Source organism: Lysinibacillus sp. BSL11 (assembly GCF_052928325.1).
This window is the reverse complement of record NZ_JAVGCX010000015.1, coordinates 57,672-115,342: the sequence shown is the minus strand read 5'-3', so window position 1 is coordinate 115,342 and position 57,671 is coordinate 57,672. Positions and strand designations below refer to the sequence as shown.

Genomic DNA, 57,671 nt, shown 5'->3' with positions numbered 1-57,671 from the left:
TTTAATGAACTTGTTTGAAGAGCTTGTCATTGATCGTGGTCGATTGCAGTCTATCTCTACTGAAGTAAATCATGGTGAACTAAATGAAACAGTAGAGCGTATGAGTCGTGTGATGGGTGATTTGCAAACTATTATTTTAACAATGCGAATGGTACCTGTAGAAACAGTGTTCAATCGTTTCCCGAAAATGATTCGTCAGCTATCACGTGATTTAAATAAGAAAATCAACCTTGAAATTATTGGTGCTGAAACTGAACTAGATCGTACAGTAATTGATGAAATTGGAGATCCGCTTGTTCACTTGATTCGTAATTCTGTGGATCATGGCATTGAGAATCCAACTGCTCGTCGTGCAAAAGGCAAGCCTGAAGAAGGAACTGTCGTATTGCGTGCCTATCATAGCGGAAACTACGTCTTTATTGAAATTGAAGACGATGGCGCGGGCATAAATCGAGAAAAAGTGTTAGCTAAAGCTATTTCAAAAGGTATTGTTACACAAGAACAATCCTATTCAATGTCTGATAAACAAATTAATGAGCTTATTCTAGCTTCAGGCTTCTCAACTGCAGATGTTATTTCCGATGTATCTGGTCGTGGAGTAGGTTTAGATGTTGTAAAAACAACGATTGAATCACTAGGTGGCAATATTTCAATTGAATCAACACAAGATGTTGGATCCATCTTCTCAATTCAATTACCACTGACATTATCAATTATTTCAGTTATGCTTGTGGAGATTGAAAAGGAAATTTATGCAATTCCACTATCTTCTATTATTGAAACATCTATTATCCGTTCATCAGAGATTATGAATGCGCATAATCAAAAAGTAATCGACTTCCGAGGCAAAGTTGTACCGTTGGTATTCTTAGAGGAAATCTTTGAGGTACCTCGTCAAGAGCATCAAGATGAAGAATTCCACTCAGTAGTGATCGTCCGTAAGGGTGAAAAACTTGCTGGTTTAGTGGTGGATTCATTCATTGGCCAACAAGAAATTGTCTTGAAGTCTTTAGGTAATTACTTAACAAATATCTTTGCCATTTCGGGAGCAACAATCTTAGGCAATGGTAAAGTAGCCTTAATTGTAGATTGCAACGCACTAATTAAATAAGGTGAATGAATAAGAGAGGTGTAAAGTATGACAAATGCAGTGGAGCAAGAAAGTATTAAAGTAATAGTTTTTCAGTTAGCAGATAAAGAATATGCAATTCCTGTGTCCCATGTTCAAGGAATTGAGAAATTAATGCATATCACACGTGTACCGAAAACAGCGAAATATGTAAAAGGTGTAATCAATCTACGAGGTGTTGTCACACCAATTGTGGATTTACGTGAACGTTTTGAATTACCTATTTCTGAACATGAGGAAACAACACGCATTATTATTATCTCATTAGAAGATATGGAAGTAGGCTTTGTAGTGGATTCCGCTAACGACGTTATTGATATTCCTGCAAGTGCTATTGAACCGCAACCAGAAGTCGTTGGCTCACTTGAAGAAGAATTTATTTCAGGCGTTGCTAAAGTAGAGAAGCGATTATTAATCTTATTACATTTAGAAAAAGTATTAAATCCACTAAAGTAGGGATCGATAATGACATTTAATCAAAAAATTACATCACTACATTTAGATGTATTAAAGGAGATTGGAAATATCGGTGCTGCGCATGCCGCGACAGCACTTTCCAATTTACTTGGGAAAAAAATTGATATGCGTGTTCCAAAGGTAGAGATGGTGTCCTTTAACGATATGATGGAGTTGGCTGGGGGATCAGAAAACGTAGTTGTTGGCATTTACCTTCGTATTGAAGGTGATGCAGAGGGAAGTATGTTCTTTATTTTACCTATCGAACAAGCAAACCGCTTTATACGTCGACTTATTTTCGATGACTCTTTTGACTTTAAAAAACGACCTGTTTCAGAGTTAGGTTTATCAGCTATGCAAGAAATGGGTAATATTTTATCGGGCTCCTATTTATCTGCCTTATCGGATTTTACTAATTTAAAAATTTATCCAACTGTGCCAGGTCTAAGTGTTGATATGTTTGGAGCTATAATAAGCATTGGTTTAATAGAATTATCTCATGTCAGCGATAATGTTATTGTTATAAATACATCCATTTTTGAAGAAGGTGTGGAAGACCATGAAACGGTGAGGGGTCATTTCTTCCTACTACCAGATCCTGACTCGTTTGATGCAATTTTTAAAGCATTAGGGGTTTCGTGATATGTTAACCAATAGTAGTGGACAAGTGATTAAAGTGGGAATTGCACAAATGGATGTAGTAAAGCTACCTAACACGATTCGAACTTCTGGTCTTGGTTCATGTGTTGGTGTTATTTTGTATGATGAGTCAAAAAAAATTGCTGGTTTAATCCATGTGATGTTACCAGATTCAAGTTTAGGAAGAGCTGAGTCAATCAATGTCGCGAAATTTGCAGATTCAGGGATTGCTGCAATGATTGATTTACTAAAGTTAGAAGGCGTTCAAAAATTTAAACTCAAGGCAAAAATTGCAGGGGGTGCGCAGATGTTCCAATTTACTTCTGACAAAGATACAATGCGTATTGGTCCCCGCAATGTAGAAGCTGTCAAAAATGAATTAAAGAGGCAGGGCATCCCTTTAGTGGCCGAGGATACTGGTGGAAATAGTGGTAGAACGATTGAATTTAATCCTGCAACGTCGATATTACACATCCGAACAGTTAACCAGGGAGTGAGTGAAATCTAATGTTTGGTTCTATATTTTACAACCTATGGGGAGCATTAATTGCCTTTTCTATTTATTTTTTTAGTACATTTCAAAAACCATTTACGCCTCTGCGAATCCTGATTGGCTCTTTTATTGTAGCAATCATCGCATTTTTTGTAATGTTTATTGTACGTTTTCTAATTGCTTACATCTTGTTTACACCAGAGGAAGATGAGGAAGCGGTTGAAGGCGATATAGAAGAAAAGGAACTTGAATCAATAGAAGGCGTAATACAAGAAGTGCCAATAGCTAATTCTACGGTTGAATTTCAAGATGAAAATTCCGAGGAAATTGCACAAGTAGTAAGAACGATGATGAATCGAGAAGAAGATCAACAAGTAAATGCGTAAAAGTAAGAGTCGTGAATAACGACTCTTTTTTATTGTGGCTGTGGAGTTTAGTATACGAAAAACTTAAGGAAATTAATTATTTTTATATAGCCATGCCTTTGGGCTAGGAGATATTTCACGCCCTGAGGCAGAAGAAATGGCGGACATCTTACGTGATGCAGGTATTACGATTGTGACGAGTGTCCCCCTCCGTAGAAAGTTTCCACCTGTTGGTTTATTACACAGTAAAGGGGTACGCGTTGCAATTGGCTGTGACAAGATCTTTGATGTTTGGTCCCCATTTGGTAACGGAGATTTATTAGAACGAGCTGGTCGTTTGGCAAAAAGCTCAGGTTGGGAAGATGAACGCTCATTAGCCCAAACCCTTCCATTTATTAGAGGGGGAAAAACCCCACTCAATCAAGCAGGTGAGCAAACATGGCCAAAAGTGGGAGATGATGCAAATATGGTGTTTGTAGAGGCTTCTTGCTCTGCTGAAGCAATTGCTCGAAGATCTCTACGTAAGGCAACTATATTCAATGGGAAATTTGTCTCTAGTACGATTTAAAGCATAATTTATTGAAAGAGTGGTTCTAATATTGGGTATTATTGCTCTTTTGTTCAATTTGTTCTTTGTTAAAAGAATTCAGTAGCTTCCTAAACTAAAAGCTTAATCATATCCAACTGTATCCAAGTATCATTACACAATCAGGATACAGTTTTTCTATGTCTTTCAAAAACAAAGGAATATATTAGAGACTAAGAGAAACAAATGAAATTATAGTCGATTCTTGTTATAATATAGGAAAGATGGCAACTGCTTATCGGGCTTTAACTACTCAGGGCTTACGTCTAGATTAGTTTAAATGTGGATTTTTATAAAAAAACTGAGAAATCCTGTTGAATGATAAATTTTAAGAGCGCAAGTAGTCGTTAGTAAACAGGCGTGAAAAAGCGTTTTTTAGAGAGGTGGATTTCATGACACAACCAATTCTGAACGATGAGCAAAAACTGTGGAATCGCTGGATACATGAGCGTGATCCAGATGCTGGCGATTTACTTATAAAAAAATACATTTCTTTAGTATCTTATCATGTCCAACGTATTGGTGCAGGTCTGCCAAAAAGCGTATCACGAGACGATTTAACCAGCTTAGGGATGGTAGGACTTTTTGATGCATTAAATAAATTTGACATTAACAGAGATTTAAAATTTGATACATATGCTTCGTTTAGAGTAAGAGGAGCTATCATTGATGGTTTACGAAAAGAAGACTGGTTACCACGGTCAGCGCGTGAAAAAGCAAAAAAATTAGATGCACAAATTGAACAACTAGAACAAAAATATATGCGTCATGTAACACCTGAGGAACTTGCTGAGCATATGGAAGTATCTGTTGAAGATGTCTATCAAACTGTACAAGAGCATTTTTTTTCAAATGTTCTTTCTATTAATGAACAACAAGACCAAGAAGAAACGGATGGCAAGTCTTTTGTCATACGAGACGATACAACAAAAACACCTGAGCAAGCTATCATTAAATCAGAGTTGTTAGATGATCTTGCGGAAAATATTCAGAAACTCAATGAAAAAGAACAGCTTGTCCTTAGTCTATTTTACACGGAGGAGTTAACTTTGACAGAAATTGGTGAAATGCTTGAACTATCAACCTCTCGTATTTCACAAATTCATTCAAAAGCGCTATTAAAGCTACGAAAGCTATTATCTAGTGAAATGATTAATGCGTAAATATCCTTGAGGGAGAGATTCCAATGAGTTTAAAAGGTGTCGAGTTACAGATTGCTATTCCAAAAACATTCGAAGCAGGAAAAATGGCGGATCAGGCACAGCAGCAAGTATTGGCTCAGCAAGCACATGCAAATGAAGCATTAAAAAAAGAAGTAGAGCGCAAGCAAAAAATTGTCAACACATCAGAAGGTATGGATGAAATTAGTGAGGATGAAGATGCGGGTGGTGAGTATTTAACAGGGATTCATAAAAAGAAAAAAAAGGATCAACAAGCAAAACAGGCACAACATCCGTTTAAAGGGAATTTCGTGGATTTTAGTGGATAGGAGTTTACAATGACAACCATTCTAATAGCGGTGCTATTCTTTTTACAGCTCATTTCATTTTACTTTCTTATCATTTTAAATACAAAGTTAGCAAAGTTTAAAGATTTGGAAAAGAAGCAAGAACGATTAATGAGGGAAATGGACGACACCATTAGTGTGTATTTAACTGAAATGAAAGATGAAAATGACCGTCTTATTAAAGAGCTACAAAATGTCTCTCAGTCAGAAATAGCTGCTAGTAGCTTGCAGCAAAAGGAACAATATATGACACCTCAGGAGCAGCCATCTTTGCCAGTAGTACACGAGGTGAAAAGTGATAGTTCTCTATCTTTAGAGAAGGATGCTCGTATCTATGTACCTAAAAATATAGTCGCAAATGCTTATTCACGTCAGCAACATACAGGCTCGAAAATGGTGAAAACAGCTCCACCTCTAAAAGTGGAGGAGCAAAAAGAAGCTGACAAATTGCTGACAGTGGAACAACAGGTTCTAGAATTAGCAAAGCAGGGAAAATCACCAGAGGAAATAGCGAAACAACTGCAAAAGGGTAAAACAGAAATCGAGCTTTTACTGAAATTCCATCACTAAATTGTTGCGAATCGTTCAAAGCTATGATATAGTTGCAAATGGTGTTATTACTACACACGCATTTTGATGCAGTAAGTGGTGCTCTAAGCTTAGGGTAGCTTGTTGTAGATGATAAATGCGGAGGATAAAAACCAAAATATTAGGAGGAAATTCACATGTCAGTAATTTCTATGAAACAATTACTTGAAGCTGGTGTACATTTTGGTCACCAAACTCGTCGTTGGAACCCAAAAATGAAGAAATATATCTTCGTTGAACGTAACGGGATCTACATCATCGACTTACAAAAAACTGTTAAAAAATTAGAGGAAGCTTATGACTTCATGCGTCAAGTTGGTCAAGATGGTGGTAAAGTTCTTTTCGTTGGTACGAAAAAACAAGCACAAGAAGCGATCAAAGATGAAGCTGAACGTTCAGGCAACTACTACATCAACCAACGTTGGTTAGGTGGTACTCTTACAAACTTCGGTACAATTCAAAAACGTGTTGCACGTATGAAACAAATCGAAAAAATGGAAGAAGAAGGAACTTTCGAAGTTCTTCCTAAAAAAGAAGTAATCCAACTTAAAAAAGAACACGAACGTCTAATCAAATTCTTAGGCGGTATCCGTGATATGCACGATCTTCCAGACGTAATGTTCGTGGTTGACCCACGTAAAGAACGCATTGCGGTTGCAGAAGCTCGTAAATTAAACATCCCTCTAGTAGGTATTGTTGATACTAACTGTGATCCAGATGAAATCGACTACGTAATCCCTGCTAATGATGATGCTATTCGCGCTGTTAAACTTTTAACTGCTAAAATGGCCGACGCTTTAATCGAGTCAAAACAAGGTGAAGAAGAAGCTCCAGCTGTAGAAGCTGCTGCTGAGTAATTCACGTTTACAAAAAGGTGATAAGTGGCTCAAAACCCTTATCACCTTTTTTAGAACCTATCATTAAATTATGTTCAACCAATTTGAGGAGGAAACACTAAATGGCAAACATTACTGCACAATTAGTAAAAGAATTACGTGAAAAAACTGGCGCTGGTATGATGGATTGTAAAAAAGCGTTAGTACAAACTGATGGCGACTTAGAAGCAGCTATCGACTTCCTACGTGAAAAAGGTCTTTCTTCAGCTGCTAAAAAAGCTGACCGTATCGCTGCAGAAGGTACAACTTACATTTTAGAACAAGGTAACGAAGCAATCATCCTTGAAGTAAATGCTGAAACTGACTTTGTTGCGAAAAACGACAAATTCCAAGTATTAGTTGCATCTTTAGCTGAGCAATTACTTGCTGCTAAACCTGCTTCAGTTGAAGCTGCTTTAGAGCTTGCAAATGCTGAAGGCGTAAAAATTGTAGATCAAATCTCATCTGCTATTGCAACAATTGGAGAAAAAATTACACTTCGTCGTTTCGAAATTAAAACAAAATCTGATGCAGATGCATTCGGTTCATACTTACACATGGGCGGTCGTATCGGTGTGTTAGTAACTTTAGAAGGTTCTACTGATGCAGCAGCTGCTAAAGATGTTGCTATGCACATTGCAGCAATTAACCCAACTTATGTTTCTCGCGATGAAGTTTCTGCTGAGGAAGTTGAACGTGAGCGTAAAGTATTAACTGAACAAGCTCTTAACGAAGGTAAACCAGAAAACATCGTTGCAAAAATGGTTGAAGGCCGTCTTGGTAAATATTTCGAAGATGTTTGCTTACTTGACCAAACTTTCGTTAAAAACTCAGATCAAAAAGTACGTGATTTTGTAGCTTCAACTGGTGGTTCTGTAAACGGCTTTGTACGTTACGCTGTTGGTGAAGGTATCGAAAAACGTGAAGATAACTTTGCAGAAGAAGTAATGAGCCAAGTTAAAGGTAACTAATTTAGCTTGCATTTGATTCTAATCAAATAATATCTAGATTATCTAGACAAAAAAATGGGGAACACAACATAGCGTGTTCCCTATTTTTCCGAAGTGAATGAAAAAATGAAGATAATTTTCTATTCTGCCTTATTCACAACTAGCAATTATTGTTAGATATACTATAATGGAAAAGGGAATAGGGATGTTTTAAATAAAGTCTTACGGAGGTTTACAATGAGTGTACCGCAATATAAACGAGTAGTTATTAAACTAAGTGGTGAAGCGTTAGCTGGAGAAGCGGGCTTCGGTTTATCACCAAAAATAATCAAGTCTGTTGCAGAAGAAGTAAAAGAAGTAGTAGATCTTGATGTAGAAGTTGCTGTTGTTGTAGGTGGCGGTAATATATGGCGTGGAAAAATAGGTAGTGAGATGGGAATGGATCGTGCTGCTGCGGACTATATGGGCATGCTGGCAACCGTAATGAACTCCCTAGCTTTACAAGATGCACTTGAAAAATTAGGCATTGAAACACGTGTTCAATCTTCTATTGTGATGACTCAAGTAGCGGAGCCATACATTCGTCGTAAAGCAGTTAGACATCTTGAGAAAAAGCGTGTCGTTATCTTTGCAGCAGGGACAGGTAATCCGTTCTTCTCTACTGATACGACTGCCGCATTACGAGCAGCAGAAATTGATGCTGATGCAATTTTAATGGCTAAAAACAATGTCGATGGCGTTTATTCAGCGGATCCTAAAGTGGATGAAACAGCCATTAAATATGATACACTCACATACTTAGACGTTATCCAACAAGGCTTACAAGTAATGGATTCAACGGCTTCAACTTTATGTATGGATAACGATATCCCGCTAATTGTTTTCTCAATTACGGAGCCGGGTAACATTAAACGTGCTGTACAAGGCGAAAAAATCGGAACAGTTGTTAGGAGGAATGTATAATGGCTAAACAAGTTTTAGAACAAGCTAAAGAAAAAATGAACAAAACAATCGCAGCTTTCTCACGCGAACTAGCATCTATTCGTGCAGGTCGTGCGAACGCATCTCTATTAGATCGTATTTCGGTTGATTACTATGGAGCAGCAACACCAATTAACCAACTTGCGGGTGTTTCTATACCTGAAGCTCGTTTATTAGTAATTACACCTTACGATAAATCAATTTTAGGTGATATTGAAAAAGCAATTATGAAATCAGATATTGGTATCACACCAACAAATGATGGTTCTGTCATTCGTCTTATGATTCCTGCTTTAACAGAAGAGCGTCGTAAAGATCTAGTAAAACAAGTGAAAAAAGAAGCGGAAGATGCAAAAATTGCTGTACGTAATGTTCGTCGTGATGCAAATGATGATTTGAAAAAACTTGAAAAAGCTGGCGAAATCACAGAAGACGATCTACGTGGCTATGGAGAAGATATTCAAAAGTTAACAGATGAATTCATTGTGAAAGTAGATCAAGTAGCGAAAGATAAAGAAAAAGAAATTTTAGAGGTGTAAATAAACCTTTTACACGTCTATGATGGAACTTTTTGATGAGATGAAGGCGTCCTATACTTAACAGGACGTCTTTTCTCTTTATTATTCATAGCCAAATTGCTTACTCAAATAGAGAGCATGCATGAATGTGAAAAGGTCATTAATGATACAATCAATTATTATTTAACAAACTCATTCTTTAATATGTGTATAGTTCTAAAATAAGCTAGTACATACATAGTCAATTTAGAGGGAAAAAAAAGACAAAAGGCGCTTTTGTTTGATATGATAGGTTAGTATACGTCCGATTAGTTGTAGTGGGGGAGTTAGCATGTTTAAAAAGCTATTAGGTAAACAAATAAATATGGATACACTATCATTGGAGGAGCGTGTGGCCCTAGCTAAAAGCGAGCCGATTCCTGCCCATGTAGCGATTATTATGGACGGAAATGGACGTTGGGCGAAGAAAAGAGCTATGCCACGTGTGGCTGGTCATCATGAAGGAATGAAGACGGTGCGTAAGGTGACGAGATTTGCGTCAGACCTGGGTATTAAAGTCTTAACTGTCTATGCATTTTCCACTGAAAATTGGAAGAGACCAAAACCTGAGGTAGATTTTCTTATGCGGCTACCTGTTGAATTTTTAGGTTCCTTTTTACCAGAAATGATGGAGCGTAATGTACGTGTCGAAATGATTGGAGACCCATCTTTATTACCTGCCCATACACAAAAAGCGTTGTATGAGGCAATGGAAGAAACGAAGCATAATACAGGGCTTATTTTAAACTTTGCGCTGAATTATGGTAGTCGTTCTGAAATGGTCAATGCCATGAAAATGATGCTTCAAAAAGTGCAGGACGGTCAATTAACGATGCAAGACATAACAGAAGATTGCTTAACATCTCATTTAATGACAGCTCATTTACCTGAGCCAGATCTTTTAATTCGTACAAGTGGTGAAGTGCGATTAAGTAACTTTATGCTATGGCAGCTCGCCTATACAGAATTTTGGTTTACAGATACATTGTGGCCAGATTTTAGTGAGGAAAACTTACTCGAAGCGGTGGAAAACTATCAGAAACGTAATCGCCGTTACGGTGGGTTGAAGGGAGAAGAAACAACTTGAAACAACGAATTATTACCGCAATAATTGCAGCAGCACTTTTCATTCCATTCGTTATTTATGGAAAAGTACCATTTGCCATACTTGTGCTAGCAATGGCTATTGTCGGTTTTTATGAAATACTTAAGATGAAAGGTATTTCCATCTTTTCTGTGCCTGGCTTCTTAGGACTGATCACTTTAATTTTACTCGTTATCCCGAAGGACTGGAGTGAAAGGGTTGTAGAATTAATAGGCTATTCGTCTAATCTAATGGTAGTCTATGGTCTAATGATGCTACTTCTTATTTACGTGGTTTTAGTAAAAAATAAAATTACTTTTGACGAAGTTGGCTTTATTTTATTAGGCACATTTTATGTGGGATTAGGATTCCATTATCTAATTGAAACTAGAAATGTTGGATTAGAGTATGTTGTCTATTGCTTATTAGTTGTTTGGACAACGGATTCGGGTGCATATTTTGTAGGTAGAAAATTCGGGAAAAATAAGTTATGGCCAGAAATTTCACCTAAAAAAACGATCGAAGGCTTTATAGGTGGAATAGTCATCGCTGTTATTTTTGCAGTATGTATGCAACTCATTTACCCATTCGCAAATGGTTATATATCACTTATTTTTGTAACGATTTTTGCCTCAATTGTTGGTCAAATGGGCGATTTGGTAGAATCTGCTATTAAACGTCACTTTGATGTAAAAGATTCAGGCAATATTTTACCAGGGCATGGGGGAATTTTAGATCGCTTTGATAGTCTATTATTTGTCGTGCCTCTACTTCATTTTTTACATTTATTTGGTAATTGATTGTATAGGAAAAGACATTTTGCTAAATCATTTGCTTAGATAGAAAAAGGGGACAATTTGTTGTGAAAAAAATTAGTTTATTAGGTGCAACTGGTTCAATTGGTTGGCAAACCTACGATATCTTAAAAGAACAACGTGATGCTTTTCAATTAGTAGCTTTTTCATCAGGAAAGAACTTAGAGAAAACGCGAGAAATGATTGAAACATTAAAGCCCGAATTAGTTTCTGTGCAATTAGAAGAAGACGCACTAACACTAGCTAAAGAGTTTCCAAATATCCAATTTACGTTTGGAGCAAAAGGACTTGTAGAGGTCGCAACACATCCAGATTCAACTGTACTTGTCAATGCTGTGCTCGGAAGTGTAGGCCTTGAATCAACATTAGCAGCCATTCGTATGGGCAAAACGATTGCTATTGCTAATAAAGAAACGCTTGTAACTGCTGGTCATTTAGTGATGGCAGAGGCCAAAAAATACAATGTAGCCATCTTGCCTGTAGATAGTGAGCACTCTGCCATCTTCCAATCGATGAATGGTGAGAATCCGAAAAATATTGAACGTTTGATTATTACCGCTTCTGGTGGTAGCTTCCGTGATAAAACCCGAGAACAATTAAAACACGTGACGGTTGCAGATGCACTGAATCATCCGAACTGGTCTATGGGTGCAAAGATTACGATAGATTCCGCTACAATGATGAATAAGGGATTAGAAGTCATTGAAGCACATGTTTTATTTGATATGCCGTATGATAAAATAGATGTACTTTTGCATAGAGAAAGTATTATTCACTCTCTAGTTGAGTATCATGATACTAGTGTTATTGCTCAGCTAGGTACACCAGATATGCGTGTGCCAATCCAATATGCTTTAAGCTACCCAGACCGTATACCATTACAAAATGGTCAGCGACTAAATTTAGCGCAAATTGGTCAACTACATTTTCAAGAGATGGACTTTGAGCGATACCCTGCTTTGCGTTTAGCGTATGAGGCTGGTCGTATGGGTGGTACGATTCTGACAGCGATGAATGCAGCAAACGAAGCGGCAGTTGCAGCCTTTTTACAAGGGAAAATCACATTCCTTGAAATTGATGAGACGATTGAACGTGTGATGCAGGCACACCAAAACATTGCAGTACCAGATTTACAAACCATATTACATGTGGATAGTGAGACAAGAAAAATAGTGTTAGACATGGTAAAATAACGAAAGCACTGTATCGTTAACTAATCGCTATTAAAGGTGGGGTATTATGCAAACAGCCATTGCATTTATATTAATATTTGGTATGCTCGTCTTCTTCCATGAACTTGGACATTTCTTATTCGCCAAACGTGCAGGTATCTTAGTACGTGAATTTGCGATCGGAATGGGTCCCAAAATTTATGGAAAAACGCATGGAGAAACAATGTATACTATTCGATTATTACCAATCGGGGGATACGTACGGATGGCCGGCGAGGATATGGATGGCACGGAATTACAGCCAGGCTACCGAATAGGGCTTATTGTGAATGAGGATAATGTTGTTAAAAAAATTATTTTCAATCAAAATAATAAGCAGTTACCAGATTTATTATTTTTAGAAGTTGAACGCGCCGATTTAGAGAAGGAGTTATTTGTAGAGGGTTATGATGAAGAAGAACGTCTAGTTCGTTATCAAGTAGCTAGAGACTGTGTGCTTGTGGAAAATGGTCGTGAACTTGTCATTGCACCACACGATCGTCAATTTAATGCAAAGACAGTTGGCCAACGAGCAATGACTATCTTTGCAGGCCCTTTGTTTAACTTTATTCTCGCGTTTGTGATTTATTTAGTGATTGGATTGATCCATGGTGTTCCAACATACGAGCCAATTATCACGGAAGTAGTAGAGAATGATCCAGCTGCACAGGCAGGGATGCTGGCAGGAGATAGAGTAACAGCTATTAACGGACAAGTAGTTGAAAAATGGCAAGATTTAGCTGCAATCGTTCAAGATCATCCAAACGAAGATATTGCCGTGACAGTTGAACGAAATGGACAATCAGTGAACTTAAATATGACTGTTAAGGAAATCCAGCAGGATGGCGAGAAATATGGTCAAATAGGTGTACGCTATGAAAGTCCAAGAGAATTTAACCCATTAAAGGCAGTTGTATATGGAGCTCAGGAAACCTATAATATGACTGTGAAAATATTTGAACTATTAGGTATGCTAATTACCGGTAAGTTCACAATAGACGCACTTTCAGGTCCTGTAGGTATTTATAAAGCAACAGAGCAAGTTGCCCAATATGGTATTATGAACTTAATGAATTGGGCCGCAATGCTAAGTATTAACTTAGGAATTATGAACCTACTTCCATTACCAGCACTTGACGGTGGCCGTTTATTATTCTTTGGCTTTGAAGCTTTACGTGGTAAACCAATTGACCGTCAAAAAGAAGGTATTGTACATTTTGTAGGAATCGTCCTACTCATGATTCTAATGGTGGTTGTTACATGGAACGATATACAACGATTTTTCTTTTAATTCATTTACAGTTAAATGAAATTTGATTTCCTAGCTTTGAGCGCAATTTCGATGAAACATTGCGCTCAAAGCTAAATTTGTTTATGCTATTGAGAGTATAAACTTATCTATTGAAAAAGGTGGAACACTGAATGAAGCAAAGTAAAACATTTATCCCAACGTTACGTGAAGTACCTGCTGATGCTGAGGTAAAATCACATAAGCAATTACTACGTGCAGGGTTTATTCGTCAAAATACAAGTGGGGTATACTCGTATTTACCGCTTGCAAAACGTGTACTAACAAAAATTGAAACAATTATTCGAGAAGAAATGGAAGCTATCAACTCCATTGAGCTACTAATGCCATCTCTACAATCTGCCGAGCTATGGCAGGAATCAGGTCGCTGGGAAAAATATGGACCTGAATTAATGCGCTTAAAAGACCGACATGACCGTGATTTTGCATTAGGGCCAACACATGAAGAAGTCATAACAACTTTAGTCCGTGATGAAATTAAATCATATAAAAAATTACCGCTAACATTGTATCAAATTCAAACGAAATTCCGTGATGAAAAACGTCCTCGCTTTGGCTTACTAAGAGGAAGAGAATTTATCATGAAGGATGCTTATTCTTTCCATGCGTCACGTGAAAGTTTAGATGAAACATATGAAGATATGTATCGTGCTTATTCTAATATTTTCTCCCGCCTCGGCTTAAACTACCGTGCTGTTATTGCAGATGCAGGTTCGATTGGCGGTAAAGGAACACATGAATTTATGGTACTTTCTGAAATCGGGGAAGATACAATTGCGTACTCAGATACTTCTGATTATGCAGCAAATATCGAAATGGCTGAAGTAATTGTTGACTATCAACCATCTGATGAAGCTTTAAAAGATGTAGAAAAAGTAGCAACTCCAGAGCAAAAAACAATTGAAGATGTTTCAGCATTCTTAAAAGTAGAACCTGCTAATGTCATCAAATCTCTAGTTTTTGATGTAGATGGAGAGCTTGTAGTAGTCCTTGCACGTGGGGATCATGAAATTAATGATATCAAATTGAAAAATGCACTTGATGCAGGATCTGTGGAACTTGCAAGTGAAGCAGCGATTCAAGAATTATTAGGATGTGGCATTGGCTCAATTGGTCCAGTGAAATTACCAGTAGACGTAAAAGTAGTAGCAGACCATGCTATTAAATCTATCCGTAATGGTATTGCAGGTGCCAACGAAGATGGATTCCATTTAGTCAATGTTAACCCAGAGCGTGATTTTGCAGTTAATGACTATTTAGATATTCGTTTTATTCAAGAGGGAGACCCTTCTCCAGATGGACAAGGAAACATTAAATTTGCAGAAGGTATCGAGGTTGGTCATATTTTCAAATTAGGTACTACATACTCTGCTAAAATGAATGGTACTTTCTTAGATGAGCAAGGTAAGGCTCAACCATTTATTATGGGGTGCTATGGTATTGGCGTTTCTCGTATTCTAGCTGCTGTAGCGGAGCACTTCCAAGATGACAATGGCTTTACATGGCCAACACAATTAGCGCCATATGATATTCATGTTGTGCCAGTTAACACAAAAGATGAGGCACAAGTGACATTAGCGGAGGAGCTTTATGGCTTATTAAAATCATACCGTTATGATGTGTTACTAGATGATCGTCCTGAACGTGCGGGTGTAAAATTCGCTGATGCTGATTTAATTGGTCTACCTGTTCGAGTAACGGTTGGTAAAAAAGCAACAGAAGGTATTGTAGAAGTGAAATTCCGTCAAACAGGTGAAACATTTGAATGGAAAAAAGAAGAAGTAATTGATCGTCTGAATGAATTTTTCCGTAAAAATTAATGACGAGCTAAAAATTGGTGATAATTAGAATTTGATGCTTTTAATAGAGGCTTTCGTATAATTTTGATAAGATAGATATAAATAATTCGCGACACTTCTGCGGGACAGTGAGCCAAGCAAGCAACAACAGATGGTAAAATTTCTGTTAAACTTGAAGAGCGCCCGCAGTGTGGGAGCGAATTTTTTTCTTGAATTCTCATCATGCGTTTAAGACGAATTAGAACATGAGGCTAAAGAAGTTGCCTCTTTCTGAAAGTAGGTGTCATTAGATTGGAACAGCAACAAGAGGCAAGAATGAGGCTTCGAATGCTCTTGCAACAACTAGAGTTAACAGATGATGTATATATGTCATTTTTTGAGGAAGGTGAACTATCACGCCTGACAGTTCATAAAAAGGATAGACTTTGGCATTTCACAATTAAGTTAAAAGATATATTACCGTTTCCGTTATATCAGCTTTTCCGTACGCATTTGACAGAGAAATTTTCAGCGATAGCACAAGTTAATACGACATTTGAAACATTAGAAAAAAATGTCACAGAAGAATTGGTGCAGGCGTACTGGCTAAATGTTGTGGAACAAATTGATGAGATGGCTCCAACGCTTAAAAATTGTCTCATTACTCAAATACCAACGTGGAACGGGCAAAAAATGACTTTATCCTGTATGCAGGAAATGGAATTTATGATGCTCAAAACGAAGTATGCGGACAAACTAGCAGAAAGCTATGGTCAATTTGGTTTCCCTCGTATGGCAATCGACTTTGTGCTACAAGAAGAAACGGAAGAAATGATCGCGGCACAGGAAGCATTTATGGAGCAGAAACGTCTGGAAGAAGTGGCTCTGGCACAGCAAGCGATGCAAGATTTCCAAAAGCGTGAGCAAGAGAAGAAAGACAATCCGGCACTGGCCAACCTTGGTGACCGTCCATTCCAACTTGGGATGCAAATTAAAGATAATGAAATCATGGAAATTAAACGGATTGTTGAAGAAGAACGCCGTGTTATTATTGAGGGATTTGTCTTTGATACGGAAATAAAAGAATTAAAAAGTGGACGCTCATTATTACAAATCAAAATTACCGACTATACAGATTCCATCATTGTTAAAATGTTTTCTCGTGACAATGATGATGCTGAATTAATGCAACATCTGAAAAAGGGCATGTGGGTTAAAGTTCGAGGCTCTGTGCAAACCGATACGTTTATTCGTGATTTAATCGTCATGGCGAATGATATTAATGAAATCAAAAAAGAAACACGACAGGATTTAGCACCAGAGGGTGAAAAGCGTGTTGAGTTACATTTGCATACACCAATGAGCCAAATGGACGCTGTTACACCTGTTGATCGGCTTGTTGCTCAAGCTGCAAAGTGGGGGCATCCAGCAATAGCTATTACAGATCATGCGGTGGTGCAATCTTTCCCTGAAGCATATGCAGCGGGCAAAAAACATGGCATTAAGATTATTTATGGTCTGGAAGCAAATTTAGTTGATGATGGTGTACCAATTGCCTATGCTCCAGAGCATCGTTTATTGGCAGAAACAACGTATGTTGTTTTTGACGTAGAAACGACAGGGCTGTCAACGGCATATGATACGATTATTGAATTGGCTGCAGTTAAAATTAAAGATGGACAAGTGATTGATAAATATGAAAGTTTTGCAAATCCACATCATCCACTTTCGGCCACTACCATTGAATTAACAGGTATTACAGATGATATGGTTCGAAATGCTCCAGAGGTAGAGCAGGTCATTAAAGAATTTCATGCCTTTATCGGAGATGCAATCGTTGTCGCTCATAACGCATCATTTGATATAGGCTTCCTATATACAGGCTATAAAAAATTTGGTCTTGAAGAGACAGTCCATCCTGTCATTGATACATTAGAGCTAGCAAGATTGCTTTATCCTACAATGAAAAACCATCGCTTGAATACACTGTGTAAAAAATTCAATATTGAATTAACACAGCATCACCGAGCAATTTATGATACAGAGGCGACAGGATATCTACTGCTGCAACTATTAAAGGATGCTGATGAGCTAGCTATTAAATACCATGATGACTTCAATAAGCATATTGGTGGTGGGGATGCTTATAAAAAAGGTAGACCTATGCATTGTACAATTTTAGCAGTAGATAATGCAGGCTTAAAAAACTTATTTAAAATTGTTTCACATTCACATACAAAAACATTCTATCGTGTTCCTCGTGTGACACGTGCCGTGCTTGAACAATATCGTGAGGGTTTATTAGTTGGATCAGGTTGTAGTAATGGTGAAGTATTCGAAACCATGATGAATAAGTCTCCAGAGGAAGCAGAAAAAGTTGCTCGCTTTTATGATTATATTGAGGTGCAACCGAAGGCTGTATATGCACCATTAATCGAACGGAATGTTGTACGTGATGAATGGACATTAGAAGATATTATCCGTAAACTTGTGAAACTCGGGAAGAAGCTAGATAAACCTGTTGTTGCAACTGGAAATGTTCATTATTTAGATCCGACAGATGGGATGTTTAGGCAAATACTTATTGGTTCACAAGGTGGAGCAAATATTTTAAATCGTTCTAAGCTACCAGAGGTCCATTTTAGAACAACTGATGAAATGCTGAAAGAATTTGATTTTTTAGGACCGGATCTTGCAAAAGAAGTGGTTGTGACGAATGCTCAAAAAGTAGCAGCAAGTATTGGGGACGTTAAACCAATAAAGGATGACCTATATACACCAAAAATTGAGGGCTCTGATGATGAAGTAACCAATTTAACCTATGAAATGGCCCATCGTATTTATGGTGAGGAGTTACCGGAAATTGTGAAAGCTCGAATTGAAAAAGAGTTAAAATCGATTTTGGGACACGGCTTTGGTGTAATTTATTTAATTTCTGCCAAGCTAGTGAAAAAATCATTAGCTGATGGCTATTTAGTAGGGTCACGTGGTTCGGTCGGTTCCTCATTAGTAGCCACTTTTATGGAAATCACAGAGGTTAACCCATTACCTCCTCACTATATTTGTCCTAGTTGTAAACATTCTGAGTTTTTCGATGATGGATCTGTCAGCTCAGGCTTCGATTTACCAAATAAAGACTGTACGGAATGTGGAACACCTTATAAAAAAGATGGACAAGACATACCATTTGAAACCTTCCTTGGTTTCAAAGGTGATAAGGTACCAGATATCGACTTGAATTTTTCGGGTGAATATCAGCCTCAAGCACACAATTATACAAAGGTGCTATTTGGTGAGGATTATGTATTCCGTGCTGGAACAATTGGTACCGTGGCCGAGAAAACAGCATATGGCTATGTGAAAGGCTATGCAAGTGATCATAATTTACATTTTCGAGGAGCAGAAGTTGATCGTTTAGTTCAAGGCTGTACAGGAGTAAAACGTACAACTGGGCAACACCCTGGAGGAATTATTGTTGTTCCAGATTATATGGACATTTATGATTTCTCTCCAGTGCAATACCCTGCAGATGCGCAGGATTCAGAATGGCGTACAACCCATTTTGATTTCCACTCTATTCATGACAATATTTTAAAGCTAGATATACTTGGACACGATGATCCAACGGTGATCAGGATGTTACAAGATTTATCGGGAATCGATCCTAAAACAATCCCGACCGATGATCCTGTCGTTATGAAAATTTTTAGTTCTCCTGAATCTTTAGGCGTTACGGAAAAGCAAATTGGCTGTAAGACAGGGACATTAGGTATACCAGAATTTGGTACGCGTTTTGTACGTCAAATGCTAGAAGATACGAAGCCTTCGACATTCTCAGAGCTTGTACAAATTTCTGGGCTTTCCCATGGAACAGACGTATGGCTAGGGAATGCACAAGAATTAATTCAAAACGGTACATGTGTGCTAAAAGAAGTAATTGGTTGTCGTGATGACATTATGGTGTATTTAATTTATCAAGGTCTAGAGCCGTCACTAGCCTTCAAAATTATGGAATCTGTTCGTAAAGGGAAAGGTTTATCAGAAGAATTTGAAGCGGAGATGCTCGCCAATAAAGTACCAGGTTGGTATATTGAATCTTGTAAAAAGATAAAATACATGTTCCCGAAAGCCCATGCCGCAGCATACGTGCTTATGGCAGTACGAATTGCCTGGTTCAAGGTACATTTTCCAATCCTTTATTATGCAGCGTATTTCACAGTTCGAGCAGATGATTTTGATTTAATTGCAATGGTGCAAGGATCGCAAATGATTCGAGCACGGATTGATGAAATCAATATAAAAGGCTTAGATGCATCCACTAAAGAGAAAAACTTATTAACCGTGCTGGAGCTTGCACTGGAAATGTGTGAACGAGGTATGAGTTTCCAAAAGGTTGACCTATATCGTTCCCAAGCTAGTGAGTTTGTCATTGATGGCAATTCACTAATCCCTCCGTTCGATGCAATTCCGGGTCTTGGAACCAACGTGGCGAAAACGATCGTAGCTGCTCGTGAAGAGGGAGAGTTTTTATCCAAGGAAGATTTACAGCAACGTGGTCGTGTTTCCAAAACACTTATTGAATACATGGACCAGCTTGGTTGTTTAGAAGGCATGCCTGATGCTAATCAGTTATCGCTATTCTAGTATTGCAATTGTTTTGCATTGAAAGGTCACAATGTAAATTCAAATTCCTGACACAATATGGTTATCTATAATGAAGGAAATTTGCATTGTGTCGAGAACTGTGCTATTCTTATGGTAATAATTTGTTGATATTTTTCCAGCAAAAGAGTGGGGCATACCCGCTCTTTTCTGTTGTTTAACCGTAGCAAAACAAATTTTGACTAACAGCAGGTAAGACCGTAAAATTTCACCAAAGCAACTGGTGGAATTTCTGTTTTATTATGGTTCATCACTACGTTAATTTGATAGTGATGAACAATTCATACGCTAGAATTTGATAAATACAGGAGGAAATAATGAGCAAAGTACCATCTTTAATTGAAGAGCTCGCTAAACCAATTGTGGATGAGTTAAATCTTGAGCTAGTGGATATTGAGTTCGTAAAAGAAGGACGTAACTGGTTTTTACGTGTCTATGTTGATACACCTGAGGGTGGAATTGACATCGATCAATGTGCTCAAGTGAGTGAACGACTAAGCTTGTTATTGGATGAAAAAGATCCAATTACACAAAACTATTATTTAGAAGTTTCTTCGCCTGGAGCGGAACGTCCATTAAAAAAAGATACAGATTTTGTCAAAGCAGTTGGCAAGTTTATTTATGTAAAAACCTATGAGCCCATCAAGGACATGAAGGAATTCCAAGGCTACTTAACGTCATACGCTGAACATACATTAGTGATGGAAGTGCGTATTAAAACACGTAAAATAACAGTAACAATTGAACAAGAAAAAATCGCATTGGCACGACTTGCCATTGATTTTTCAGCATAAAGCATATTTAGGAGTGAAAACAAAATGAGTAGTGATTTGTTAGATGCGCTGAATGCGCTAGAAGAACAAAAAGGAATTTCAAGAGATGTGTTAATCGAAGCCATTGAAGCGGCATTAGTTACAGCTTACAAACGCAACTTTAACCAAGCACAAAATGTTCGAGTAGACTTAAATTTAGATCAGGGCTCAATTCGTGTATTTTCACGTAAAGATGTTGTGGAAGAGGTAGAAGATGATCGTTTGCAAATTTCTTTAGAAGATGCAAAAGTCATTAATCCAGCCTATCAGCTAGAGGACATCGTGGAACAGGAAGTAACACCGCGTAACTTTGGACGCATTGCTGCACAAACAGCAAAGCAGGTAGTTACACAACGCGTACGTGAAGCGGAACGAGGTTTAATCTATGAGCAATACGTAGATCGTGAAGATGATATCGTAACTGGGGTTGTTGAACGTTTAGATGCTCGTAATATCTATGTAGGTTTAGGGAAAGTAGAAGCGGCATTGCCTGTTAATGAACAAATCCAAGGTGAATCTTATCATCCACATGATCGTATTAAAGTGTATATTACAAAAGTAGAACGTACAACACGTGGACCTCAAGTGATTGTGTCTCGTACACATCCTGGTTTATTACGTCGATTATTTGAGATGGAAGTACCTGAAATTTATGAGGGTATTGTAGAGATTAAATCAATTGCACGTGAAGCTGGAGATCGCTCTAAAATTTCTGTTTTCGCACATAATGAGGAAGTGGATCCAGTTGGTTCATGTGTTGGGGCAAAAGGTGCTCGTGTACAAACGATTGTCAATGAACTAAATGGCGAAAAAATTGATATCGTAGAATGGTCTGAAGACCCAGTTGTATTTGTAGCTAATGCATTAAGCCCATCAAAAGTATTAGATGTACAAGTGAATGAAGAAGAAAAGTCGACAACAGTCGTTGTACCAGACTATCAATTATCTCTAGCTATCGGTAAACGTGGGCAAAATGCTCGCCTAGCAGCGAAGCTTACTGGCTGGAAAATTGATATTAAGAGTGAGACTGATGCTCGTGAATTAGGTATTTATCCTTCGGCTACAAGCACTTTCATCCCTGCTGATGATGAAGAAAGTGATTTTGATGATGTAGCAGTTGACTTATATCAAGACGACGAAGAATAAGTAAGAAAGCCCGTGTGACAAGTTAGCTGACAGTATTCAGTGGGCCCCCTACGCCGACTGAATACTGTCAGAGCGTCAAGTAGAGCATGACTTGTCCACCTCTTACGACAAGCTTCAGAGAGGAATGGTGATTCTTATGGCTGTAAACAAAAAAGTACCTCTTCGTAAATGTGTAGCAACTGGAGAAATGCTACCAAAGAAAGAGATGATACGTGTTGTTCGTTCGAAAGAGGGCGAAGTAAGTGTAGATGTCTCCGGGAAAAAGCCTGGGCGTGGTGCCTATGTCTCTAAATCAGAGCAGGCAGTTGACCTTGCGCGTAAGAAAAATGTATTAGGGCACCAACTTGATGTGAAAATTCCTGAAGAAATATACGAGGAACTTATTTTGCTGATTCGTAGGGAGTCAATTTTATGATAAATCAAGCAATATTTAATTTGCTTGGAATCGCAGCAAGAGCACGTAAGGTGATTTCAGGAGAAGAGTTAGTAGTAAAGGAAGTCCGCAATGGCAATGCTAAACTAGTACTGCTTGCAAACGATGCTTCTAAAAACTCTAGTAAAAAAATTCAAGATAAGTGCACGTACTACAACGTTGAGTATCATGTAATTGGAGATCGATATGATCTAGGACATGCTACAGGTAAGGAGGCCCGAGTGGCTTTAGCGATTACCGATAAAGGTTTTGCAAGTAAATTGTCTAGTCTACTCAACGAAAACTAATCGGGGGTGAGCAGATGACCAAAATCAGAGTTCATGAATATGCGAAGCAAGTGAATAAAACGAGTAAAGAGGTTATTGAAGCACTAAGTAAATTAAATGTGAGTGTAACAAACCATATGTCTATGTTGGAAAAAGACGCTGTGGCAAAGTTAAACCAAACATTTAAAGCAACACCTGAGAAAAATGTAGCAAAACAATCAACTCAAAACATGGCACAAAAACCTCAATCAAATGGCCAGCAAAAACCACAGCATTCGGTGAAAAAGCAAGAAGGACCAAGGCAGCAATCTGCTACTTCTAAGCCAAAAGCAAACAATCAGCAACATGCACAGCAAAACTCAAATTCGTCTAACGAAAAATCTAAGAATACAAAAGGTAATCAAAATAGAAATATGACACAAAATAATAATAATAACAATAATAATCGTAGAGGTGGCGGTGGTTACAACCAACGTCCAAAACCAGGGATTCATGGAGGCAAACGTCGCCATCCAAAAACGCATCAACCTTCAATTCCAGTGAAACAAAAGGAACTTCCAGAAAAAATTACTTTTGTTGAATCATTATCAGTTGCAGAATTAGCAAAAAAATTACACCGTGAGCCATCTGAAATCATTAAAAAATTATTCATGCTTGGCGTAATGGCAACAATTAACCAAGAATTAGATAAGGATGCAATTGAATTAATTTGCGCAGACTATGGTGTAGAAGTGGAAGAAGAAATTCGTGTAGATATTACGGATTTAGAAACACACTTCGAGCAAACAGAAGAAGTAAACGAGGCAGATTTATCAGAACGTCCGCCAGTTGTAACAATTATGGGTCACGTTGACCATGGTAAAACAACTTTATTAGACTCTATTCGCCATACAAAAGTAACAGCAGGAGAAGCTGGTGGTATTACACAACATATTGGTGCATACCAAGTTACAGAAGGCGACAAGAAAATTACATTCCTTGATACACCAGGACATGCGGCTTTCACAACAATGCGTGCACGTGGTGCAAAAGTAACGGATTTAACAATTTTAGTTGTAGCTGCTGATGATGGTGTTATGCCACAAACAGTAGAAGCGATTAATCACGCCAAGGCAGCTGAAGTACCAATTATTGTGGCTGTGAATAAAATGGATAAACCATCGGCAAATCCAGATCGTGTGATGCAAGAATTAACAGAACATGGCTTAGTTCCTGAAGCATGGGGTGGAGATACAATTTTCGTTCCAATTTCAGCGTTAAAAGGTGAAGGCATTGATACATTGTTAGAAATGATTTTACTTGTAGCTGAAGTTGGAGAGCTTAAAGCAAACCCAGAACGTTTAGCACTTGGAACAGTAATCGAAGCGCAGCTTGATAAAGGTCGTGGCTCGGTTGCTACGCTTTTAGTACAAGATGGAACATTAAAAGTAGGTGACCCAATCGTTGTAGGTCATACGTATGGTCGTGTACGTGCGATGGTAAATGATAAAGGTCGTCGTGTAAAAGAAGCTGGTCCATCAACTCCAGTTGAAATTACAGGTTTAAATGATGTACCTCAAGCAGGTGACCGTTTCGTTGTCTTTGAAGACGAAAAAACAGCGCGCCAAGTTGGGGAAACAAGAGCAATGTCAGCGATTCAAGCACAACGTTCAGAAAAACAACGTGTAACGCTTGATAACTTATTTGAACAAATGAGCCAAGGCGAAATGAAAGAGCTTAACTTAATTGTGAAAGCTGACGTTCAAGGTACTGTTGAAGCAATGGCAGCCTCCCTAATGAAAATTGATGTGGAAGGCGTAAATGTGAAAATTATTCACACAGGTGCTGGAGCTATTACCGAATCTGATATTTCTCTTGCAGCAGCTTCTAATGCGATTGTTATTGGATTTAACGTCCGTCCGGATGTTAACGCAAAACGTGCAGCAGAAGAAGAGGGCGTAGATATTCGCTTACACCGCATTATCTATAAAGTAATTGAAGAGATTGAACAAGCAATGAAAGGTATGCTTGATCCTGAATTTGAAGAAAAAATTATTGGTCAAGCAGAAGTTCGTCAAACAATTAAAGTATCAAAAGTTGGTACAATTGCTGGTTCATATGTAACTGAAGGAAAAGTAACACGTGATTCAGGTGTACGTGTGATCCGCGATAATGTCGTTATTTTCGAAGGTGAGTTAGATACGCTTAAACGCTTCAAAGATGAAGTAAAAGAAGTGGCAAAAGGATACGAATGTGGTATTACAATTACAAACTTCAACGATATTAAAGAAGGCGATATTATTGAAGCCTATATTATGGAAGAGATTAAACGCGCCTAATGATCGTGTATGCAGAGGTTGAATTTATCATTCAAACTGCCCATTCGTTAAAGGAAAAACGTGCTGTCTTACAGCGTATGATTACCCGCACAAAGCAGAAATTTAACGTTTCAATTGCGGAAATTGACCATCAAAATGTATGGCAGCGAACGAAATTAGCACTTGTTGCTGTTTCATCATCAAAAGAAGCAGCTGAACGGGAAATTAATCACGCGCTCCATTATTTACAGTCAAATCCGTCATGGGAACAGCTTAATGTGTGGCGAGATTATTTATAAGTAACAGTAGATAGTTGAGAAGCATGCACAGCAATAAAATATCAACTATCTGTACATCGAAATAGAGGTGACAAATTATGTCTCTACGTTCAAACCGTGTTGCCGAGCAAATGAAAAAGGAGCTTGGTGATATACTTGGCCGTAAAATAAAAGATCCGCGTGTTGGTTTTGTGACTGTTACAGGTGTTGAAGTAACGGGTGATTTACAGCAAGCGACAATTTATATTACATCTTTAGGCAATGAACGTGAACGAGAGGAAACGCTCAAAGCTTTAGTAAAAGCTTCAGGCTTCATTCGCTCTGAAATCGGATCACGCATTCGTTTACGACGTACACCAGAATTAATCTTTGAATTTGATTCATCGATTGAATATGGGAACCGTATTGATTCATTGCTTAGAGGTTTACACAAAGAATAAGCTAAAAAAGTCTGCCACATGCATGTTTATGCAGGCAGACTTTTTATCTTTATGGAAAAGGTTATATTGCGGATGAGTAAATAAATTATAGAGTAGGCAATTTGGGAGGAGCTATATGAACGGTATTTTACCGCTTTGGAAAGAAAGAGGCATGACAAGCCATGACTGTGTCTTTAAATTACGCAAAATTTTGCGGACAAAAAAAGTTGGACATACAGGGACACTTGATCCAGGTGTTGAGGGCGTACTACCAATTTGTATTGGCCAAGCAACTCGAATAGCAGAATATCTAACTGATGCAGGGAAAATCTATGAAGCAATTATTTCAATAGGTCGTACCACAACAACCGAGGATGCAGAAGGTGAAACCGTTGAAGAAGATCTTACGATAAAAAATTTTTCTCGGGAGCAGTTGTTAGAGGTTTTAGCTTCATTAACTGGCGTTATTGAACAAACACCACCCATGTTTTCAGCAGTAAAAGTAAATGGGAAGCGCCTCTATGAATATGCGCGAAAAGGCGAAAGTGTTGAAAGACCAACTCGCCAAGTAACAATTTATGATTTAGAGCTACTTGATGAACTAGCACATTATGAGGGGCAAGAAATTACATTTCCAGTACGTATCGCTTGTAGTAAAGGGACATATATTCGAACATTAGCTGTGCAAATTGGTGAGGCTCTTGGCTATCCAGCGCATATGAAAGAGCTTGTACGAACTGCTTCAGGTACTTTTACACGAGAAAACTGTTTTACGTTAGCACAGGTTGCTGAACTAATGGAGGCTGAGCAAGTAGCTACCTGTATTTTACCTGTCGAGTATGCATTAGCAGACTATCCATTTATTGAGATTACGAATGCCAATGAAAAAGAAATTTTCAATGGACAAGTGCTTCCAGCAGATGCATTATTAAATAGTCATGATAAAATTGTGTATGGAATCAATGGAAAGGCAGTTGCGGTTTATCAAGCTCACCCAACAAAGGATGGTTTGATGAAGCCACATAAGATGTTTCCGACGATAGAGTAGGAGGATTTTTCAATGGAGGTCATTCATTTAAAATACCCACATCAATTACAGCAACGAGAAAGCATGCAGCCGTATTCATTAGCTCTTGGCTTTTTCGATGGTGTACATAGAGGGCATCAAGCAGTTATCAAGGCAGCTAAGGAAGAAGGAAACAAGCGACAAATTCCTACTGCAGTGATGACATTCGATCCACATCCTTCATTAGTCCTTGGTGGACGTAACGAAAAGGTTTTTTATATTACACTCTTACAGCAAAAATTACAGCTGTTTGAAGAACAGGGTGTGGATACGGTATTCGTTGTCCACTTCACTTCTGATTTTGCCAAACTTTCCCCAGCGGCATTTATCGATACATTTATCCGTGGATTAAATGTTCAGCATGTGACAGCTGGCTTCGATTATTCGTTTGGAGCATTTGGTAAGGGAACAATGGAAGATATGCGTGTATTAAGCAATGGTGATTATGGCGTTACAATTGTTGAGAAGAAAACAGATGATGTTGAGAAAATCAGCTCTACCCGTATCCGCAAGCTATTACAAGAAGGCGATATGGAAGAAGCAACAGTGTTATTAGGGAGACCATTTGAAATCAATGGGATTGTTGTACATGGTGATAAGCGTGGTCGTACTATTGGCTTCCCTACAGCAAATGTCCAAGCTTTAGAGGGAACGTTTATTCCAGCAAGTGGTGTCTATGCTGTTCGTCTGCTTGTACAAAATAGCTGGTATGATGGTGTTTGTAATGTGGGCTATAAACCAACTTTCAAAGACCTAAATGATAAGCAATTATCGATTGAAGTCCATATTTTAAACTTTGATAAAAATATCTACGGTGAAGAAGTACATGTGGCGTGGTATAAACGTATTCGAAGTGAACGGAAATTCGATGGTATTGAGGCCTTGAAATCGCAAATTGAAAAGGATAAACAAGAAGCAATCCGTTACTTTAATGAGCTATAATACGTACTTCATCATTGTAGTCACATTAGCCAAGTCGACGTTTTACTTGCTTGATTAAGTAATGTATGATAATATTCATAAGTGCATAAATGCTTAACCTTAGCTCGGTATATCGATGACTCCAACGTTTACTGTGCTAATGGGGATTAATTATAATTTAGGAGGTCCATACACATGGCTATTACAAAAGAACGTAAAAACGAAATTATCGCTGAGTACCGTACTCACGAAAGTGACACTGGTTCACCAGAAGTACAAGTTGCAGTATTAACAGCGGAAATCAACGCTCTAAATACTCACTTACGTACTCACAAAAAAGATTTCCACTCTGAGCGTGGTCTTCTTAAAATGGTAGGTCGTCGTCGTCACTTATTAAAATATCTTCGTGAAACAGACGTACAACGTTACCGTGAATTAATCAACCGTTTAGGCTTACGTCGCTAATTAATAGCAAAAGTAATCCTATATTAGACTGTAGACAAACTGATGTTTGTCTACAGTCTTTTTTTTGCGATAATCTTGTTAATTTTGTTCAACAATAAGCCATAACTTTTCTACACTCCGATGAACGATAGATAAAAATGATTTGATACTTGATAAAAGGGTGATATATTCTAATCACATTTCACAGCCCATGTTATAGTCATTGCGATCATCATTTGCAAGTGTAATTGAAGTAGATAAATTGAATGCTAGATTGCTATTATATTTCACGAAATACAATCAAGCAAATTATAGGATAGAGGCTCAAGACAATTGGTACATAAGCGTCAATCATACAATCTAAATGCTATCATTGGATACTCGTAAACGATGGCTATGGGTTAGAAAATAATAGTTGGTGAAATGTAAACTAAATCATTTAGAAGGGTGAGTAGGATGTTTAACCAATTATTAAGAGAGAATAATATTGTTGCAGGTATTTTAACAGTTACTCGTGTTTATTTAGGCTGGCATTGGCTTACAGCAGGTTGGGGAAAACTGTTTAATGGCTTTGATGCATCTGGCTTTTTAGCCAATGCTATTGCAAATCCAGTGACAAGTGGAGAAGAGCTCGCATACCCACTGTATGTAAAGTTTATTGAATCATTTGCTTTGCCAAATGCTGAGCTAATTAATATTCTTGTGCCTTGGGGAGAGTTTTTAGTAGGGCTAGGATTAATTTTGGGATGCTTAACGACATATGCTGCATTTTTCGGTATGGTCATGAATTTTGCCTTCTTAATGGCAGGTACTATATCTAGCAACCCTTGGGATATTTTACTTGCAATCTTTATAGCCGTTGCTGGTTACAATGCTGGAAAATTCGGGCTTGACCGCTTCATTATGCCTATCATAGGTGAAAAGATGGCGAGAAATAAGAAAAAAGATGTAGTTCAACCTGTTGCTAAAATTACATAATAAACTTATATATATATCTTATATTAGGAGACTACTCATTAGTCTGAATATACCCCGCCCATTATATGGGTGGGGTATTCATGTTGTTGAGAAAAGAAATGTTACTAGCAGAAAAGCCCTTCTTGCAAGGTGAGGGGGGTGATTTCCGTTCCACTGGGCGTCCGATACTCGCTTACGCAACTTTCACAAAAATTTTATTGATGATTTTGTTTTTCAACACTATGTATATCTGACTATTATTTGCCTGACTTACTAACTTTCCAAGATGATCCGACTTTCTTTTACCTTATAGGATGTTGTATGATAAGCTCCATGTTATAATAAGTCTATTGTTTAAACTTGTACGTGAAAAACTAATGTTAGCGAAGCAGTTATTTCCATTTACATACATTACTTTTCGTCAAGAAGGAATCAATATAAAAAAATCCATATACCAAAAATGCTTTTTCAATAAAATAAAGAAATAAATCTTAAATAAATTGGCAATAACTGAATTTAAATGTATGATTATTTCATGAAATATTATTTAGCATAGAACAAGCATTTTTGGTACACTTACTATTAGTACATACAGACGAAGTAAGTGTTTTTATAATAGAGAGGGGTTCATTGAATGAACGAAAAGAAAGTCTATTCCTATGAATGGGCTGGCCGTCCACTTGTAATTGAAGTAGGACAGTTAGCAAAACAAGCAAACGGAGCCGCATTAGTACGCTATGGCGATACTTCTGTACTTGCTACAGCAACAATGTCAAAATCACCTAAACCACTTGATTTCTTCCCATTAACAGTAAACTATGAAGAGCGTCTATATGCTGCAGGTAAAATTCCTGGCGGCTTTATTAAGCGTGAAGGACGTCCATCTGAAAAGGCGATTTTAGCAAGCCGTTTAATCGACCGTCCGATTCGTCCGATGTTCCCGGATGGTTTCCGTAATGAAGTACAAGTTATTTCTATGGTTATGTCAAATGATCCTGACTGTACATCTGAAATGGCAGCAATGGTTGGTTCATCATTAGCATTAGCGATCTCTGATATTCCATTTGATGGGCCAATCGCAGGTGTACAAGTTGGTTATATTGATGGAGAATTCATTGTAAACCCGACAGTAGAGCAATCGAATCGCTCAACAATTCATTTATCTGTAGCAGGGAACAAAGATGCTATCAATATGGTTGAAGCGGGTGCACTTGAAGTACCAGAGGAAATCATGTTAGAAGCAATTATGTTCGGTCATGAAGAAATCAAAAAAATCATTGCTTTCCAAGAGCAAATTGTGGCAGAGGTTGGTAAAGAAAAGTTACCAGTGACACTATTTGAAATTGACGAAGCGATTCAAGCCGATATAAAAGCAGCTTGTGAGACTGATATGCATGATGCAATTCAAACGGCAGAGAAACATGCACGTGATGAGGCAATTCAAGCTGTTAAAGATCGTGTTATCGCTTCTTATGAAGAGCAAGAAGCAGATGACGAAACAATGAAACAAGTGTACACAATTCTTGACAAGATGGTAAAAGAAGAAGTACGCCGTCAAATCACGGAAGATAAGATTCGTCCAGATGGTCGTAAGCTCGACGAAATCCGACCACTTTCTTCTGAAACAGGCTTATTACAACGTACACATGGTTCAGGTTTATTTACACGTGGACAAACACAAGCACTTTCTATTTGTACACTAGGTGCACTTGGTGATGTACAAATTATTGACGGTTTAGGTGTGGAAGAGTCAAAACGCTTTATGCACCATTATAACTTCCCTCAATTTTCTGTAGGGGAAACGGGTCCAATCCGTGGACCAGGTCGTCGTGAAATCGGTCATGGTGCGTTAGGTGAACGTGCACTTGAAGCTGTTATTCCTGATGAATCGGCTTTCCCATATACAATTCGTTGTGTATCAGAAGTACTTGAATCAAACGGATCCACTTCTCAAGCTTCTATCTGTGCATCCACATTAGCCATGATGGATGCGGGTGTACCATTAAAAGCGCCAGTAGCAGGTATTGCAATGGGTCTTATTAAAAAAGGCGAGCACTATTCCATTTTAACGGATATTCAAGGAATGGAAGACCATTTAGGCGATATGGACTTTAAAGTTGCTGGTACAGCTAAAGGTGTAACGGCTCTACAAATGGACATTAAAATCGATGGTTTATCTCGCAATATTTTAGAAGAAGCACTGACACAAGCGAAAGTTGGACGTATGCATATTCTAGAGTCAATGCTTGCAACACTTGCTGAACCTCGTGAAAAATTGTCTGAATTTGCACCGAAAATTGTCATTGTGAAAATTAATCCAGATAAAATTCGTGATGTGATTGGACCTGGTGGTAAACAGATTAACAAAATTATTGAAGAGACAGGCGTTAAGATTGATACAGAACAAGATGGTACAATCTACATTTCTTCTGCAAATGAAGAAATGAATGCACGTGCAAAACAAATTATTGAAGATATCGTGCGTGAAGCGAAAGTAGGCGAATACTACTTATCAACAGTGAAGCGCATTGAAAAATTCGGTGCATTTTGTGAGATCTTCCCAGGTAAAGATGGCTTGCTTCACATTTCGGAAATTCAAGAGGAACGTACAAAGCAAGTAGAGGACGTCTTAAAACTAGGTGATCAATTACTTGTGAAAGTAATTGAAATCGACAAGCAAGGCCGTGTGAATTTATCTCGCAAAGTAGTAATACAAGAGGAAAAAGAACGCGCAGAACAAGAAAAATAATATCGATCAAAAGGCTGCGTAGATTGCGCAGCCTTTTTCGATAGTAGCAAGAAGAATAGTAGAGGAATTTTATAATTGGGGGAGATAGTTTGGTTCAAGTACATACATGTCAGAACGGTGTTCGAATTGTATCAGAGCAAATAGATCATGTGAGGTCTGTTGCATTAGGTATTTTTGTGAATGCTGGCTCTCGCTATGAGCTACCTGAAGAGAATGGTATTACACATTTTATTGAGCATATGTTGTTTAAAGGAACAACCACTCGCTCAGCTCGTCAAATTGCTGAAGAATTTGATCGAATCGGTGGAGAGCTAAATGCCTTCACATCGAAAGAAAATACATGTTACTATGCTAAAGTTTTAGATCATCATGCGGAGCTTGCGGTCACTATACTAGCAGATATGTTTTTCAATTCTACATTTGCGAAAGAAGAATTAGAAAAAGAGCGACAAGTAGTATTAGAAGAAATTTTAATGAGCGAAGATGCTCCTGATGACGATGTTCATGAGAAGCTGTGGGGTGTCATGTATCCGAATGATGCACTCGGTCGTCCAATACTAGGCACTGCTGCTACATTAAAGACATTTACAGCAGCTGCTATACGACAATACATGGATAAACATTATGGGCCAGAATCCGTTGTAATTTCTATTGCAGGTAATATTTCATCTCAGCTTATGCAAACGATTGAAGATTTATTTGGTCACTATCAACCTTCACCACATGCTATGGCACCTGTGCTGACAAACCCTTCATTTTATCCAGGAGAAATTACAAAAATACGCGATACAGAGCAGGCACACGTCGCGATTTCCTATCCAGCAATCGGTGTAAAAGATCCAGATATGTATAGCTTTATTGCGCTTAACAATATTATTGGCGGGAATATGAGTTCTCGATTGTTTCAGGAAGTACGAGAAGAACGTGGGCTAGCCTATTCTATTTTTTCCTATCAATCATGTTATGCCGATGTAGGTGCTTTTACGATTTATGGTAGTACTAGTCGACAGCAATTAGCACAGCTTCAGCACACGATCGATGCTACTTTATTAGATATTGTAGCGGGTGGTGTGACAGAGGAGGAGCTTGATAATGCGAAAGAGCAGCTTAAAGGCAGCTTTGTCCTTGGGCTAGAAGGTACTGGGGCTCGTATGAATCGTAATGGAACAAGTGAACTTGTCCATCGCAAGCATCGAACAGTAGACGAGGTTCTTAAATCGATCGATGCCGTATCGATGGAGTCGGTGGATCGGCTGATCGCTAAAATTTTAAAAGCAGAACCAGCTATCTCAATCATAGGTCCTAGCGAATAAAGATATTTTAATAAAATAGCATTTGTTCCAGCTATAAAAGGTAACACTTTACGGGGTGCGCGGAAGGTACTTGACTCCCGTGGGATAGCGAGACATGTCAGCCTCTAAACGGAGAGGTAGCGAAGGAAGCGGCTCTGCATGCACGTAGGAAAGCAAGTAGCCTGCAACGGAAAGCCATTCCTTTTGTTTTGTTATTCAACACGATTAAAAATAGGCTGCCAAATAAGGCAGCCTATTTTTTGATGAATGTTTAGCAAATTTCCTTTGCCATGTATAAATAAAGACATTTGTGAAACACAAGAAAAGTGATGAGGATACTAACCAGTGTTGGTATGAGTAAGATAATTAAATTTGCAGCTACTAGTGATAAATAGTAATGAATAACAAAATTCAGCAGAATGATAAGCACAATAGCTGTAAGCATTCTAACCGTTCGCATTCCCTCTGTTTCATCAAGATACTGAATATAAAATTGACTACAGATGAGGAAAGAGGCGCTACTTATATAAGCAAAGTACATAGCAAGATGCTCGATAAAATTTTCAGATGCATCAGGTTGTGAGAAATACATAGGCGCAAGGATAATAAAGAGCAATGCAATAAGGCCATAGCAAAATAAAAAATCGGATTGCAATTGTGTTTTCTTTGATAGAGGTAGCGTATTGACATACATTGTCCATTTTACTTGACGGTCGCCTCTATATAGATTATCTACGATGTTGGCTGAAATAACGACAACAAATAATCCGATAGAAGGACTATCTACAAAAGGTAAATGTACAAAATGAAGAAGTACACATATCGTCATTGTAAAAAGAATAGTCCATTTTTGTACGACAATTCTTTGTAACAACAGTGCTCGCATGAGATCCCTCCTAAAACTCTTTTCTTTTATAAATAGCAGTAGAAACTAGAGAGGAGAGGCAGAGCAGTATTAGCCCGCCCAAAGGTGCTAAATAGACATATTGCTTTAAATATAAAAAGGTTTGAGTCATATCAGGGATATATTCTTTAAACATCCCCGTTAAGAAGCCAGGGCTAAAACAAAACGCTATGAGGACTATTCTTCCTTTAATAGAGCCAAATTTAATATAGATAGGTAGTAATACGGCTAATAAACAGAGCGCCGATGTTACGATCAAATTAAACGTTAGGAAAAATTCTGAAGTAATGTCGTTATTGGTAAAAAAATTGATAAAAAATAGGATAGGTAATGCCATAACAAGTCCGAAAATCATTAACATTACACTGAGTATATATTTACTAAAAACGATATCCGCTTTAGAAATTGGTAAAGTATTAGCGTATTTATCCCACTTACTTTGTTCATCGTAGCTAAGGGCAGTTATCGCTTGTATTGTAACAATAAAAACAATAACAGCTAGAAGCATTGCGCTTTGCTGCATAAAAATCGCCATCACAAGAAGAAATATAAGAACAAATGCTTGTGCTTTCATTTGTCGTTGAATGGTCATTAAATCTTTTAGGATAAGTCCTACCATATTTAAACACTACCTTTCACGAAAAATAGCATGATATCTTCTATAGAAGGTCTTTCAAGTCTGAAAGCCTCATTTACTTCATTTTTCAGAACCAATGCTTCTATTCCAAACGCGCCAGGACGGGTTCTTAGAATCGCATGCTCTGGCAAGTCGTTTACTTCCTCACTGTTACCTTTGAAAATACCATATTCATATAATAGAGCATCTTTACTCTCGCTCAATAAAATCTCACCATTATGAATTAACGTAATATAGTCAGCAATTTTTTCTAAATCGCTTGTAATATGCGAAGAAAATAAAATGCTGTGCGTTTCATCCTGCATAAATGCTAAAAATAAATCCAGAATTTCATCCCGAATAATAGGGTCTAATCCACTTGTTGGCTCATCTAAAATCAATAATTTTGGATGATGTGCCAATGCTAAGGCAATTGATAGCTTCATCCTCATTCCTCGTGATAGTTCCTTAATCTTCTTCCTCTTTGGCACCTTAAATTGAGCTAATCTTTCAAAATAATAGTCTGAATCCCATGTTTGAAATACTTTTCTCATAATTTTGTCGAGTTGCGTCGCATTTAGCGTTTCTGGTACATGTAAATCGTCAAATACAACGCCGATGTCGTTTTTTATCGATAGTTCGTGTTCGACATGATCTTTACCAAATAGCAAAATTTCGCCATATTCTTTTTTTATTAAATTCAGCATGCATTTTATCGTTGTTGATTTGCCAGCCCCGTTTTCTCCAACAAAACCCATTACAGTGCCTTGAGGGACGGAAAAACTTATATCTTTTAGAAAAAAGCCTTCAAAGCCCTTATGTAGATCATGAATTTCAATGGCATTCATATTACTTATCCTCCTCTAACATTAAAGATAGTAGTTCTTGTAATTCTTCACTAGAAAGTCCAGCGGTTTTCGCTATTTTTGCTGCCTTTTGCAAGTGCCCCTCTACCTGCCTTAATAGCTCCTCACGTAGAAAGTCTTGATTTCGTTCTGTGACAAAGCTCCCTTTCCCAGCGACTGTTTCAATGAAACCATCTCGCTCTAAATCAGCATAGGCACGTTTAGTGGTCATCACACTTATTTTTAAATCCTTTGCTAAAGCGCGGATAGACGGTAGTGCATCACCTGCCTGTAATTTATTAGCTAAAATAGCCTCTTTGAGCTGTATGGTGATTTGCTCATAAATAGGTTTTTCACTCGCATTACTTAAATGGATATGCACAAATCATCACCTCTTATAACTGTATATATACACTATATACAGAAGGCGGTGAAAATGCAACATATTCGTACTTTAGGTAGGGGTCACGATTTGCAAAAAGTCCGCATATATTGAGGTAACGGCTCAAGGAGGGAGATGAGGCATGCTACTATCTGAGATGGTGGATAAGGAGTTAATTCAAATTGAGGGTGGCGTACATTTTGGCATCCTGGCACATACAGAATGCCTATTAGATGTGCAAACAGGGAAAATACATGGTTTTGAAATTGTGAAAGATAAACTACCATTCCAAAAAAAGAAAATGAAAGTTAGTGAAATGATACCTTGGCACGAAATTATTTTAATTGGTGAAGATCGTATTTTATTTAATAAGACATCTACAGTACAGTCAGAATATTTACAGTGAGGTGAGCTTTTGGAAAACGAAAAATGGCTTGTTATCGGTGAGGACTCCCGATTAAAGGAACTAGCTACAATGCTAAGAAGTCCATCGAGAACAGTATTTTATAAAAGAACGACCGTATGGAACGAAGAGTTAAATAAACTTGTTTTAGAATTCCAGCCTAATAAAATCGTATTACCTATTCTTCCATTAAAAATAGAAGTTGAGCAGCTCTATGGTATATCACAAGTGAAATTTTATACGGGTCGATTAACAATGCATTGGAAGCAATTACTAGAGAAAAATGAATCTATTTGCTATTTACAACAAGAATCATTTATTTGGCAAAATGCTCGATTAACAGCGGAGGGATTTATCGCCACGTTTTACGGACTCGAACAAAAATGTATTTACGGACAAAATTTCACAATCGCAGGTTTTGGTCGCATTGCAAAAATGCTCGCCTCTTTACTAGTTAAGATGGGTGCAAATGTTCATATTGTTGCACGTTCAGTTGTACAAGTGAGTGAAGCAAAAGCTTATGGTTATAAAGCCACGAATTTAGATGATCGCCAATGGTCTATTACAGATGGCATTTTTATTAATACAATTCCTGCTAAATGGATTACAGAGTCATTTATAGAGCATGTTCCAACTGTTTTATATGACTTGGCATCAGAACCAGGATGTTTAGATATAGATTCTGATCAATTGCAAACATATGTACTATTGCCATCATTGCCTGGGAAATACTTTGCACATGATGCTGCTACAATATTGTGCAAGGCAATAGAGGAGGAAGAAAATTGTTAACGGGGAAACGAATTGGCTTAGGTATTACTGCTTCTCATTGTACGTATGAAGATGTAGTACCTAAAATCCAAAATTTTATTGATGTCGGAGCAACAGTTATTCCAATCATTACCCATTCCGTTTTACATGCAGCTACACGCTTTGGTACAGGTGAAGAGTGGATTGCCAAAATAGAAGCTTTGACAGGAGAAAAAGTTATTTCTTCTATAAAAGAGGCGGAGCCATTTGGCCCATCCAATCCATTAGATGCAATGGTCATAGCCCCCATGACAGGCAATAGCATAAGTAAATTTGCTAATGCAGCAACAGATAGTCCTGTGTTAATGGCAGCAAAGGCAACTTTGCGTAATGGTTCGCCTGTAGTTTTAGGTATTTCCACAAACGATGCACTAGGCTTAAATGGCATAAATATTATGAAGCTGTTAAATGCCAAAAATATATATTTTATTCCCTTTGGTCAGGATGCCCCTCACTCCAAACCAAATTCTTTAATTGCTGATTTTGAGCAAATGGTGGATACTGTTCATGCAGCAATTACGCAGAAAAAGCAATTACAACCGCTGTTGATACAATATTTCAAATAAATAAGAGATTACACACAATTTTCAGTATTTTTGTGATACAATAGCACACATTATGGAACATGTATTCAAGGAGAGATGACAGATGACAAAGCAGTTAACAGTTGCGGTTGTTGGGGCAACAGGTGCAGTAGGATCGAAAATGATGGAGCAGTTGATTAAACGTAAATTTCCGATTGGACATATTAAATTTCTAGCTTCTGCTCGTTCAGCAGGAAAATCAATCGAATTTAATGGGGAAACATATACAATTGAAGAAGCGACACCTGAGGCTTTCGAAGGCGTCAATGTCGCTTTATTCTCAGCTGGTGGTTCAGTATCAGCTGTGCTTGCACCAGAAGCAGCTAAGCGTGGTGCAGTAGTTATTGATAATACGAGCCATTTTCGTATGGATCCAGAGGTACCGCTTGTCGTGCCTGAAGTGAATCGAGGCGACTTAGCGAAGCATAAGGGAATTATTGCGAATCCAAACTGCTCGACAATTCAAATGGTAGCTGCACTTGAACCAATTCGTCATGCATTTGGTTTAACAAAGGTAATCGTTTCAACTTATCAGGCAGTATCAGGTGCGGGGATTTCTGCGATTCAAGAATTAAAGGCACAAAGCGAAAACTGGGATGCAGGTAAAGATGTAGAAGCAAATATTTTACCGTCTGGTAGTGATAAACGTCATTACCCAATTGCTCGTAATGTCATTCCACAAATCGATAAATTCACAGATAATGGATTTACATACGAAGAAATGAAAATGATTAATGAGACGAAAAAAATCATGCATGCACCAGAGCTAAAAGTAGCTGCTACTTGTGTTCGTGTGCCAGTCGTTTCAGGTCACTCTGAATCTGTTTATATTGAGGTAGAGAAAGAAGCGTCAATCCAAGAGATTTTCGAAGTATTACGCAATGCACCAGGTGTGGTATTACAAGATGATATTGCAACACAAACTTACCCAATGCCTATTTATGCAGAAGGGGAAGACGCTACTTTTGTAGGACGTATCCGTCAAGATTTAGACAACAGCAAAGGGTTCCATCTATGGATCGTTTCTGACAATTTATTAAAAGGCGCCGCATTAAACTCTATCCAAATTGCAGAAGCAATGCTTGAGGATAACTTACTATAAGAGGGGTGTAAGGATGAATTTAGGTCGAATTGGAACGGCAATGATTACGCCGTTCAAAAATGATGGCACGATTAATTATCCAGAACTAGAACGTATTATTAATCATTTAATAGACAATGGTACTGATTGTATTGTTGCTTGTGGTACGACTTCTGAAAACCCAACTATGTCTACAGAAGAGAAAATTGAAGTTGTACGCTTTACAGTTGAGAAAGTAGCAGGTCGCGTACCAGTTATTGCAGGTACTGGGGATAATGAAACAGCTTACTCTATCGCAATGACACATAAGGCAGAAGAAAATGGAGCAGACGGCATTATGCTTGTAGCTCCCTACTATAATAAGCCAAATCAACGTGGGATTTATGCTCACTTTGAAACCATAGCTAAACAAACGAGTCTCCCTGTTATGCTTTATAATGTTCCAGGGCGTACTGGGGTCAATGTTGCCTATGAAACTTCTGTTGCCTTAAGCAAGATTCCTAATATTGCTTGGATTAAAGAAGCGAGCGGTAACTTAGATCAGATGGGTGATGTTATTGAGAATGTTGATCCAGCTGATGATTTCTTAGTGTATAGTGGGGACGATGGTTTAACACTCCCACTAATGGCCATTGGCGGAGCAGGTGTTATTTCTGTAGCTGCCCATGTGGTAGGCAATGATATGCAATTAATGATTAAAGCGTTTGAAGAAGGAAATCATCAGCTAGCAGCCCAAATTCACAGAGCCTTATTACCTTTAGTACGTGCGCTGTTCGCTCAGCCCAACCCTTCACCGATTAAATATGCGATGACAAAATTAGGATTTGATACACTCAATGTTCGTTTGCCGATGATGGAAATGACAGATGAAGAGAAAGCTAATTTTGACCGAATTTGGGATACGTATCAAGAAAAAGCGAAAAGTTTTAGATAAATAGCAGCGAGGCTGATAGCATTTCAGCCTCGTTTTTTATATTTTATAAAATAAAAAGTATTTACCAAATTTGTAACTCGTCGTCCTTACAAATACTTATTTAGCTCTATTTATACAGGATAGCCAATTTTTGTTTTCCATCTGCTAGTAATAAGCAAATAGCAGGAAAATCTATTTCCAACGTGAAACATGTATTTTTAATTTGTGCAAAAGCTTTGCAAACCGTATAATAAATGTTAAGTGGTTGCTGTTCGGGATATTTTTTAGGAGGAAATAAATTGACAAAAAAGAAAAATGAATTAATCCGCATCATCCCTCTTGGTGGTGTAGGCGAAATTGGGAAAGCCATGTACGTAGTAGAAATTGATGAAGAGCTATTTGTGGTGGATAGCGGCTTAATGTTCCCAGAAGATGAAATGCTAGGTATAGATATCGTGATTCCTGACATTACTTACTTAGAAGAAAATAAAGAACGTGTGAAAGGTATTTTCTTAACACATGGTCATGAAGATGCAATTGGTTCTATTGCCTATGTATTACAAAAAATAAAGGCACCTGTGTACGGTTCGAAATTAACTATTGCATTAGCAAAGGAACATTTAAAAGAATTACCTGCACCACATCAAGTAAAGTTTTTTGAAGTAACAAACCGTAGTCGTATGAATTTTAACTCAACGTATGTAACATTCTTCCACACAACACATAGTATTCCCGATTCGTTAGGGGTAGTGTTCCATACATCTGAAGGCGCGATTGTTCATACAGGAGAGTTTAAATTTGATCAGTCAGCGACAGGTAAATTTAAACCGGATTTAGCAAAAATGGCACAGCTAGGTGAAGACGGCGTTTTCATTCTATTATCTGAGTCTTGTGAGGCTGAGCGACCAGGATATACGACATCAGAGATTGTCATTGAAGAACAATTATCCAAAACATTCCACTCAGCACCGGGTCGTATTTTAGTAGCTGTTTACGCATCGAATTTTATTCGAATTCAACAAGTATTTGCTCAAGCCCAGAAATCATTCCGTAAGGTTGTAATTGTGGGCAAACCATTGGAAAAAGCGGTTGATTTAGGCGTACAGCTAGGTTATTTAACAGTCGAAGAAGATACAATTATTCCGATCTCGGAAATGCAAAAATATCAAGATGATGAAATTATCATTATTGCAACAGGCAACAGAGGAGAACCTCTCGATGCTTTAGAAAAAATTGTCCGTAAGCACCATCGTGACATTAAAATTAAACAAGGTGACACGGTACTAATTACTTTTACACCTTCTCCTGGCATGGAAGTTCAAATGGCGAATACAATGAACTCTATGTCAAAAGCAGGCGCTGAAATTTTGACTTCTAGCAAAAATGTCCATGTTTCAGGACATGGTAGCCAAGAAGATTTAAAGCTGATGCTAAACTTGATGCAACCAAAGTACTTTATTCCCGTACAAGGAGAATACCGTATGCTAATTGCGCACTCTAAATTAGCACAACAGCTAGGTATGCAAAAATCCCAAATTTTTATCGCTGATAAAGGGGATATCGTAGAATATAAAAATAATAAAATGCGCATGAGTGGCCGTGTACAAGCTGGTAATGTCTTAATTGACGGTATTGGTGTAGGCGATGTAGGTAATATTGTACTTCGTGACCGTAAGTTATTATCTCAGGATGGTATTTTCATTGTGGTGGTAACATTGAATCGAGCACAAAAGAAAATTGCCTCTGGGCCAGAAATTTTATCACGAGGCTTTGTCTATGTACGAGAATCAGAGGAATTAATGATTGAGGCTTCTGACATAGCGAAGAATGTAATTGAAAAGTACGTTGGGAAAGAAACCTTTGAATGGACGAACATTAAACAAGAAATTAGAGATACGCTAAATACGTATTTATTCCAAAAAACAAAACGTCGCCCAATGATTATTCCTATTATTATGGAATATTAATTGAACAAGCTCATCGTATATGCTTTGAGGAAAAAATAAATGAAAAAGGATTTTCTCCCAATTGCGGTGGAAAATCCTTTTTTTGAAATATTCAAGTTCTACATGTGATGATTCGCTACATATATAGAATGGATTGCAGAAGAAGGTGAATTAGATGGCAGTTAGTAAGAGAAAAAAAGTTACTAAAAGTAAAGCGACAACAGAAAAAAAAGACATGCATCCGCTTATGTACGAAATATTAGGGTTGCTCTTAATTGCATTAGCAGTCATTATGATTTTTGAATACGGCATGATCGGGCGGATTCTACAAACAATCGCCATGTTCCTTTTTGGTAATTTACATTTTGCTGTTCCATTTATGCTTATATTTGTTGCATTGTTAATGATGATTGGTCGTAAAAAAGTTGGGATAAAGGATCGATTAATACTTGGCATGTTCCTCATTGTTATGAGCTTAACGATTTTTAGCCATGGCATATTATTTGAACAACTATCCAAATCAGGTGGTCTACTATCTGATTCTGTGCTACGTGAATCATGGCGAATTTTGATTAATACAGAAGGTATCATTCATCGTAGTAATGCTTTGGGAGGGGGCATGATTGGTGCCCTACTCTTTAGCGGGCTTCATGTGCTGTTTGAGGCCTCAGGGGCAAAAGTTGTTGCTTGGGTTATTTTCTTTATTGGTTTAATACTTGTCACTGGTAAAGCATTAGTGCCTTATTTAGCAGAAAAAACGCCAGATGTATTTGGGAAATGGAAAAAAAAGCACCGAGATAAGAAAAAAAATACACCCAAGAAACAAAATAATCGTCGTTCAAGAGTAGAGAGTGGGGATGAAGTAGCAGCCGTTAATCAATCTATAGATATGCCAGAACAAGAAGAAATACCACATGAACCGATTATTTCTGCTTTCACACAGAATGTTTCACAGGAAAGAGAAGTACTGGATACAACTCACTTGGTGGAAAATGAACTAGAAGAAGCAACGGATGATGTCCAGATTCAGGGTACAGATGCAGTAGAAAATGCAGATTATCAGCTCCCATCATATAATTTATTACAATTACCACCACAACATGATCAAAGTGGTGAATATTCAGTGATTCAAGCAAATGCCAAAAAGCTTGAACAAACATTACAAAGCTTTGGCGTAAAGGCAAAGGTGACACAGGTGCATTTAGGTCCTGCTGTTACGAAATACGAGATTTTACCAGATATCGGAGTGAAAGTAAGCAAAATTGTCAATTTGCAAGATGATCTTGCATTAGCATTGGCAGCTAAAGATATTCGTATGGAAGCGCCAATTCCTGGGAAATCTGCGATTGGTATAGAAGTACCTAATAGTGAGGTAGCCATTGTAACACTTCGTGAGGTATTAGAATCGAAAGATGGTGCTAAGCCTGAAGCATTATTACAAGTAGCATTTGGTCGTGATATTACAGGACAAGCTGTATTAGCAGAGCTCAATAAAATGCCACATTTACTTGTAGCTGGTTCTACAGGAAGTGGGAAAAGTGTGTGTATAAATGGCATTGTTGTTTCCATACTAATGCGTACAAAACCGCATGAAGTGAAGCTCATGATGATAGACCCAAAAATGGTTGAATTAAACGTTTATAATGGGATTCCACATTTATTAGCGCCTGTCGTAACGGATGCACGTAAAGCTTCTCAAGCACTGAAAAAAGTGGTATCTGAAATGGAACGTCGCTATGATTTGTTTTCTCATACAGGTACAAGAAATATTGAGGGCTATAATGCACATGTCCAAAAGGTTAATGATCAAACAGAGGAAAAGCATCCAAAGCTACCTTATATTGTGGTTATTGTAGATGAGTTAGCGGATTTGATGATGGTCGCATCAAGTGATGTAGAGGATTCGATTACACGTTTAGCACAAATGGCAAGGGCGGCGGGCATTCATTTGATTATCGCCACACAACGACCAAGTGTAGATGTTTTAACAGGTGTCATTAAAGCAAATATTCCATCCAGAATTGCTTTTGCAGTTTCTTCCGCGATTGACTCAAGAACAATTTTAGACATGGGTGGGGCTGAACGCCTACTGGGTCGTGGTGATATGCTATTTTTACCAGCCGGGGCTTCGAAACCGAAAAGGGTGCAGGGTGCCTTTTTATCAGATCAAGAGGTTGAAGCTGTTGTGAATTTTGTTATAGAACAGCAAAAAGCTCAGTATCAGGAGGAAATGATTCCTACTGAAGAAGAAACCATTTTAGAGGAAACAGATGATTTATATGATGAAGCAGTCCAATTAGTTGTCAATATGCAAACAGCATCTGTCTCTATGCTTCAACGTCGCTTCCGTATTGGTTATTCAAGAGCTGCACGTATTGTTGATCAGATGGAGCAACGCGGTATTGTTGGGCCTCCGGAGGGCAGTAAGCCTCGTCAAGTACTTGTTCACCAATACGATAACTAAGCAAAAAATGAAGATGAAAATGGTGAGAGAAATTGTGTTTTTGTCCAAATATTTGCAGATAAAATAAAGAAAGAATGAATTCTATAACAGATTTTACTCAAAACTGTTTATTTCATTCTGCAAAAATGTTATATTTATGAACGATTAGTAGGAATGTTGTACATCAGATGTCTGATCTCTGATTTTGGTGGTGATATATGTGACTATTAAAGCAGATCATCGTCATCTCTATCTTCAAGTAATCGATCGTTTAAAATCTGATATCGAGGCTGGCATTTTTAAAGAAAATGAAAAGCTGCCTTCAGAATTTGAATTATCGAAATCACTAGGAGTCAGTCGAGCAACACTTAGAGAAGCACTTCGACTGTTGGAAGAGGAAAATGTGATTGTGCGCCGACATGGGGTTGGGACTTTTGTCAACCCGAAGCCGTTGTTTACATCAGGCATCGAGCATTTATCTAGTATTTCTTCTATGATCGAGGCAGCAGGTATGGAGCCAGGTTCGCGTTTTTTAAAAGCGACTGAGCATGTGCCTTCTGAGGAAGATTTAAAACGCTTCCAAAGTGATGGCGACGATAAAATACTCACGATTGAACGTGTCAGAACAGCGGATGGTGAGCCAGTAGTATACTGCATAGACAGGCTACCTGCAAGCTTCCTGCCTACTGACTTTGTCGAAAAAAAAGAAGTTTCACTGTTCTCTGCACTTGAGCAATCTGGCAAAATTCATGTAGCTTATGCTGTAACCTATATTGATCCAGTTGGGTATCATGAACAAGCCTCACCGATTTTAAATTGTGGACGTGAGACAGCTCTTTTAGTGTTAAAGCAATTGCATTATGATGATCATGATCAAGTAGTGCTCTATTCAAAAAATTATTTCCGAGCTGATAAATTCAGCTTCCATGTAGTTCGTAAACGGGTGTAGAACATTTCTAAATTTTTTCCTGCTAATTACAATACCTTTGGGGGGTTAATTAAATGAAAAAACGTAAATTTGGTTTAGTATTAACATCAGTATTAGCGGCAAGTGCTATTTTAGGTGCTTGTGGTACGAAAGACGATGAAAAGCCAGCGAAAGAAAATGACAATGCTTCAGGTGGCGAAAGCACAGAAGAAGCTTTCTCAGTAGCGATGGTTACTGACGTAGGTGGCGTTGATGACAAATCATTCAACCAATCTGCATGGGAAGGTGTACAAGCTTACGGTAAAGAGCACGATTTATCAAAAGGTGATGGTGGTTTTGACTACCTACAATCAGCTTCAGATGCTGACTATGAAACAAACTTAAACAACTTAATTCGTCGTGACTTTAACTTAGTATTTGGTATCGGATTCATGATGGCTGATGCAATTGATGCAGTTGCTTCTGAAAATCCAGATAGCCACTTTGCATTAATCGATGCTGAAGTAGAAGCAGACAACGTAGTAAACGTACTGTTCAAAGAGCAAGAAGGTGCTTTCTTAGCAGGTGTTGCTGCAGCGAAAACATCTAAAACAGGTAAAATCGGCTTCGTAGGCGGCGTTGATATTCCAGTTATTAACCGTTTCCACGCTGGTTTCGTTGAAGGGGCTAAAGCAGTAAACCCAGATATCGATATTCAAGTAAAATATACTGGTGCGTTTGATAAAGCAGATCTTGGTAAAATTACAGCGAACAGCATGTATTCTTCAGGTGTAGATGTAATCTTCCACGCTGCTGGTGCAACTGGTAACGGTGTATTCTCTGAAGCAAAAGAGCGTAAAGCGAAAGATCCAAATGCTGATGTATGGGTTATCGGTGTAGATGCTGACCAATACGAAGAAGGTAAAGTTGACGATAAAACAAACGTTACATTAACTTCTATGTTAAAAGGTGTTAATACAGCAGTTGTAGATATTTCAAATAGAGCGAAAAATGGTGATTTCCCAGGTGGCGAAACACTTGTTTATGGTTTAGCTGAAGATGGCGTTAAACTTGCAGATTCTCGCGGTGCGATTCCAGAAGATGTACAAAAAGTAATCGACGAATATAAAGAAAAAATTGCTAAGGGTGAAATCAAAGTTCCAGAAAAAGTGGAAAAATAATTCATCTTTTGATCATCATAAGGGACTCTTAGAAGGACCTTATGATGATTTTTCAATCTATCGTTATATTTAGATTATTCGCAATACTCTATTTAGCTAGATTTATAGGAACCTTATAGAGGTAGTAATTATGATTTGAATAATGATGGTAACAAGTTAATAGAAGAAAGGTTTCTAACGATGACCTTTCCTGTATTAATTTAGCAAAACATCTACCTCTATAGGTGGGATATTAAATCGGTAATAAAATATAGCCTCTAGTAGAAAATTTATTACTGGACGTATGGCTTATCTGTACCATCCATCATGTAGCAGCAGATACTATACGCTAAGATGAAAATACTTAATAATAGTGCCTATTAAGGGAGTGACAAATTTGGATTATGTGATTGAAATGCTAGGAATCCGTAAAGAATTCGGTAATTTCGTGGCGAATAATAATATCACCCTCCAACTGAAACAAGGCGAGATTCATGCATTGCTAGGTGAAAATGGTGCAGGTAAATCGACTTTGATGAACGTCCTTTTTGGTTTGTATCAACCAGAGGGTGGCGAAATTCGTGTACGTGGGAAGGCTGTAAAAATTACAAACCCGAATATTGCCAATGATTTAGGGATTGGCATGGTGCATCAACATTTTATGTTGGTAGAAAACTTTACGGTAACAGAAAATATCATTTTAGGCACTGAGCCTACTAAAATGGGAATTGTGAATATAAAAGATGCGGCTAAGAAAGTACAAGCACTTTCTGAAAAGTATGGATTAGATGTTGATCCGACCGCCAAAATCGAGGATATCACGGTTGGTATGCAACAGCGTGTAGAAATATTAAAAACATTGTATCGTGGTGCCGAAATTTTAATTTTTGATGAACCAACTGCATCATTAACACCGCAAGAAATTACCGAATTAATTCAAATAATGCGTCGTCTTATCGCAGAGGGTAAATCCATTATTTTAATTACGCATAAGCTAAAAGAAATTATGGAAGTTTCAGACCGTGTGACGATTATCCGTAAGGGAGAAGGGATTGGCACTGTTGTAACCGCTGCCACAAATCCTGATCAGCTTGCTGAGATGATGGTTGGACGTCAAGTTGAATTTAAAACGGAAAAAACGGATGCGACACCGACTGAAGAAGTGCTTTCGATTGAGAACTTGGTTGTTACAGACTATCGAAATATTGATAAAGTTAAAGGTCTTAATTTAAATGTTCGTAAAGGTGAAATCGTAGGTATTGCTGGTATTGATGGTAATGGTCAATCCGAGTTAATAGAAGCCATTACAGGTCTACGCAAAATTAAAAGTGGTAAAGTCAAGCTGAATGGTAAAGATATTACTAACATGAAGCCTCGTAAAATTACAGAGGAAGGCGTAGGACATATTCCACAAGACCGTCATAAGCATGGATTAGTTTTAGATTTCCCGATTGGTCATAATATTGCATTACAAACTTATTACCAATCTCCAATAGCGAAGGGCTTTGTGATGGACTATAAAAAGGTGTCAGAGAAAGCTCGTCAAATCATTAAAGAGTATGATGTGCGTACTGGTAATGGGGAGATGACACCAGCTCGTGCATTATCTGGTGGTAACCAACAAAAAGCAATTATTGGTCGTGAAATTGACCGTAACCCTGATCTATTAATTGCTGCTCTACCAACACGTGGACTTGACGTAGGAGCTATTGAATTCATTCATTCTCGTCTAATTGAGCAACGTGATAAAGGGAAAGCCGTTTTGTTAATCTCATTTGAATTAGATGAGGTGATGAATGTTTCGGATCGAATTGCTGTTATCTATGATGGACAAATTGTCGATGAGTTAAATCCGAAAGAAACGACTGAACAAGAGCTAGGCTTACTAATGGCAGGACAAAGTAAAAAAAATATAAAGCGTGATGCGAAGGAGGGGAACGACTAATGTCAAATCGTGTCATTAATATCCTCGTTCCTATCATCTCTATCATTATCGGTTTAATTGTAGGGGCTATCGTTATGGTAGTCAGTGGCTATGACCCAGTGCAAGGTTATATCGCTCTTTGGACAGGTATTTTTGGAGATTCATATTCAATCGGGAACACAATTCGTCAAATTACACCATATATTTTAGCAGGTCTTGCGGTAGCATTTGCATTCCGTACAGGGCTCTTCAATATCGGTGTTGAAGGTCAGCTAATTTTAGGTTGGTTGGCCGCTGCTTGGGTAGGTTATGCGTTTGAACTTCCTAAAATCATTCACTTACCATTAGCATTGCTTGCGGCAGCTGCTGCAGGTGCATTTTGGGCCTTTATTGCAGGTTTCTTAAAAGCGAAATTTAAAGTTCACGAAGTTATTGCGACAATTATGCTGAACTACACTGCACTTTATATTGCAAATGCAGTAATTAAGAAATTGTCCGATGGCAGCTTTAAAACAGAACGTATCCACGAGTCAGCTTCTTTACGTTCTCCGTTTTTAAGAGAGCTTACAGACAATTCAAGTCTTCACTATGGGATCATTGTTGCACTTTTAATGGTAGTTGTGATGTGGTTCATTTTAGAAAAAACAACACGTGGCTACGAGCTAAAAGCAGTAGGTTTTAACAAAAATGCTGCTGACTATGCAGGTATGAGTGTCAATAAAAATATTATTTTAGCTATGACGATTTCTGGTATGTTTGCAGGTCTTGGTGGTGCGATGGAAGCTTTAGGGACATTCCAAAACGCATCCATTAAACCTGGCTTTACGGGAATTGGTTTTGACGGTATCGCCGTTGCCCTACTTGGTGCCAATACACCACTTGGGGTAGTGTTTGGAGCATCCCTTTTTGGTTCTTTAAAATATGGTGCATTAAATATGCCAAATGCTGCGGGTATTCCAGAAGAAATCGTATCCATTATTATTGCGTTGATTATCTTCTTCGTTGCATCAGGCTATATTATTCGAGTAGGCTTACAAAAGCTGAGCAAGAAAAAGGAGGGACAATAACATGAGCTTTTTAGAAATGTTATATTTCATCATCCCTTCAGCGATTCTTTATGCGACACCTTTGATTTTTACGGCCATCGGTGGGGTATTCTCTGAACGCTCTGGTGTTGTCAACATCGGGCTAGAAGGCTTAATGATTGTCGGTGCTTTTGTTGGTATTTTTGTCAATTTAGAATTCGCTTCATCATTAGGGGCAGCAACAGTTTGGGTGGCGATGCTAGCAGCTGTTGTGATTGGTGCTGTGTTCTCACTTTTCCATGCTGTAGCTTCTATTTCTTTCCGTGCCGATCAAACGGTATCAGGGGTAGCTATTAACTTACTAGGTTTAGCTGCAACTGTATTCTTAGTAAAAATGATTTATGATAAAGGTCAAACAGATATGATTGACCAACCGATTCGTCGTTTTGGTGTCCCTTACTTAGAGGATATTCCGTTCTTCGGTCGTTTACTGTTCCATGATGTTTACAGCACATCTATTTTAGCGTTTGCTGTAGCATTCGGGGCATGGTTTATCATTTATAAAACGCCATTCGGCTTGCGTTTGCGTGCTGTGGGTGAACATCCAATGGCAGCAGATACAATGGGTATAAATGTAAATAAAATGCGCTATATTGCCGTGATGATTTCTGGGGCATTAGGTGGTCTTGGTGGTGCAGTGTATGCACAAACAATTACACACGACTTCTCACACGCAACAATTGCTGGTCAAGGTTTCATGGCTATTGCCGCAATGATTTTCGGGAAGTGGCATCCAATTGGAGCACTAGGTGCAGCCCTATTCTTCGGTTTAGCACAAACATTAAGTATTGCAGGGAATCAAATTCCGCTAATCGAGAATGTTCCAGCAGTTTATCTACAAATTTTACCGTATGTGTTAACAATTCTTGCTTTAGCAGGCTTTATTGGGAAAGCAAACGCTCCAAAAGCGAGTGGACAGCCTTATATAAAAGGTAAACGCTAAGAAAAGCATTTTAAGGACTGGGCAAGCTATGCTCAGTCCTTTTTCTATATAATTGGCGTAATTTTTAATTTTTCCCATACATACTTTGGATTCCTTTTGCAATTATAGACAATAGACATGTATAGTATGTGTAGTACATCGTTATATTAAGAAGGATAGGAGGGTTTCATATGTTTAAAACAATACCTTTTGCAAAAGGTGTCAATTTGCATATCCGACAAACGACCCAATTTAAAACCGTGAATTTTTCAATTAAATGGAGAAGAGCATTAACGGCTAAAAGTGCATCAGAGCGTACAGTGTTAACAAATGTACTGCAGCACAGTAATGCTAAATATAAGACAACTGCTGCTTTTCGAAGCTTTTTAGATGACTTGTATGGTACAGTTTTGTATTTTGATACATCGAAGCGTGGCAATGAGCATACAGTTCTTATGAATGTAGAGACTGTTAATGATCATTATCTAGCGAATACGAGTGTCTTAAACGAAGTCCTTGGTTTATTGCATACGGCTATTTTTGAGCCTAATCTAGAAAATGGTGTTTTTAAGGAATCCGTTGTTGAGCGTGAAAAAAAGACAGTTATTCAACGTATTGAATCTATTTTTGATGATAAATCTCGCTTTGCTCAATTCCGTCTACAACAAATCCTGAGACCAAATGAGCCAGCATCAATTTCAGCGAATGGTAGTGTCGAAGAAATTCAAAAGATTACCCCTTCCTCATTATTTGAGGCTTATCAATCGATGCTAGCTAACGACAAAATCGATATTTATGTAGCTGGAGACATTAATGAAGAGGAAATGGTTGCGAAATTAAAAAAAGCGCTACCATTTAAGGATCGTACTCCTGAGGAAGTTCCAGCAGTACTTCCTCAACAACATCCAGACAATGATTATGTAAGAGAGCAGTATGAAATGAAACAAGGTAAACTTCATATTGGCTTTAGCACACCTGTTAGATTTGGTGATGCAGATTTCTCTAAGATGCAAATTTTTAATGGCATTTTTGGTGGGTATCCACATGCCAAGTTGTTTATGAATGTTCGTGAAAAAGAGAGTCTTGCGTATTATGCTTCTAGTTCCTACGCTTCGCATTACGGACTTGTATTTGTTGTATCTGGTATTGAAGCTAAAAATGAAGAAAAAGCGCTATCTTTAATTAAAGAACAACTAGCCGTCATGCAGGCTGGGGACATTACAAATTTAGAGCTGGAACAAACAAAGGCTATGCTGACGAATCAGCTAAAAGAATCCTTAGATTCTGCTCGAGGACAAATTGAAATTTTTGATCAATATAAAGATTTACCTGAGGAATTTTCAGTTCAAGCCTGGGCAAATAAGTGGAAAGCTGTGACAAAAGAAGATGTTGTTGCAATGGCAAAGCAAGTGCAGCTTGAAGCGGTCTATTTCTTATGTGGAAAGGAGCAAGCCGCACAATGAAAACAATAGAATTTAAGCAATTAGATGAAACTCTTTATTATGAAAAGCTTGAAAATGGATTAGATGTATATATCTTGCCGAAAAAAGGTTTTTCTAAAACATTTGTTACATTTACAACGAAGTACGGTTCTATTGATCGCACTTTTGTACCCATAGGTCAAACAGAAAGCATTACGGTGCCGGATGGAATCGCTCACTTCTTAGAGCATAAAATGTTCGAAAAAGAAGATGGCGATGTCTTCCAAAAGTTCAGTGAGTATGGAGCTTCTGCTAACGCATTTACATCATTTACACGTACGGCATACCTATTCTCTTCAACTGATAATATTTACAAAAGTACCGAAACATTATTGAATTTTGTGCAAGAGCCTTACTTTACTGAAGCTACTGTCAATAAAGAAAAAGGAATTATTGGGCAAGAAATTACAATGTATGATGATCAACCAGACTGGCGTCTATACTTTGGCACAATCGAAAATATGTATCATCATCATCCTGTAAAAATTGATATCGCCGGTACAATTGAATCGATTGATGGCATTACAGCGGAGCACTTATATACGTGCTACAATACGTTTTATCATCCTTCAAATATGTTGTTATTTGTGATTGGTGCTGTTGAACCAGAAGAAATGATGACGTTTATTCGTGAGAATCAAGGTAAAAAAGAGTTCCCAGAACCAACACCAATTCAACGCTTCTTTGATATAGAACCAACAGAGGTAGCCATTAAAGAACGTACATTAAATATGGATGTTCAAAAACCAAAAATTTATGTAGGTTTAAAAGCGAAAGACACTAATTTATCAGGTCAGGACATGTTAAAGCATGAGTTGTCGGTTCAAATTGCACTTGAACTTATTTTTGGACGTACCTCTGATTTTTATGAACGTGTTTACGAGGAAGGTTTAATTGATGAGACATATGCTTTTGATTTTACCTTAGAAAATGGCTTTGGGTTTGCTATGATCGGATCAGATTCAGCAGAGCCTGATAAATTGGCAAAAACAATTATGGACGAATTAGCAAAATATGAAGGAAATAGTCAATTTGATCGTGCTGGTTTGGATCGTATAAAACGCAAAAAAATTGGTTTCTTCCTACGTGCACTAAATTCAATCGAGTTTATCGCAAACCAATTCACACGATATTCCTTTAATGACATGAATTTATTTGATGTAGTACCAGTACTTGAGACATTAACCGTGGAGGATTTACAAAAAGCATTTGCTTCTATCCAAGGTGAAACGCAGCAAACAGTCTTTAAAATTCTGCCAAGTAAGCAGGATGCACAGTGAAAAAATTTGCCCTTGTTTTAGGTGCATCAGGTGATATCGGTCATGCCATTTGTCAAAGCTTAGCTGAGGACGGCTGGTCCATCTATGTACATTATTCAAACAATCAAAATGCGGCACAGAGATTATGTGAAATGCTTTCCGAACATTTCCCTGCACAAGAATTTATGCTTGTACAGGGGGATTTTTCAATCGTTAATGGAGCAGAATTAGTAGCCGCGCAAATTTTCAATGTGCAGGCTATTGTTTTTGCCAATGGACAAGCCCATTATTCATTGCTCGAAGATACAACAGTGGAAGATATGGATGCTTTATGGCGTGTTCATGTTCAAAATCCTATGAGACTAACAGCTTTACTTTCTGGAAAACTTCGCAAGCATGAAGTGAGCTATGTACTATTTATAGGCTCCATTTGGGGAGAGGCTGGCTCAGCGGGGGAGGCACTTTATGCAACTGTTAAGGGTGCGCAACATGCTTTTGTCAAATCCTATGCAAAAGAAGCGGCATTATCTCGGATTAGAGTAAATGCTATTGCTCCTGGCTTTATAAATACCTCAATGAACAGCCATCTAAATCAAGAAGAGCTTCAATACATTTTGGACGATATCCCACTAGGCTCCATTGGACAAACAAAGGATGTGGCTGAAATGGTACGTTTTTATTTGTCTGGTAAAGCTGATTATGTGACAGGACAAATCGTACGATTAAATGGCGGTTGGTACATATAATAATCTCTTTTGCACATACTACTTGTGTAAAGGAGGAGGAAGAATATGACCATTTTAGAAAACTGGCAAAAATGGACATCGTTTTTAGGACAAAACGTCATGCAAGCTGAATCAAGCGGTATGCCGAAGAAAATGATTCAAACGGCTGCTGTCCAAATTGGAGAATATTTGGCGACTAATGTCGATCCTAAAAACGAACAAGAGCGAGTGCTGTCGGATTTATGGGGCGTTGCCTCTGAAGATGAAAAACATGCATTAGCGAATTGTGTCATTAAGCTCGTACAAAATAAGCATGTGCAGTAAATAAAAGAGGAGAGCCAATCTCCTCTTTTTGCTATACTATAAACTTTTTATCTGTGAAAACGGGAACGTATGTAAGCCTATTTAACAGTCATCAAAAAAAATTAGTAAATAACGCTGTAATTCCATGTATTCTAACTTTCCATTACATAAAAAATCAGCTATGATGGAACTTATAAAGGATTTTTTACGTTAACTAATAGGAAGGGAACGAGTGTGTTGAGCGATTGGTACTTTGAATATGAAATTCAGGTGAATCGCCCTGGATTATTAGGAGATATTGCTTCACTTTTAGGGATGCTTCGTGTCAATATTATATCAATAAATGGTGTAGATGAGGATCGACGTGGTATGTTAGTGCATACAGACAATGATGAGGCAATTGAGCGTTTTCGTACAATTGTTTCGACAATGGAACATATTAACGTAACCAAATTTCGACAACCAAAACTTCGCGACCGTTTAGCCATTAGGCATGGTCGTTATATTCCTCGAGATGCAGATGAAAAAAACACATTCCATTTCGTAAGAGATGAATTAGGTATTTTAGTCGACTTTATGGCAGAACTCTTTAAAAAAGAGGGACATAAGCTGATTGGTATTCGTGGCATGCCACGTGTTGGAAAAACTGAATCCATAGTAGCCGCCAGTGTCTGTGCCAATAAAAAATGGATCTTTTTATCATCTACAATGATTAAGCAAACAGTTCGTAATAAGCTTGTGGGAGATGAATTTAGTCGTAACAATATTTTTATTTTAGATGGTATTGTGACTCGACGTTCATCTGATGAGAAACATTTGCAATTAGTGCGTGAAATGATGAATATGCCTTGTATCAAAGTTGTAGAGCATCCAGATATGTTTGTTCAGCATTCAGAATATAAAATAGAGGATTTTGATTATATTATTGAACTACGTCATCACACTGATGAAGAAATTACTTATGAAATAATGGAAAAAAATCATATGTCCGAATCCGATTCTTTTGGAGGATTTAATTTTTAATTTGATGTTAAAGTAGGTGTTATTAGTGGCAGAATTAGGGACTCGACTGAAAGAGGCGAGACTGTCTAAAGGCTACAGCTTAGACGATTTACAAGAAATAACGAAAATCCAAAAACGTTATTTAGTAGGAATTGAAGAGGGCAATTATTCCATTATGCCTGGTTCGTTTTATGTACGAGCTTTTATCAAACAATATGCAGAAGCTGTTGGGTTGGATGCGGAAGAAATCTTAGAGACATATAAAAATGAACTACCGAGCACTCCAAACGATCAAGTAAGTCAATCGATGACGAATAGCCCCAGCAGAAGAAAAGTAACGAAAGGCCCTTCGAATAAAATGATGGAGGCTATGCCAAAAATCATTGTTGCTTTATTTATTGTAGTCATTATTGTGGCTATATGGGTGCTATGGCAATCAAAAAACAGTCCAGGGACAAGCGAAGAAGTAAATCCAACTCCTGAGATTGAATATGACACAAATGTCAAGCCAATTGATAGTGAGAAGGATAAAAAAGAACAAGAAAATAAAGATGCACAGAAAAATGATAAAGAAGATACAAAAGCTACAGAAGAAACACCAACTGATGAAGATGACACTGATCAAACTGAAGAGATGAAGCAAACAATTTCCGCGGGTACTGTTGAAGCAGATGGAGCGACAACTTCTTATACGTTAACAGGGACAGATACAATGAAACTGAAAATTGAAATATCAGGCCCTACATTTGTTGGTATTCGCAATCAACAGCAACAAGAAATCTTAACAGATACGCGTGTCTATAATGCCGGGGAAGTAGTTGAATTTGACGCCTCAACACAAAACTATGTTCGTATTCGTCTCGGTAATTCAACGCAAGCTAAAATCTATATTAATGACGAACTTCTAACGTATGCACAACAAATTGTAACGCAAAATATCGTCATCAATTTCAATAAAGAACAGTAGTCATCACATGATGACTACTTTCTTTCATCATGAAAGGTGTTAGAAAAATGAACATTCCAAATAAAATTACCATCTCTCGAATCTTACTTATTCCATTCTTTGTCATTGTTATGATGTTTGATTTTGGCTGGGGAACATTATCACTTTTTGGTGCAGAGATGCCAATTCATCATTTTATAGGCGCACTTATTTTTATCTTTGCTTCAACAACCGATTGGGTGGATGGTTATTACGCACGTAAGTATAATCTTGTAACGACATTTGGGAAATTTTTAGATCCCTTAGCTGACAAGTTACTTGTCTCAGCAGCCTTTATTTTAATGGTCGAGCTTAAGATGGCACCTGCTTGGGTAATTATCATTATTATCAGTCGTGAATTTGCTGTAACGGGTTTACGTTTGATTTTGGCAGGTGGAGGAGAAGTCGTAGCTGCCAATCAGCTTGGTAAAATTAAAACTTGGGCACAAATTGTAGCGATTGCTGCTGCTCTTTTACACAATACAATCTTTACATTGGTTGGTATTCCATTTGATACAATCATGCTCTATGTTGCATTGTTCTTTACACTTTGGTCAGGATGGGATTATTTCTATCTAAATCGACGTGTATTACTTGAGTCTAAATAAGAAAGGTCTTGGGATCATGAATGCTGAAATTCTTGCGGTTGGCTCAGAACTATTATTAGGTCAAATTACGAATACAAATGCGAGATTTATCTCAAGCCAGCTATCCGAGCTTGGCATCAACGTTTTTTATCATACCGTAGTAGGCGATAATGCAAAGCGTTTAGAACAAGCTATCGAAGTGGCAGAGTCTCGTGCAGATCTCATTATTTTTTCGGGAGGACTTGGTCCAACAAAAGATGATTTAACGAAGGAAACGATTGCACGTCATCTTGGTGTTTCTCTTGAGTTTGATGAAGTAGCATTGACGTATATTGAGCAATTTTTTGCTAAACGAGGACGTCCAATGACGGAAAATAATCGTAAACAGGCATTAATTTTAGCTGGGAGTGAAGTATTAGCTAATCACCATGGAATGGCTCCAGGTATGATCTTCACAAAAAATGATCGCACTTATATTTTATTACCAGGACCTCCAAAAGAGTTAGAACCAATGTTTCAATTTGAGGCTAAACCTAAACTTGCTGCGATGCTTAACGATGGAGGGATCATTGCATCACATGTTATGCGATTTTATGGAATTGGTGAGGCTGAGCTTGAAGTACAAGTTCAAAATATTTTAGATGCACAAACCAATCCAACAGTTGCTCCACTTGCTTCTGATGGTGAGGTAACGTTACGCGTAACAGCTAAAGCAGCAACAGAGCAGCAAGCTGGGCAGCTTATTAAGGCAAAGGTTGCAGAAATCCAAGCCCTTGTTGGTGATTATCAATATGGTGTAGATGATGATTCCCTTGCCTCAAAAACGGTAGAAATGCTACTGGATAATGAGCTAACAATTGCGGCTGCAGAAAGTTTAACTGCTGGTTTATTTCAATCTGAGCTTGCGGAAATTCCTGGGGTAGGCAATGCGCTTATAGGAGGCGTTGTTACCTATGCAGCAGATGCGAAAGTAAAACAGCTAGGCATTTCACAAGAATTAATTGATACACATGGTGTTGTGAGTGCTGAATGCGCAGCGGCAATGGCAAGTGCTGTTCGTGAGAAATTTGCTACAAATATTGGGATTGGCCTTACAGGAGAAGCAGGCCCCACTGCGCATGATCATCAGCCAGTAGGTACGGTTTGGATTGGTATTGCCATAAATGATGAGGAGCCGCTTACATATTTACTTCATTTATCAGGCATGCGTAATACGAATCGACTCCGTGCGGTGAAATTTACATGCCATTATTTAATGCAGCTTTTAGAAGAACGTGGCTACACAAAACGTTATTAAAATAGAGTAAAACATAGGAATTTGGGTAGAGGAAAACTATCC

General features: G+C 38.0%; 55 protein-coding genes and 1 pseudogene (1 of these 56 only partly in view). 52 read left to right on the top strand and 4 right to left on the bottom strand.

What is annotated here, in order from left to right:
• From RCJ95_RS18130 to RCJ95_RS17975, 32 genes and pseudogenes are all read left to right on the top strand, one after another.
• Window positions 1-1,111, top strand: partial view of a chemotaxis protein CheA gene (locus RCJ95_RS18130; protein ID WP_221682753.1) — the 3' portion only. It extends 962 nt beyond the left edge of the window; the window shows 1,111 of its 2,073 coding nt (coding positions 963-2,073); its start codon lies beyond the left edge, outside the window; its stop codon occupies window positions 1,109-1,111.
• Between the two features lie 27 nt (window positions 1,112-1,138).
• Complete coding sequence (locus RCJ95_RS18125) at window positions 1,139-1,585, top strand: chemotaxis protein CheW (RefSeq protein WP_004269272.1); 447 nt, start codon at window positions 1,139-1,141, stop codon at window positions 1,583-1,585.
• A 9-nt stretch (window positions 1,586-1,594) separates the two neighbouring features.
• Window positions 1,595-2,227, top strand: a complete 633-nt coding sequence (locus RCJ95_RS18120; protein ID WP_004269270.1) for a chemotaxis protein CheC — start codon at window positions 1,595-1,597, stop codon at window positions 2,225-2,227.
• A gap of 1 nt (window position 2,228) precedes the next feature.
• Complete coding sequence (locus RCJ95_RS18115; RefSeq protein ID WP_004269269.1) at window positions 2,229-2,732, top strand: chemotaxis protein CheD; 504 nt, start codon at window positions 2,229-2,231, stop codon at window positions 2,730-2,732.
• Window positions 2,732-3,103 carry a hypothetical protein gene (locus RCJ95_RS18110; RefSeq protein WP_221682752.1) on the top strand — a complete coding sequence of 124 codons (372 nt, stop codon included), beginning with the start codon at window positions 2,732-2,734 and terminating at the stop codon, window positions 3,101-3,103. The genes RCJ95_RS18115 and RCJ95_RS18110 overlap by 1 nt, the downstream gene beginning before the upstream one ends.
• Window positions 3,104-3,191: 88 nt before the next feature.
• Window positions 3,192-3,650, top strand: a pseudogene (locus RCJ95_RS18105) (amidohydrolase family protein); the annotation flags it as partial.
• A 410-nt stretch (window positions 3,651-4,060) separates the two neighbouring features.
• Entirely contained in the window at window positions 4,061-4,831 is a 771-nt protein-coding gene (locus RCJ95_RS18100) for a FliA/WhiG family RNA polymerase sigma factor (RefSeq protein ID WP_036080567.1), read from the top strand.
• Between the two features lie 23 nt (window positions 4,832-4,854).
• On the top strand, window positions 4,855-5,157 hold the full coding sequence (locus RCJ95_RS18095; RefSeq protein WP_320940203.1) for an RNA polymerase subunit sigma: 303 nt from the start codon (window positions 4,855-4,857) through the stop codon (window positions 5,155-5,157).
• Between the two features lie 9 nt (window positions 5,158-5,166).
• Window positions 5,167-5,745: a hypothetical protein gene (locus RCJ95_RS18090; protein ID WP_320940204.1), complete on the top strand. Its 579-nt coding sequence runs from the start codon at window positions 5,167-5,169 to the stop codon at window positions 5,743-5,745.
• Window positions 5,746-5,900: 155 nt separating this feature from the next.
• Window positions 5,901-6,620, top strand: coding sequence for a 30S ribosomal protein S2 (rpsB, locus tag RCJ95_RS18085; protein ID WP_004269262.1), 720 nt, complete (start codon window positions 5,901-5,903; stop codon window positions 6,618-6,620).
• A 101-nt stretch (window positions 6,621-6,721) separates the two neighbouring features.
• Complete coding sequence (gene tsf, locus RCJ95_RS18080; RefSeq protein WP_131521886.1) at window positions 6,722-7,609, top strand: translation elongation factor Ts; 888 nt, start codon at window positions 6,722-6,724, stop codon at window positions 7,607-7,609.
• Window positions 7,610-7,825: 216 nt separating this feature from the next.
• Complete coding sequence (pyrH, locus tag RCJ95_RS18075) at window positions 7,826-8,551, top strand: UMP kinase (RefSeq protein WP_004269260.1); 726 nt, start codon at window positions 7,826-7,828, stop codon at window positions 8,549-8,551.
• On the top strand, window positions 8,551-9,108 hold the full coding sequence (gene frr / locus RCJ95_RS18070; RefSeq protein WP_004269259.1) for a ribosome recycling factor: 558 nt from the start codon (window positions 8,551-8,553) through the stop codon (window positions 9,106-9,108). The genes pyrH and frr overlap by 1 nt, the downstream gene beginning before the upstream one ends.
• Before the next feature lie 310 nt (window positions 9,109-9,418).
• A complete protein-coding gene (locus tag RCJ95_RS18065) occupies window positions 9,419-10,213 on the top strand; it encodes an isoprenyl transferase (RefSeq protein WP_004269258.1) in 795 nt (264 codons plus the stop codon).
• On the top strand, window positions 10,210-11,010 hold the full coding sequence (locus RCJ95_RS18060) for a phosphatidate cytidylyltransferase (RefSeq protein ID WP_313150388.1): 801 nt from the start codon (window positions 10,210-10,212) through the stop codon (window positions 11,008-11,010). Before RCJ95_RS18065 ends, RCJ95_RS18060 begins: the two co-directional genes overlap by 4 nt.
• Window positions 11,011-11,072: 62 nt before the next feature.
• On the top strand, window positions 11,073-12,218 hold the full coding sequence (gene dxr, locus RCJ95_RS18055) for a 1-deoxy-D-xylulose-5-phosphate reductoisomerase (protein ID WP_221682749.1): 1,146 nt from the start codon (window positions 11,073-11,075) through the stop codon (window positions 12,216-12,218).
• Between the two features lie 46 nt (window positions 12,219-12,264).
• Window positions 12,265-13,527, top strand: a complete 1,263-nt coding sequence (gene rseP / locus RCJ95_RS18050; RefSeq protein ID WP_221682748.1) for an RIP metalloprotease RseP — start codon at window positions 12,265-12,267, stop codon at window positions 13,525-13,527.
• A 131-nt stretch (window positions 13,528-13,658) separates the two neighbouring features.
• A complete protein-coding gene (locus tag RCJ95_RS18045; RefSeq protein WP_221682747.1) occupies window positions 13,659-15,365 on the top strand; it encodes a proline--tRNA ligase in 1,707 nt (568 codons plus the stop codon).
• Window positions 15,366-15,635: 270 nt separating this feature from the next.
• Window positions 15,636-19,967 (top strand): PolC-type DNA polymerase III, encoded by a 4,332-nt coding sequence (locus tag RCJ95_RS18040; protein ID WP_446722603.1) that lies wholly within the window; start codon window positions 15,636-15,638, stop codon window positions 19,965-19,967.
• A gap of 335 nt (window positions 19,968-20,302) precedes the next feature.
• Window positions 20,303-20,779, top strand: a complete 477-nt coding sequence (gene rimP, locus RCJ95_RS18035) for a ribosome maturation factor RimP (protein WP_313150390.1) — start codon at window positions 20,303-20,305, stop codon at window positions 20,777-20,779.
• A 24-nt stretch (window positions 20,780-20,803) separates the two neighbouring features.
• Window positions 20,804-21,943, top strand: coding sequence for a transcription termination factor NusA (gene nusA, locus RCJ95_RS18030; RefSeq protein ID WP_446722602.1), 1,140 nt, complete (start codon window positions 20,804-20,806; stop codon window positions 21,941-21,943).
• Between the two features lie 136 nt (window positions 21,944-22,079).
• Complete coding sequence (gene rnpM, locus RCJ95_RS18025; RefSeq protein ID WP_004269250.1) at window positions 22,080-22,358, top strand: RNase P modulator RnpM; 279 nt, start codon at window positions 22,080-22,082, stop codon at window positions 22,356-22,358.
• Window positions 22,355-22,663: a YlxQ family RNA-binding protein gene (locus tag RCJ95_RS18020; protein WP_004225011.1), complete on the top strand. Its 309-nt coding sequence runs from the start codon at window positions 22,355-22,357 to the stop codon at window positions 22,661-22,663. Before rnpM ends, RCJ95_RS18020 begins: the two co-directional genes overlap by 4 nt.
• Window positions 22,664-22,677: 14 nt before the next feature.
• A complete protein-coding gene (gene infB, locus RCJ95_RS18015) occupies window positions 22,678-24,960 on the top strand; it encodes a translation initiation factor IF-2 (protein WP_221682744.1) in 2,283 nt (760 codons plus the stop codon).
• Window positions 24,960-25,238 carry a DUF503 domain-containing protein gene (locus RCJ95_RS18010; protein WP_004225006.1) on the top strand — a complete coding sequence of 93 codons (279 nt, stop codon included), beginning with the start codon at window positions 24,960-24,962 and terminating at the stop codon, window positions 25,236-25,238. Before infB ends, RCJ95_RS18010 begins: the two co-directional genes overlap by 1 nt.
• A gap of 77 nt (window positions 25,239-25,315) precedes the next feature.
• The gene (gene rbfA, locus RCJ95_RS18005; protein WP_341301954.1) at window positions 25,316-25,657 is read left to right on the top strand and encodes a 30S ribosome-binding factor RbfA; all 342 of its coding nucleotides are present in this window, start codon (window positions 25,316-25,318) and stop codon (window positions 25,655-25,657) included.
• Window positions 25,658-25,772: 115 nt separating this feature from the next.
• The gene (gene truB / locus RCJ95_RS18000; RefSeq protein ID WP_221682743.1) at window positions 25,773-26,684 is read left to right on the top strand and encodes a tRNA pseudouridine(55) synthase TruB; all 912 of its coding nucleotides are present in this window, start codon (window positions 25,773-25,775) and stop codon (window positions 26,682-26,684) included.
• 12 nt (window positions 26,685-26,696) lie between these two features.
• Entirely contained in the window at window positions 26,697-27,644 is a 948-nt protein-coding gene (gene ribF / locus RCJ95_RS17995) for a riboflavin biosynthesis protein RibF (RefSeq protein ID WP_257521306.1), read from the top strand.
• 174 nt (window positions 27,645-27,818) lie between these two features.
• Window positions 27,819-28,088 (top strand): 30S ribosomal protein S15, encoded by a 270-nt coding sequence (gene rpsO, locus RCJ95_RS17990; protein ID WP_008178982.1) that lies wholly within the window; start codon window positions 27,819-27,821, stop codon window positions 28,086-28,088.
• A 435-nt stretch (window positions 28,089-28,523) separates the two neighbouring features.
• On the top strand, window positions 28,524-29,045 hold the full coding sequence (locus RCJ95_RS17985) for a DoxX family protein (protein WP_446722601.1): 522 nt from the start codon (window positions 28,524-28,526) through the stop codon (window positions 29,043-29,045).
• Between the two features lie 613 nt (window positions 29,046-29,658).
• Complete coding sequence (pnp, locus tag RCJ95_RS17980) at window positions 29,659-31,773, top strand: polyribonucleotide nucleotidyltransferase (protein WP_446722600.1); 2,115 nt, start codon at window positions 29,659-29,661, stop codon at window positions 31,771-31,773.
• Between the two features lie 89 nt (window positions 31,774-31,862).
• Window positions 31,863-33,086 (top strand): M16 family metallopeptidase, encoded by a 1,224-nt coding sequence (locus RCJ95_RS17975; RefSeq protein WP_446722599.1) that lies wholly within the window; start codon window positions 31,863-31,865, stop codon window positions 33,084-33,086.
• 250 nt (window positions 33,087-33,336) lie between these two features.
• On the opposite strand, the gene RCJ95_RS17970 is transcribed toward RCJ95_RS17975, so the two are convergent.
• The 4 genes from RCJ95_RS17970 to RCJ95_RS17955 are packed head-to-tail and all read right to left on the bottom strand — an operon-like array spanning window position 33,337 to window position 35,812.
• Entirely contained in the window at window positions 33,337-33,951 is a 615-nt protein-coding gene (locus RCJ95_RS17970; RefSeq protein ID WP_004224983.1) for an ABC-2 transporter permease, read from the bottom strand.
• A 10-nt stretch (window positions 33,952-33,961) separates the two neighbouring features.
• A complete protein-coding gene (locus RCJ95_RS17965; protein ID WP_446722598.1) occupies window positions 33,962-34,588 on the bottom strand; it encodes an ABC-2 transporter permease in 627 nt (208 codons plus the stop codon).
• A 2-nt stretch (window positions 34,589-34,590) separates the two neighbouring features.
• Window positions 34,591-35,433 (bottom strand): ABC transporter ATP-binding protein, encoded by an 843-nt coding sequence (locus RCJ95_RS17960; protein ID WP_004224974.1) that lies wholly within the window; start codon window positions 35,431-35,433, stop codon window positions 34,591-34,593.
• A gap of 1 nt (window position 35,434) precedes the next feature.
• On the bottom strand, window positions 35,435-35,812 hold the full coding sequence (locus RCJ95_RS17955; RefSeq protein ID WP_004224968.1) for a GntR family transcriptional regulator: 378 nt from the start codon (window positions 35,810-35,812) through the stop codon (window positions 35,435-35,437).
• A gap of 142 nt (window positions 35,813-35,954) precedes the next feature.
• Here RCJ95_RS17955 and RCJ95_RS17950 point away from each other — a divergent pair, with 142 nt between their 5' ends.
• The 20 genes from RCJ95_RS17950 to RCJ95_RS17855 all read left to right on the top strand — a co-directional run bounded on the left by RCJ95_RS17950 (window position 35,955) and on the right by RCJ95_RS17855 (window position 57,629).
• On the top strand, window positions 35,955-36,218 hold the full coding sequence (locus RCJ95_RS17950) for a hypothetical protein (protein WP_004224966.1): 264 nt from the start codon (window positions 35,955-35,957) through the stop codon (window positions 36,216-36,218).
• 9 nt (window positions 36,219-36,227) lie between these two features.
• A complete protein-coding gene (locus RCJ95_RS17945) occupies window positions 36,228-37,007 on the top strand; it encodes an NAD(P)-dependent oxidoreductase (protein ID WP_004224963.1) in 780 nt (259 codons plus the stop codon).
• On the top strand, window positions 37,001-37,591 hold the full coding sequence (locus RCJ95_RS17940; RefSeq protein WP_004224962.1) for a dipicolinate synthase subunit B: 591 nt from the start codon (window positions 37,001-37,003) through the stop codon (window positions 37,589-37,591). Before RCJ95_RS17945 ends, RCJ95_RS17940 begins: the two co-directional genes overlap by 7 nt.
• 82 nt (window positions 37,592-37,673) lie before the next feature.
• Entirely contained in the window at window positions 37,674-38,711 is a 1,038-nt protein-coding gene (locus RCJ95_RS17935) for an aspartate-semialdehyde dehydrogenase (protein WP_004224956.1), read from the top strand.
• Between the two features lie 13 nt (window positions 38,712-38,724).
• Complete coding sequence (dapA, locus tag RCJ95_RS17930; protein WP_257521310.1) at window positions 38,725-39,624, top strand: 4-hydroxy-tetrahydrodipicolinate synthase; 900 nt, start codon at window positions 38,725-38,727, stop codon at window positions 39,622-39,624.
• A 278-nt stretch (window positions 39,625-39,902) separates the two neighbouring features.
• On the top strand, window positions 39,903-41,570 hold the full coding sequence (locus RCJ95_RS17925; protein ID WP_004224952.1) for a ribonuclease J: 1,668 nt from the start codon (window positions 39,903-39,905) through the stop codon (window positions 41,568-41,570).
• A 154-nt stretch (window positions 41,571-41,724) separates the two neighbouring features.
• Window positions 41,725-44,013, top strand: coding sequence for an FtsK/SpoIIIE family DNA translocase (locus tag RCJ95_RS17920; RefSeq protein WP_320939026.1), 2,289 nt, complete (start codon window positions 41,725-41,727; stop codon window positions 44,011-44,013).
• Between the two features lie 199 nt (window positions 44,014-44,212).
• Window positions 44,213-44,941, top strand: coding sequence for a GntR family transcriptional regulator (locus RCJ95_RS17915; protein ID WP_036080379.1), 729 nt, complete (start codon window positions 44,213-44,215; stop codon window positions 44,939-44,941).
• Between the two features lie 53 nt (window positions 44,942-44,994).
• Complete coding sequence (locus RCJ95_RS17910) at window positions 44,995-46,080, top strand: BMP family lipoprotein (RefSeq protein ID WP_221682736.1); 1,086 nt, start codon at window positions 44,995-44,997, stop codon at window positions 46,078-46,080.
• 376 nt (window positions 46,081-46,456) lie between these two features.
• Entirely contained in the window at window positions 46,457-48,004 is a 1,548-nt protein-coding gene (locus RCJ95_RS17905; protein ID WP_257521312.1) for an ABC transporter ATP-binding protein, read from the top strand.
• Window positions 48,004-49,050 (top strand): ABC transporter permease, encoded by a 1,047-nt coding sequence (locus RCJ95_RS17900; RefSeq protein WP_004224945.1) that lies wholly within the window; start codon window positions 48,004-48,006, stop codon window positions 49,048-49,050. Before RCJ95_RS17905 ends, RCJ95_RS17900 begins: the two co-directional genes overlap by 1 nt.
• 1 nt (window position 49,051) lies before the next feature.
• Window positions 49,052-50,011, top strand: coding sequence for an ABC transporter permease (locus tag RCJ95_RS17895; protein ID WP_048391533.1), 960 nt, complete (start codon window positions 49,052-49,054; stop codon window positions 50,009-50,011).
• A gap of 170 nt (window positions 50,012-50,181) precedes the next feature.
• Window positions 50,182-51,453 (top strand): EF-P 5-aminopentanol modification-associated protein YfmF, encoded by a 1,272-nt coding sequence (gene yfmF, locus RCJ95_RS17890; protein ID WP_446722597.1) that lies wholly within the window; start codon window positions 50,182-50,184, stop codon window positions 51,451-51,453.
• Window positions 51,450-52,751 (top strand): EF-P 5-aminopentanol modification-associated protein YfmH, encoded by a 1,302-nt coding sequence (yfmH, locus tag RCJ95_RS17885; RefSeq protein ID WP_221682733.1) that lies wholly within the window; start codon window positions 51,450-51,452, stop codon window positions 52,749-52,751. Before yfmF ends, yfmH begins: the two co-directional genes overlap by 4 nt.
• Window positions 52,748-53,476 (top strand): elongation factor P 5-aminopentanone reductase, encoded by a 729-nt coding sequence (gene ymfI / locus RCJ95_RS17880; RefSeq protein WP_221682732.1) that lies wholly within the window; start codon window positions 52,748-52,750, stop codon window positions 53,474-53,476. The genes yfmH and ymfI overlap by 4 nt, the downstream gene beginning before the upstream one ends.
• Before the next feature lie 45 nt (window positions 53,477-53,521).
• The gene (locus RCJ95_RS17875) at window positions 53,522-53,779 is read left to right on the top strand and encodes a DUF3243 domain-containing protein (protein WP_004224939.1); all 258 of its coding nucleotides are present in this window, start codon (window positions 53,522-53,524) and stop codon (window positions 53,777-53,779) included.
• A gap of 216 nt (window positions 53,780-53,995) precedes the next feature.
• On the top strand, window positions 53,996-54,781 hold the full coding sequence (locus RCJ95_RS17870; protein ID WP_026023397.1) for a DUF3388 domain-containing protein: 786 nt from the start codon (window positions 53,996-53,998) through the stop codon (window positions 54,779-54,781).
• A 16-nt stretch (window positions 54,782-54,797) separates the two neighbouring features.
• Window positions 54,798-55,727: a helix-turn-helix domain-containing protein gene (locus RCJ95_RS17865; RefSeq protein WP_175400707.1), complete on the top strand. Its 930-nt coding sequence runs from the start codon at window positions 54,798-54,800 to the stop codon at window positions 55,725-55,727.
• A gap of 47 nt (window positions 55,728-55,774) precedes the next feature.
• The gene (pgsA, locus tag RCJ95_RS17860) at window positions 55,775-56,353 is read left to right on the top strand and encodes a CDP-diacylglycerol--glycerol-3-phosphate 3-phosphatidyltransferase (RefSeq protein WP_004224936.1); all 579 of its coding nucleotides are present in this window, start codon (window positions 55,775-55,777) and stop codon (window positions 56,351-56,353) included.
• 16 nt (window positions 56,354-56,369) lie between these two features.
• Entirely contained in the window at window positions 56,370-57,629 is a 1,260-nt protein-coding gene (locus RCJ95_RS17855; RefSeq protein ID WP_054550950.1) for a competence/damage-inducible protein A, read from the top strand.
• The last annotated feature ends 42 nt before the right edge of the window (window positions 57,630-57,671 follow it).

Coding starts and splice junctions, on each gene's coding strand:
- RCJ95_RS18125 (WP_004269272.1), top strand. CDS start 1,139: ATGACAAATGCAGTGGAGCAAGAAAGTATTAAAGTAATAGTTTTTCAG.
- RCJ95_RS18120 (WP_004269270.1), top strand. CDS start 1,595: ATGACATTTAATCAAAAAATTACATCACTACATTTAGATGTATTAAAG.
- RCJ95_RS18115 (WP_004269269.1), top strand. CDS start 2,229: ATGTTAACCAATAGTAGTGGACAAGTGATTAAAGTGGGAATTGCACAA.
- RCJ95_RS18110 (WP_221682752.1), top strand. CDS start 2,732: ATGTTTGGTTCTATATTTTACAACCTATGGGGAGCATTAATTGCCTTT.
- RCJ95_RS18100 (WP_036080567.1), top strand. CDS start 4,061: ATGACACAACCAATTCTGAACGATGAGCAAAAACTGTGGAATCGCTGG.
- RCJ95_RS18095 (WP_320940203.1), top strand. CDS start 4,855: ATGAGTTTAAAAGGTGTCGAGTTACAGATTGCTATTCCAAAAACATTC.
- RCJ95_RS18090 (WP_320940204.1), top strand. CDS start 5,167: ATGACAACCATTCTAATAGCGGTGCTATTCTTTTTACAGCTCATTTCA.
- rpsB (WP_004269262.1), top strand. CDS start 5,901: ATGTCAGTAATTTCTATGAAACAATTACTTGAAGCTGGTGTACATTTT.
- tsf (WP_131521886.1), top strand. CDS start 6,722: ATGGCAAACATTACTGCACAATTAGTAAAAGAATTACGTGAAAAAACT.
- pyrH (WP_004269260.1), top strand. CDS start 7,826: ATGAGTGTACCGCAATATAAACGAGTAGTTATTAAACTAAGTGGTGAA.
- frr (WP_004269259.1), top strand. CDS start 8,551: ATGGCTAAACAAGTTTTAGAACAAGCTAAAGAAAAAATGAACAAAACA.
- RCJ95_RS18065 (WP_004269258.1), top strand. CDS start 9,419: ATGTTTAAAAAGCTATTAGGTAAACAAATAAATATGGATACACTATCA.
- rseP (WP_221682748.1), top strand. CDS start 12,265: ATGCAAACAGCCATTGCATTTATATTAATATTTGGTATGCTCGTCTTC.
- RCJ95_RS18045 (WP_221682747.1), top strand. CDS start 13,659: ATGAAGCAAAGTAAAACATTTATCCCAACGTTACGTGAAGTACCTGCT.
- rimP (WP_313150390.1), top strand. CDS start 20,303: ATGAGCAAAGTACCATCTTTAATTGAAGAGCTCGCTAAACCAATTGTG.
- nusA (WP_446722602.1), top strand. CDS start 20,804: ATGAGTAGTGATTTGTTAGATGCGCTGAATGCGCTAGAAGAACAAAAA.
- rnpM (WP_004269250.1), top strand. CDS start 22,080: ATGGCTGTAAACAAAAAAGTACCTCTTCGTAAATGTGTAGCAACTGGA.
- RCJ95_RS18020 (WP_004225011.1), top strand. CDS start 22,355: ATGATAAATCAAGCAATATTTAATTTGCTTGGAATCGCAGCAAGAGCA.
- infB (WP_221682744.1), top strand. CDS start 22,678: ATGACCAAAATCAGAGTTCATGAATATGCGAAGCAAGTGAATAAAACG.
- RCJ95_RS18010 (WP_004225006.1), top strand. CDS start 24,960: ATGATCGTGTATGCAGAGGTTGAATTTATCATTCAAACTGCCCATTCG.
- rbfA (WP_341301954.1), top strand. CDS start 25,316: ATGTCTCTACGTTCAAACCGTGTTGCCGAGCAAATGAAAAAGGAGCTT.
- truB (WP_221682743.1), top strand. CDS start 25,773: ATGAACGGTATTTTACCGCTTTGGAAAGAAAGAGGCATGACAAGCCAT.
- ribF (WP_257521306.1), top strand. CDS start 26,697: ATGGAGGTCATTCATTTAAAATACCCACATCAATTACAGCAACGAGAA.
- rpsO (WP_008178982.1), top strand. CDS start 27,819: ATGGCTATTACAAAAGAACGTAAAAACGAAATTATCGCTGAGTACCGT.
- RCJ95_RS17985 (WP_446722601.1), top strand. CDS start 28,524: ATGTTTAACCAATTATTAAGAGAGAATAATATTGTTGCAGGTATTTTA.
- pnp (WP_446722600.1), top strand. CDS start 29,659: ATGAACGAAAAGAAAGTCTATTCCTATGAATGGGCTGGCCGTCCACTT.
- RCJ95_RS17970 (WP_004224983.1), bottom strand. CDS start 33,951: ATGCGAGCACTGTTGTTACAAAGAATTGTCGTACAAAAATGGACTATT.
- RCJ95_RS17965 (WP_446722598.1), bottom strand. CDS start 34,588: ATGGTAGGACTTATCCTAAAAGATTTAATGACCATTCAACGACAAATG.
- RCJ95_RS17960 (WP_004224974.1), bottom strand. CDS start 35,433: ATGAATGCCATTGAAATTCATGATCTACATAAGGGCTTTGAAGGCTTT.
- RCJ95_RS17950 (WP_004224966.1), top strand. CDS start 35,955: ATGCTACTATCTGAGATGGTGGATAAGGAGTTAATTCAAATTGAGGGT.
- RCJ95_RS17935 (WP_004224956.1), top strand. CDS start 37,674: ATGACAAAGCAGTTAACAGTTGCGGTTGTTGGGGCAACAGGTGCAGTA.
- dapA (WP_257521310.1), top strand. CDS start 38,725: ATGAATTTAGGTCGAATTGGAACGGCAATGATTACGCCGTTCAAAAAT.
- RCJ95_RS17920 (WP_320939026.1), top strand. CDS start 41,725: ATGGCAGTTAGTAAGAGAAAAAAAGTTACTAAAAGTAAAGCGACAACA.
- RCJ95_RS17910 (WP_221682736.1), top strand. CDS start 44,995: ATGAAAAAACGTAAATTTGGTTTAGTATTAACATCAGTATTAGCGGCA.
- RCJ95_RS17900 (WP_004224945.1), top strand. CDS start 48,004: ATGTCAAATCGTGTCATTAATATCCTCGTTCCTATCATCTCTATCATT.
- RCJ95_RS17895 (WP_048391533.1), top strand. CDS start 49,052: ATGAGCTTTTTAGAAATGTTATATTTCATCATCCCTTCAGCGATTCTT.
- yfmF (WP_446722597.1), top strand. CDS start 50,182: ATGTTTAAAACAATACCTTTTGCAAAAGGTGTCAATTTGCATATCCGA.
- yfmH (WP_221682733.1), top strand. CDS start 51,450: ATGAAAACAATAGAATTTAAGCAATTAGATGAAACTCTTTATTATGAA.
- RCJ95_RS17875 (WP_004224939.1), top strand. CDS start 53,522: ATGACCATTTTAGAAAACTGGCAAAAATGGACATCGTTTTTAGGACAA.
- pgsA (WP_004224936.1), top strand. CDS start 55,775: ATGAACATTCCAAATAAAATTACCATCTCTCGAATCTTACTTATTCCA.
- RCJ95_RS17855 (WP_054550950.1), top strand. CDS start 56,370: ATGAATGCTGAAATTCTTGCGGTTGGCTCAGAACTATTATTAGGTCAA.